The 57,671-nt window shown below is 36.6% G+C and carries 53 protein-coding genes (1 of these 53 running past the window's edge); all 53 read left to right on the forward strand.

What is annotated here, in order from left to right; translation table 11 throughout:
* Positions 1 to 219, forward strand: a 219-nt coding sequence (locus D1Z92_RS14210; RefSeq protein WP_164931632.1) for a zinc ribbon domain-containing protein, incomplete at its 5' end; no start/stop codon positions are given.
* 270 nt (positions 220 to 489) lie between these two features.
* Positions 490 to 2,976, forward strand: a complete 2,487-nt coding sequence (locus D1Z92_RS14215) for an O-antigen ligase family protein (RefSeq protein WP_164931633.1) — start codon at positions 490 to 492, stop codon at positions 2,974 to 2,976.
* Between the two features lie 275 nt (positions 2,977 to 3,251).
* Entirely contained in the window at positions 3,252 to 4,457 is a 1,206-nt protein-coding gene (metK, locus tag D1Z92_RS14220; RefSeq protein ID WP_128896342.1) for a methionine adenosyltransferase, read from the forward strand.
* A gap of 347 nt (positions 4,458 to 4,804) precedes the next feature.
* Positions 4,805 to 5,821: a Wzz/FepE/Etk N-terminal domain-containing protein gene (locus tag D1Z92_RS14225; RefSeq protein ID WP_128896343.1), complete on the forward strand. Its 1,017-nt coding sequence runs from the start codon at positions 4,805 to 4,807 to the stop codon at positions 5,819 to 5,821.
* Positions 5,822 to 5,933: 112 nt separating this feature from the next.
* On the forward strand, positions 5,934 to 7,838 hold the full coding sequence (locus tag D1Z92_RS14230) for a nucleoside-diphosphate sugar epimerase/dehydratase (protein WP_240666753.1): 1,905 nt from the start codon (positions 5,934 to 5,936) through the stop codon (positions 7,836 to 7,838).
* Between the two features lie 85 nt (positions 7,839 to 7,923).
* The gene (locus tag D1Z92_RS14235) at positions 7,924 to 8,547 is read left to right on the forward strand and encodes a sugar transferase (protein WP_128896344.1); all 624 of its coding nucleotides are present in this window, start codon (positions 7,924 to 7,926) and stop codon (positions 8,545 to 8,547) included.
* Positions 8,544 to 9,416, forward strand: a complete 873-nt coding sequence (locus tag D1Z92_RS14240) for an NAD-dependent epimerase/dehydratase family protein (RefSeq protein ID WP_128896345.1) — start codon at positions 8,544 to 8,546, stop codon at positions 9,414 to 9,416. The genes D1Z92_RS14235 and D1Z92_RS14240 overlap by 4 nt, the downstream gene beginning before the upstream one ends.
* Positions 9,413 to 10,540 carry a glycosyltransferase family protein gene (locus D1Z92_RS14245; RefSeq protein ID WP_128896346.1) on the forward strand — a complete coding sequence of 376 codons (1,128 nt, stop codon included), beginning with the start codon at positions 9,413 to 9,415 and terminating at the stop codon, positions 10,538 to 10,540. Before D1Z92_RS14240 ends, D1Z92_RS14245 begins: the two co-directional genes overlap by 4 nt.
* 45 nt (positions 10,541 to 10,585) lie before the next feature.
* The gene (locus D1Z92_RS14250) at positions 10,586 to 11,413 is read left to right on the forward strand and encodes a glycosyltransferase family 2 protein (RefSeq protein WP_128896347.1); all 828 of its coding nucleotides are present in this window, start codon (positions 10,586 to 10,588) and stop codon (positions 11,411 to 11,413) included.
* A complete protein-coding gene (locus tag D1Z92_RS14255) occupies positions 11,410 to 12,699 on the forward strand; it encodes an O-antigen ligase family protein (protein ID WP_128896348.1) in 1,290 nt (429 codons plus the stop codon). Before D1Z92_RS14250 ends, D1Z92_RS14255 begins: the two co-directional genes overlap by 4 nt.
* Positions 12,689 to 13,549: a 6-hydroxymethylpterin diphosphokinase MptE-like protein gene (locus tag D1Z92_RS14260; protein WP_128896349.1), complete on the forward strand. Its 861-nt coding sequence runs from the start codon at positions 12,689 to 12,691 to the stop codon at positions 13,547 to 13,549. Before D1Z92_RS14255 ends, D1Z92_RS14260 begins: the two co-directional genes overlap by 11 nt.
* Before the next feature lies 1 nt (position 13,550).
* Positions 13,551 to 14,669, forward strand: a complete 1,119-nt coding sequence (locus tag D1Z92_RS14265) for a TDP-N-acetylfucosamine:lipid II N-acetylfucosaminyltransferase family protein (protein ID WP_128896350.1) — start codon at positions 13,551 to 13,553, stop codon at positions 14,667 to 14,669.
* Positions 14,670 to 14,697: 28 nt separating this feature from the next.
* Positions 14,698 to 15,405: a WbqC family protein gene (locus tag D1Z92_RS14270; protein WP_240666755.1), complete on the forward strand. Its 708-nt coding sequence runs from the start codon at positions 14,698 to 14,700 to the stop codon at positions 15,403 to 15,405.
* A gap of 12 nt (positions 15,406 to 15,417) precedes the next feature.
* Positions 15,418 to 15,870 carry a GNAT family N-acetyltransferase gene (locus tag D1Z92_RS14275; protein ID WP_128896351.1) on the forward strand — a complete coding sequence of 151 codons (453 nt, stop codon included), beginning with the start codon at positions 15,418 to 15,420 and terminating at the stop codon, positions 15,868 to 15,870.
* 13 nt (positions 15,871 to 15,883) lie between these two features.
* Entirely contained in the window at positions 15,884 to 16,981 is a 1,098-nt protein-coding gene (locus tag D1Z92_RS14280; protein WP_128896352.1) for a DegT/DnrJ/EryC1/StrS family aminotransferase, read from the forward strand.
* Positions 16,975 to 18,357, forward strand: a complete 1,383-nt coding sequence (locus D1Z92_RS14285; RefSeq protein ID WP_128896353.1) for an oligosaccharide flippase family protein — start codon at positions 16,975 to 16,977, stop codon at positions 18,355 to 18,357. Before D1Z92_RS14280 ends, D1Z92_RS14285 begins: the two co-directional genes overlap by 7 nt.
* 36 nt (positions 18,358 to 18,393) lie before the next feature.
* Positions 18,394 to 19,059 carry an acylneuraminate cytidylyltransferase family protein gene (locus D1Z92_RS14290; protein ID WP_128896354.1) on the forward strand — a complete coding sequence of 222 codons (666 nt, stop codon included), beginning with the start codon at positions 18,394 to 18,396 and terminating at the stop codon, positions 19,057 to 19,059.
* Between the two features lie 3 nt (positions 19,060 to 19,062).
* Positions 19,063 to 19,836, forward strand: a complete 774-nt coding sequence (kdsA, locus tag D1Z92_RS14295) for a 3-deoxy-8-phosphooctulonate synthase (RefSeq protein WP_128896355.1) — start codon at positions 19,063 to 19,065, stop codon at positions 19,834 to 19,836.
* A gap of 11 nt (positions 19,837 to 19,847) precedes the next feature.
* A complete protein-coding gene (locus D1Z92_RS14300) occupies positions 19,848 to 20,813 on the forward strand; it encodes a KpsF/GutQ family sugar-phosphate isomerase (RefSeq protein ID WP_128896356.1) in 966 nt (321 codons plus the stop codon).
* Positions 20,810 to 21,274, forward strand: a complete 465-nt coding sequence (locus D1Z92_RS14305; RefSeq protein WP_128896357.1) for a KdsC family phosphatase — start codon at positions 20,810 to 20,812, stop codon at positions 21,272 to 21,274. The genes D1Z92_RS14300 and D1Z92_RS14305 overlap by 4 nt, the downstream gene beginning before the upstream one ends.
* A gap of 55 nt (positions 21,275 to 21,329) precedes the next feature.
* Positions 21,330 to 22,214, forward strand: coding sequence for a glucose-1-phosphate thymidylyltransferase RfbA (gene rfbA / locus D1Z92_RS14310; protein WP_128896358.1), 885 nt, complete (start codon positions 21,330 to 21,332; stop codon positions 22,212 to 22,214).
* A 13-nt stretch (positions 22,215 to 22,227) separates the two neighbouring features.
* Positions 22,228 to 23,628, forward strand: coding sequence for a dTDP-4-dehydrorhamnose reductase (gene rfbD, locus D1Z92_RS17760; protein ID WP_164931634.1), 1,401 nt, complete (start codon positions 22,228 to 22,230; stop codon positions 23,626 to 23,628).
* Positions 23,629 to 23,632: 4 nt separating this feature from the next.
* Positions 23,633 to 24,685 carry a dTDP-glucose 4,6-dehydratase gene (gene rfbB / locus D1Z92_RS14320; RefSeq protein ID WP_128896360.1) on the forward strand — a complete coding sequence of 351 codons (1,053 nt, stop codon included), beginning with the start codon at positions 23,633 to 23,635 and terminating at the stop codon, positions 24,683 to 24,685.
* Between the two features lie 126 nt (positions 24,686 to 24,811).
* On the forward strand, positions 24,812 to 25,465 hold the full coding sequence (locus D1Z92_RS17730) for a CatB-related O-acetyltransferase (protein ID WP_276318881.1): 654 nt from the start codon (positions 24,812 to 24,814) through the stop codon (positions 25,463 to 25,465).
* Positions 25,466 to 25,535: 70 nt separating this feature from the next.
* Positions 25,536 to 26,705, forward strand: coding sequence for a nucleotide sugar dehydrogenase (locus D1Z92_RS14330; RefSeq protein WP_128896362.1), 1,170 nt, complete (start codon positions 25,536 to 25,538; stop codon positions 26,703 to 26,705).
* Positions 26,706 to 27,037: 332 nt separating this feature from the next.
* Positions 27,038 to 27,778 carry a YveK family protein gene (locus tag D1Z92_RS14335; RefSeq protein ID WP_128896363.1) on the forward strand — a complete coding sequence of 247 codons (741 nt, stop codon included), beginning with the start codon at positions 27,038 to 27,040 and terminating at the stop codon, positions 27,776 to 27,778.
* A gap of 103 nt (positions 27,779 to 27,881) precedes the next feature.
* Positions 27,882 to 28,511: a CpsD/CapB family tyrosine-protein kinase gene (locus D1Z92_RS14340; RefSeq protein WP_128896392.1), complete on the forward strand. Its 630-nt coding sequence runs from the start codon at positions 27,882 to 27,884 to the stop codon at positions 28,509 to 28,511.
* Entirely contained in the window at positions 28,511 to 29,284 is a 774-nt protein-coding gene (locus tag D1Z92_RS14345) for a tyrosine-protein phosphatase (protein ID WP_128896364.1), read from the forward strand. The genes D1Z92_RS14340 and D1Z92_RS14345 overlap by 1 nt, the downstream gene beginning before the upstream one ends.
* A gap of 369 nt (positions 29,285 to 29,653) precedes the next feature.
* Positions 29,654 to 32,299, forward strand: coding sequence for a stalk domain-containing protein (locus D1Z92_RS14350; RefSeq protein ID WP_128896365.1), 2,646 nt, complete (start codon positions 29,654 to 29,656; stop codon positions 32,297 to 32,299).
* Positions 32,300 to 32,952: 653 nt separating this feature from the next.
* Positions 32,953 to 34,122: a sensor histidine kinase gene (locus D1Z92_RS14355; protein ID WP_240666757.1), complete on the forward strand. Its 1,170-nt coding sequence runs from the start codon at positions 32,953 to 32,955 to the stop codon at positions 34,120 to 34,122.
* Positions 34,122 to 34,838 carry a response regulator gene (locus tag D1Z92_RS14360; RefSeq protein WP_128896367.1) on the forward strand — a complete coding sequence of 239 codons (717 nt, stop codon included), beginning with the start codon at positions 34,122 to 34,124 and terminating at the stop codon, positions 34,836 to 34,838. Before D1Z92_RS14355 ends, D1Z92_RS14360 begins: the two co-directional genes overlap by 1 nt.
* 130 nt (positions 34,839 to 34,968) lie before the next feature.
* On the forward strand, positions 34,969 to 35,373 hold the full coding sequence (locus D1Z92_RS14365) for a hypothetical protein (protein WP_128896368.1): 405 nt from the start codon (positions 34,969 to 34,971) through the stop codon (positions 35,371 to 35,373).
* A 102-nt stretch (positions 35,374 to 35,475) separates the two neighbouring features.
* Positions 35,476 to 37,611 (forward strand): ATP-dependent helicase ComFA, encoded by a 2,136-nt coding sequence (locus tag D1Z92_RS14370; RefSeq protein WP_164931635.1) that lies wholly within the window; start codon positions 35,476 to 35,478, stop codon positions 37,609 to 37,611.
* Positions 37,608 to 38,387: a ComFC family protein gene (locus D1Z92_RS14375; RefSeq protein ID WP_128896370.1), complete on the forward strand. Its 780-nt coding sequence runs from the start codon at positions 37,608 to 37,610 to the stop codon at positions 38,385 to 38,387. The genes D1Z92_RS14370 and D1Z92_RS14375 overlap by 4 nt, the downstream gene beginning before the upstream one ends.
* A gap of 203 nt (positions 38,388 to 38,590) precedes the next feature.
* Entirely contained in the window at positions 38,591 to 39,016 is a 426-nt protein-coding gene (locus tag D1Z92_RS14380; RefSeq protein ID WP_128896371.1) for a TIGR03826 family flagellar region protein, read from the forward strand.
* Between the two features lie 192 nt (positions 39,017 to 39,208).
* Positions 39,209 to 39,499, forward strand: a complete 291-nt coding sequence (locus D1Z92_RS14385; RefSeq protein ID WP_128896372.1) for a flagellar biosynthesis anti-sigma factor FlgM — start codon at positions 39,209 to 39,211, stop codon at positions 39,497 to 39,499.
* A gap of 10 nt (positions 39,500 to 39,509) precedes the next feature.
* The gene (locus D1Z92_RS14390) at positions 39,510 to 40,004 is read left to right on the forward strand and encodes a flagellar protein FlgN (protein WP_164931636.1); all 495 of its coding nucleotides are present in this window, start codon (positions 39,510 to 39,512) and stop codon (positions 40,002 to 40,004) included.
* A 12-nt stretch (positions 40,005 to 40,016) separates the two neighbouring features.
* Positions 40,017 to 41,576, forward strand: coding sequence for a flagellar hook-associated protein FlgK (gene flgK / locus D1Z92_RS14395; RefSeq protein ID WP_128896374.1), 1,560 nt, complete (start codon positions 40,017 to 40,019; stop codon positions 41,574 to 41,576).
* 34 nt (positions 41,577 to 41,610) lie between these two features.
* Positions 41,611 to 42,507, forward strand: a complete 897-nt coding sequence (flgL, locus tag D1Z92_RS14400) for a flagellar hook-associated protein FlgL (RefSeq protein WP_164931637.1) — start codon at positions 41,611 to 41,613, stop codon at positions 42,505 to 42,507.
* A gap of 15 nt (positions 42,508 to 42,522) precedes the next feature.
* Positions 42,523 to 43,107: a DUF6470 family protein gene (locus tag D1Z92_RS14405; protein WP_128896376.1), complete on the forward strand. Its 585-nt coding sequence runs from the start codon at positions 42,523 to 42,525 to the stop codon at positions 43,105 to 43,107.
* A 186-nt stretch (positions 43,108 to 43,293) separates the two neighbouring features.
* Entirely contained in the window at positions 43,294 to 43,680 is a 387-nt protein-coding gene (locus D1Z92_RS14410) for a flagellar protein FlaG (RefSeq protein WP_128896377.1), read from the forward strand.
* A gap of 15 nt (positions 43,681 to 43,695) precedes the next feature.
* Positions 43,696 to 45,567: a flagellar filament capping protein FliD gene (gene fliD / locus D1Z92_RS14415; RefSeq protein ID WP_128896378.1), complete on the forward strand. Its 1,872-nt coding sequence runs from the start codon at positions 43,696 to 43,698 to the stop codon at positions 45,565 to 45,567.
* Between the two features lie 50 nt (positions 45,568 to 45,617).
* Positions 45,618 to 46,010, forward strand: a complete 393-nt coding sequence (gene fliS / locus D1Z92_RS14420) for a flagellar export chaperone FliS (protein WP_128896379.1) — start codon at positions 45,618 to 45,620, stop codon at positions 46,008 to 46,010.
* 2 nt (positions 46,011 to 46,012) lie between these two features.
* On the forward strand, positions 46,013 to 46,357 hold the full coding sequence (locus tag D1Z92_RS14425) for a hypothetical protein (RefSeq protein WP_128896380.1): 345 nt from the start codon (positions 46,013 to 46,015) through the stop codon (positions 46,355 to 46,357).
* Between the two features lie 552 nt (positions 46,358 to 46,909).
* Entirely contained in the window at positions 46,910 to 47,107 is a 198-nt protein-coding gene (locus D1Z92_RS14430; protein WP_128896381.1) for a cold shock domain-containing protein, read from the forward strand.
* Between the two features lie 263 nt (positions 47,108 to 47,370).
* Positions 47,371 to 49,881, forward strand: coding sequence for a preprotein translocase subunit SecA (gene secA, locus D1Z92_RS14435; RefSeq protein WP_128896382.1), 2,511 nt, complete (start codon positions 47,371 to 47,373; stop codon positions 49,879 to 49,881).
* Positions 49,882 to 49,965: 84 nt separating this feature from the next.
* A protein-coding gene (gene prfB / locus D1Z92_RS14440) for a peptide chain release factor 2 (RefSeq protein WP_128896393.1) occupies positions 49,966 to 51,028 on the forward strand; the annotation gives its coding sequence in 2 pieces (ribosomal slippage) (positions 49,966 to 50,001 and positions 50,003 to 51,028; 1,062 coding nt in all).
* A 144-nt stretch (positions 51,029 to 51,172) separates the two neighbouring features.
* A complete protein-coding gene (locus D1Z92_RS14445; RefSeq protein WP_128896383.1) occupies positions 51,173 to 52,054 on the forward strand; it encodes a YitT family protein in 882 nt (293 codons plus the stop codon).
* 524 nt (positions 52,055 to 52,578) lie between these two features.
* The gene (argC, locus tag D1Z92_RS14450) at positions 52,579 to 53,637 is read left to right on the forward strand and encodes an N-acetyl-gamma-glutamyl-phosphate reductase (RefSeq protein ID WP_240666759.1); all 1,059 of its coding nucleotides are present in this window, start codon (positions 52,579 to 52,581) and stop codon (positions 53,635 to 53,637) included.
* A gap of 64 nt (positions 53,638 to 53,701) precedes the next feature.
* Positions 53,702 to 54,922 carry a bifunctional glutamate N-acetyltransferase/amino-acid acetyltransferase ArgJ gene (argJ, locus tag D1Z92_RS14455; RefSeq protein WP_128896384.1) on the forward strand — a complete coding sequence of 407 codons (1,221 nt, stop codon included), beginning with the start codon at positions 53,702 to 53,704 and terminating at the stop codon, positions 54,920 to 54,922.
* A 22-nt stretch (positions 54,923 to 54,944) separates the two neighbouring features.
* Positions 54,945 to 55,727: an acetylglutamate kinase gene (argB, locus tag D1Z92_RS14460; protein ID WP_128896385.1), complete on the forward strand. Its 783-nt coding sequence runs from the start codon at positions 54,945 to 54,947 to the stop codon at positions 55,725 to 55,727.
* 79 nt (positions 55,728 to 55,806) lie between these two features.
* Entirely contained in the window at positions 55,807 to 56,973 is a 1,167-nt protein-coding gene (gene argD / locus D1Z92_RS14465; RefSeq protein WP_128896386.1) for an acetylornithine transaminase, read from the forward strand.
* Positions 56,974 to 57,078: 105 nt separating this feature from the next.
* On the forward strand, positions 57,079 to 57,671 hold the 5' portion of the coding sequence (gene argF / locus D1Z92_RS14470) for an ornithine carbamoyltransferase (protein ID WP_370741300.1). The gene runs 394 nt beyond the window's last position; only the first 593 of its 987 coding nucleotides appear in the window; the start codon lies at positions 57,079 to 57,081; its stop codon lies off the right edge, out of view.

The raw sequence follows: 57,671 nt of genomic DNA on the forward strand, positions 1-57,671 counted from the left end.
AAATTCAGACAATATATTGACTACAAAGCAGTGTGGAAAGGTCGTGATCTGATCATCGCACCTAAGCATTATGCTAGCAGTCAATTATGCTCGTGTTGTGGCTACAAAAACAAAGAAGTAAAAAATCTCAAACTTCGTGAATGGCATTGTCCTTCATGCGATACCCATCATGATAGAGACATGAACGCAAGTATCAACTTGCTGAAGCTAGCCAAGTAATTGGTATTTTCTTTAGGGGTAGGAACTACCCTCATAGCTTGGTAAATATAGATAGCTAACAAAAGTATCTACTTCCCAAGAAGCATCCACTTCAAACGACCCGTAAGGATGTTAAGTGGCGTGTAGTTCACTTCTCGATATATTAATAGTTCATCATTTTCCGTAAAGCAAAAGCGCCCTTGTAATCATGATATAATAGACAAAGTGTTTTAGTATTTTACAATGACAGCAGAAACAAAATGGATAGATAGTTCGAGAGGAGATTCATACATGGCAAAAAATAAAGCGAAACATAAAAAAACATCTTATTTGCTTCAAAATAAAGATACAATGATACATAACTTACTATTGGGCTTAATTAGTTTATTTTTACTTATTACGCCTTTTTATGCTGGTCTTTTTAATGGTGGAGGGTTTAATTTTGATAAACATATATTTTCTTCCTTCATCTATTTATCTATCATTTTAGGTGTTGCTACTATTGCATTGTTTCAACATCATACGTTACAAATTTCAAGTTTATTTATTTGGCTTATTCCATTGTCTTTTTATATTTCAACGTTTCAAGCGGCATCTTACTATTCTGCCTTAAAGTCGGTGTATATTCATTTAGCTTATGCAGGTATATTTATTATTGGAGTCATATTAGCAAGAAAAGAATCGATGCAAATGAAGCTAGCAGGAAGCATTTTATGTGCTGGTTATGTGATCGTCATTTTCGGCTTCATGAATTGGTTTGGTGATGCTTCCTTATGGGGCTTGATACAGTATAAAAGTAGTACGTTGGTAACATATCAGGAAGCGGTGTTGAATAATCGTCTCTCATCTGTGTTTCAATACCCAAATACGTATGCTGCTCTCTTGATAGGGTTGCTACTAGGTACGTTATATCTAATAACGCTTAGTAAAAAATGGTGGTGGCAAGTGTTACTCTGCTTCATGCTGGTACCGATGGCACTTTCTTTCTTACTTACGCTTTCAAGAGGGGCGTTACTTTTCTTACCACTAGTATTTGTGTTGGTGTTATTTTTCGTCCAATTGCATAAACAGATCATGATGAGCATATACGTTTTACTTACATTTGTTGCATCTCTCGTTATATATAACCGCATCGATACGATTGGCAAAGACATGCGAGCGGAATATATATCCTCCACTGCTTTCAAAGGCTGGCTCATACTGATTGGTGCATCAATAATAGTGGCTGCAATTATCTTTGTGTTACATCGATATGTACAGCCTCTTATCGCTAACAAATGGAGTCGTCTCGAAACACGCAAATTTACTAATGTGGTATTACCAGCACTACTTGTTATTGTTGGTGTAGCAGGTGCATATGCTGTGCTGAATCAAACTGCAGTAATCAACATGCTTCCTGAAACGTTACAACAACGTGTAAAAAGTATAAACTTAAATAGTTATAGCTTTATAACGCGTGATCAATTTAATAAAGATGCCATGGAAATTGTGAAAGACTACCCTGTTTTTGGTGTAGGAGGCGGTGGTTGGTCCGCTATGTATGAAAAATATCAAGCGTACCCTTATTCCAGTAGACAAGCGCATAACTTCTACATGCAATATTTAGTGGAGTCAGGTTGGGTTGGTTTTGCTATTCTGACGATTTTAGTAGGTGGCATATTAATTTTATTTATGAGAAAGTATATTCATCCTGCTAAAGAAAAACATCAGGCTCCTGTATTCTTCTTTATCATGATTGTTTCACTGCTAGCACATAGCGCTATGGATTTTAATCTAAGCTACGTATATATCGGTGCATTGTTATTTTTATGCTTAGGTGCATTAGCAGCACAGGTGGATAGAATTAAATGGCATGCAGTGCTTACTGAGAGATCAAGTTGGGTGAAATATGGAACGACGTCGTTGATGGCAATCGTAACGTTGATTCTTTTGATCCAATCTACAAAAGCATATAACTCATTTGACGTATATGCTGATGCGGTAGATAAGTACAACGCTCAAGAACCATTTCATGAGATAGTACAGTCGCTAGAAGATGCCATTTCTATGTCTCCTAATCCGGAATACATGAATTTCTTCATTGATTTGTATCGGGGGGCTTATGTCCAGACGAAAGATGAACAGTTTGCGGATGAAGCTTTTGCTTGGATTGATAATGTAGAAAAAGATGAACCTTATCAAGGGTGGCCAAATGAAAATAGAAAAGAAGACTACGCTTTAAATGCATATAAACTATATATGTTTAAAGGAGAGTTAGAACAAGCGTTACAAGTATTGAATGAACAGCTAGAGGATTTCCCATGGAAAAGTGAAATATACGAAACTGCGATCAATGTCAATTATCAACTAGGCTATCAGCTTTACGATGAAGGCAATGTGACAGAAGCTGAGAAGTATTGGAGTGAAGGATATGCATTGTATGAACAAGTAGTAAAGAAAGCACAGGAATTCAAAGATATAGGTATTTATACAGGACGACAATTTAACGTTACACCGAATATGAATGTTGTTATTGGAGAATATTATTACAAAATAGGAGAGTATGTACAAGCAGAACAGCAATTAGCATCGGTTGCTTTATTCGACAAATTAGAAACAGAACAAGATGCAGCGAGTAAACAAATGTATAGACTAGCTTGTAGATATTGGATTGCTTCCAAGGCAAAGCAAGGACAAGATGTGACAGAACAGTATAATACACTCACTTCTCTGTATCCAGAAGAGGTGGATATACTCGTTCAATTGGAGCAATTGCCAAGCATAACAGTCGACAGGTAATTCCATTGACAGTGCAAGTCAATTGCAGTAAGATAATGCTAAGGAATGACTAGGAATAATAACCTTTTCCTCAGTGGAAAAGGTTCATTTTTTGTTCATTATACATGTAATAGTACATAAATAAGATGAAGAACGAATGACATCGATATACTTAAGCTAAGCTTGTTAAGTGCAAAGGTGTTATGTAGAAGTTCTTCTTCATCTTATCAATAGCGCTAATAGGTTGTATGAACACATCCACTCAACCTATACAGTATTTTAAGGAGGTTGCAATGATGGCAGCAAATCGTCGTTTATTTACGTCTGAATCTGTAACAGAAGGACACCCAGACAAAATCTGTGATCAAATATCCGATGCAGTATTGGATGCATTTTTAAAGAATGACCCTAACGCTAGGGTAGCATGTGAAGTTTCTGTAACAACAGGACTTGTACTCGTTGCGGGGGAGATTACGAGTAAGTCCGCTTATGTGGATATTCCTGCTTTAGTACGCGAAACAATTAAAGAAATTGGATATACACGTGCAAAATACGGTTTTGATTACCAAACGTGTGCCGTGTTAACTTCTATAGATGAGCAGTCTCCAGAAATCGGAAATGCGGTTTCCGTTGCACTCGAAGCAAGAGAAGGAAAGATGAGTGATGAGCAGATCGAAGCGATTGGAGCTGGTGACCAAGGCTTAATGTTTGGTTTTGCGGTCAATGAGACAGAGGAACTAATGCCACTGCCTGTTTCCTTATCCCATCGTATCGCACGTCGCTTAACAGAAGTTCGTAAAGATGGTACATTAAGTTACTTGAGACCGGACGGTAAAACACAAGTAACAGTGGAGTATGACGAAAACAACAAACCAGTTCGTGTGGATACCATTGTTATCTCTACACAACATCATGATGATGTGAGTCAAGATCAGATTGAAAAAGATCTACTAGAACATGTCATTAAACCGATTGTTCCGACACAACTATTGCAAGCAGATACAAAATACTTTATTAATCCATCAGGTTCTTTCATTGTGGGTGGACCACAAGGGGACGCAGGATTAACCGGACGTAAAATTATTGTAGACACGTATGGTGGATATGCACGTCATGGTGGCGGAGCTTTCTCAGGTAAAGATCCAACGAAAGTAGACCGTTCTGGTGCTTATGCTGCACGCTACGTAGCAAAAAATATCGTTGCAGCTGGATTAGCAGAAAAGTGTGAAGTGCAAGTTGCATATGCCATTGGTGTTGCACAGCCAGTGAGTATTAGTGTAGACACGTTTGGTACTGGTAAAGTTAGTGAAACAGCATTGGTGGAACTTATCGGTAAGCATTTTGATTTGCGTCCAGCTGGCATTATTAACATGTTAGATCTGCGCAGACCAATTTATCAGCAAACGGCTGCATATGGACATTTTGGCCGTACAGATATAGATTTACCTTGGGAAAGAACAGATAAAGCAGAAGCATTGAAAGCAGAAGCGAAAAAGCTGTAGTATATTTTATATGATTGGGGCATTATGTTTTATGTGCCTGGAATAGAGTCACTACTTTTGTTGGTGGCTCTTTTTTAATGGATGTTATAAATTGTTGTATGAACATGCTATATTTTAATGTTACAATTAATTCAAAAATACTAACTGTAAAAACCGATTACAATGTAGGCCAGGTCGTTGTGAGTGTGTTTACTTACAACAAAAAAAGGCGGTGCTACTGTTACCACAATTGTATAATGGTAAGGATATGGATAATGTATTCAATTTACATGATTTCATCTTATGATGAAGTAAGCTATAATAGAAAAAGTGAAAAAAATAACTAATTATGGGAGTGAGAGAAAGAGATGGAGCAAAGAACGAACACAGAGGGAGAAATTAGTCTAATTGAAATCATAGACATACTTTGGAGAGGCAAGACCATTATTATTATCGGTACGATTATCTGTATGCTGTTGGCAGCGTTGGTGAGTTGGTTTGTGTTGTCCCCTGAGTATGAAGCAGAAGCTTACATACGTGTATCTGGAGAAACGGATGTACCAGCTTTAGTAAAAACATTACATAGTGACATTACATTAAATGAAGCTATTACAGACTTAAATTTAGAAGGTTATACGATAAACAACCTAAGAGGTATGGTTAATATTAACAATGAACAAGATTCCAATGTTATTGAAATAAAAGTAAGTGGAGGAGACCCATTACATATTACACAAATAGCAAATTATTTAACGTATCATTTTGCTGAGAAAATTCAAACTACAGACATATCTAGCAACATATTAGAAACAAATAAACTAATAGAAGCAATAGATCCACAAATCGTTACATTACAAACGGAAATGGATGAAGCAAAACAGCAACTTGATGAAATAAATAGCGTATTAACTAAAAAGAATACCTCCCTAACGATGAATCCTCAGTTGGATGAGATTATTGGAACAAATTTATCTGATTCAGATGAAATTATTTTATCGGAGGAAGTAATGAATCCGGTATACGAGCAGTTAATGTCTAGAGTTTCACAGTCACAAATTCAATTAAATAAACTTGCGGAAGAAAAGACATTTTATGAGCAAAAAATTACAAATTACGAAGCAGAAATCGCAGAACTGCAAAGTCAGAATGTGAGAGAAAAGTTGCAGTCATTAGCAGTAGAAAAGATTTTAACGGATGATAATGCCATCTACATTTCTCAAGCCATTCAACCGATGGAACCTATAGGGCCTAGAAAAGTTTTAAATTTGACAATAGGGATGGTTGTCGGGGGAATGTTGAGTGTAATAGTTGTGTTTTTACGTGAGTATATTGGGAATGCGAGAAGTAATAAAGGTGTACAAGGTAAGAGCGGAGTAGGTATATAATAAAATGTGTTTGAAGTTTAGTTAGCATATAGATTAATAGACTATATGTAACTGTTAGCTATACAATGCAGGCACTACAGATTTAATTAACAGATGAGAAGAGGTGCAGTAATTGAAAGGTAAGGTAAGGTATGGACTTTTGATGATAATAGACGCATGCTTAGTTGCTTTTTCCATCTACTTTTCTTATTTGTTGCGCTTTGATTTTAATATACCAGCACAGTTTATAGAGACGTTAGGTTATGTCATCATTACAAGTATTGTTTTTTTTATCATTAGCTTTTACATTCATAAAATTTACAAACGCTTTTGGCAATATGCGAGTGTTGGCGATTTAATTGCCATCTTCAAAGGGACACTGCTAGGTATTGTTTCTTTTTTTATTTTTCATCAAGCACTTGTGTATGTTATAAATATGGACATTGTTGTACCACGTAGCATCTACTTGTTTTCTCTAATGACGAGTTTCATGACTGTAGGCGGTTCGAGATTCTTCTGGCGTTTGTTTAGAGACAGCTATATTAAGATTCAACCATATCATAAACGAGCATTAATTGTAGGAGCGGGTACAGCGGGTACAATGCTAGCGAAAGATTTAAAGCAAAAGGAATCCGAATATTATCCGATTGCATTCGTGGATGATGATGTGACTAAACGAAATATGGAAATCATAGGTGTCCCTGTGGTTGGATCACGCAAAGATATAGAAAAGCTAGCCAAGCAATACAATGTAGAGATGATTATTATTGCTATGCCATCTGCTTCAAGAGCAACCATTGCCGAGACGATCGAATACAGTAAAAAAGTAAAATGTAAAATTAAAATGATTCCAGCGATGCATCATTTGCTTAATGGTAAAGTGAAATTAAATACGATACGTGATATTAGTGTAGAGGACTTGCTTGGAAGAGAACCTGTGCGGGTGAATTTAGAAGAAATTAGCAGTTATGTGACGGGGAAGACCGTTTTAATTACGGGAGCAGGTGGATCCATAGGGTCGGAGTTAAGTCGTCAATGTGCTAACTATAATCCTAAAACATTGCTTTTACTGGGACATGGTGAAAATAGTATTTATCTCATTGATATGGAGTTAAGAAAGCAATATCCTGAATTGGATATTCGACCTATAATAGCAGACATTCAAGATCGACCTCGAATCGAACAAATTTTTAACGAGTATAAACCTGAAGTTGTTTTTCATGCAGCAGCACATAAACATGTACCTATGATGGAGAGTAATCCAGCAGAAGCGGTTAAAAACAATATTTTTGGAACAAAAAATGTAGCAGAATGTTCAGATCAATACGGTGTCGAAAGGTTTGTTCTCATATCGTCAGATAAGGCAGTTAATCCTACAAATGTTATGGGGGCTACGAAGAGGGTGGCAGAATTAATTTTGCTAGATTTAAATCAACGAAGTATTACCAGCTTTGCAGCGGTCCGTTTCGGTAATGTGCTGGGTAGCAGAGGTAGTGTTATCCCGTTGTTTAAAAAGCAAATTGCAGAAGGTGGTCCGGTAACCGTAACACATCCTGAAATGGTTCGTTATTTTATGACGATACCAGAAGCTGTGCAGTTAGTGATTCAAGCGGGGGCGTTTGCTGACGGCGGTGAAGTGTTTGTACTGGATATGGGCGAACCTGTAAAGATAAATGATTTAGCCTGTGATTTAATTCGTTTGTGTGGTTTTGAGCCTAATGTGGATATACATGTTGCATATTCTGGAATCCGACCTGGGGAGAAGTTGTTTGAGGAATTGCTTACTAGTGAAGAAGGAACAACAGCCACAAAGCATGATCGAATATTCGTGGGAAAAGATGACACCCACTCAAAGCAACTATACAATGTTATGGAACAATTACAGTATACAGCTTATAATGCGCATGAAACTGATAGCCGCTTAGTTACTTTATTGCTTAAGGAATTGGTACCTACTTTTAAGACAAATCTGATAGATGAAAATGATAAAGTTGCTGAATCTCAATTATTAAACCTTAAATTGAGTACTACGTCATAGTATGTTTGTTTACTAGCATTTAATTGAGTCAAAATCCATGTAAGTTTAGGTTACTATGTTACTGTTTATGGTTAGGGGGATGCTTATGTATTTGAGAGTAAAGCGTCTAATTGATATGGTGGTATCTTTACTAGCGATCATTGTTTTGTTTCCTGTTTTTTTTCTTTTAATTGTAGCCATTAAGTTAGATTCTAAAGGGCCAATCTTATTCAAGCAAAAAAGAGTTGGGATTCATAAAACACACTTCAATATATTGAAATTTAGAACGATGAAAATAGATACACCAAAAGACAAGCCTACTCATCTACTAGAAAATCCGGAGCAATGGATAACTAAAGTGGGAAAAATTTTAAGAAAGACTTCTTTGGATGAGTTACCCCAAGTTATAAACATTTTAAGGGGAGAGATGAGCATTATTGGACCAAGGCCTGCATTATGGAACCAATATGACCTGATAGCTGAACGGGATAAGTATGGTGCTAATGATGTGCCTGTAGGGCTAACGGGATTAGCTCAAATAAATGGAAGAGATGAGTTACCTATTGAAGAAAAAGCTAAGATGGATGGATTATATGCTAAAAATATCTGCTTAACAATAGATATAAAATGTTTCTTTTTAACTATTACTTCTATAATTAGGTCAAAAGGTGTAGTAGAAGGTGGAACGGGAAACATCAAGGTTAAATCTGAGGAGACTATAAGAAAATGAAGAGAGTTTTAATTACTGGTAAAAATGGTTATATAGGAAATCAGTTAGAGCGGTGGCTGATGAAATTCCCAGATGACTATGTAGTCCATAAAATCTCTGTTAGAGATGATTTGTGGAGAAATTCTAGTTTTTCTGACTACGATGTAATTATCCATTTGGCAGGTATTGCCCATGTTTCATTAAATCCAAAAATGAAAGAGGAATATTATAAAGTTAATAGAGACTTAACAATCGAGATAGCAAAAAAGTCAAAAGAAGATGGTGTAAAACAATTTATTTTTATGAGTAGTATTATTGTCTATGGTAAAAGTGTTGAGAGACATGGCATGATTGATGAAAGTACAATACCCAAACCCAATAATTTCTATGGTATGAGTAAACTTGATGCAGAAAAAGGTATTACATTACTGGAATCAAATGATTTTAAAATTTCCGTAATCAGACCACCAATGATTTACGGTAAGGGCTCTAAAGGTAATTATTCTAAGCTTTCAAAATTAGCGAAATTATCACCAATTTTTCCAGATATAGATAATAAGCGTAGTATGTTACATATTGATAATCTTAGAGAGTTCATCAAAGTGGTGATTGACCGAAAAGAGACGGGTCTATTTTTTCCACAGAACAAAGAGTATGTTAAAACAAGTGAATTGGTTAAAATTATTGCAGAGGTGAGTGAGAAAAAGATTTGGATTACAAAGTTACTCAATCCTATAATCAAACTAATGCGTAGAGTTGGTATTGTCAATAAGATTTTCGGCAATCTAGTTTATGACCATTCGATGAGTAACTATGATAATGCAAAGTACCAAATTAGAACATTTAGAAAATCGATTGAGTTAACGGAGTTGGAGAGTGGGCAGTTATGAATGCAGTGATTGTTAATTGCTTTGATACTTATGAGGATAGGGTTGACTTAATTTATCAGTTTTTAAAAAAACAAGGGCATGATGTAATCGTTATTCAGTCTGATTTCAGGCATTTTAAAAAGGTGAAGAGAGAAAATCCTAAAGAAGGGTTTACTTTTGTTGAATCAAAACCTTATTATAAGAATCTATCAGTGCAAAGACTTTCATCTCATTATAAGTTTGCAAGAGATGCATTCAAAGTTGTTGAAGAGATAAAACCGGATTTATTGTATACATTTGTACCTCCAAATTCATTGGCGAAATTTTCGGCTAAATATAAGCAAAAGAATCCAAAAATGAAATTAATATTTGATTTGATGGATTTGTGGCCTGAGACAATGCCAACAGGAAATCTTAAGAAATTGCCACCATTCATATTCTGGGGTGCTTTGAGAGACAGAAGTATAAGGTATTCAGATTTTGTTATTACGGAATGTGATTTATATCAATCTGTATTAAAAAAACCGTTAAAAGAATTGAAGATTGAGACTTTATATCTAACTAAAAAGGGTATAAATGTAGTTAGCAAACCAAAGTTTTGTGAGGATGAAATACACTTATCATATTTAGGATCTATTAATAACATTATTGATATTCAAAAGATACAAGAGATCATCCAGGCTATAAAAAAAGTTAAACCAGTGACACTTCATATTATTGGTGATGGTGAAAGCAAACAAGATTTAATTGATGTTTCTAAATCTGCTGGAGCGACAGTGATCTACTATGGTAAAGTATATGATTCGCAAGTGAAACAGAATATTTTCGATAAATGTCATTTTGGTTTAAATATTATGAAAGCTACAGTTTGTGTTGGACTTACAATGAAATCTATTGATTATTTTCAGCATCGTGTTCCGATTCTAAATAACATTAGTGCTGATACTGCTAAATTAGTTGATGGGTATGATATTGGATATAATATACACGAAGATCTCAAAGGTTCTGTAGATAAAATCTTATGTTTGAACTCCAAAGATCACATAAAAATGAGAATAAATACTCAAAATGTGTTTGACCAATTTTTTTCAATGGAAGCAGGCATAAAAAAGTTAGACTCTATATTTAGAGAGATAGGGATTTGATAGAACAGTGTGTTAAAGGGTCGGTAGTTTAAAAGAGGTGATAGTATGAGCGTGTTAGATTTAACTCCTTCCATATCGGTTGTTATTCCAATGTATAATAGTGAAAGTAGTATTTACGATACATTATTATCAGTGAAAAATCAAACTGCATTCTCGAATATATTGGAAGTTCTAGTTATTAATGATGGTTCCACAGATAATTCACTAAAAGTAGTAGAAAGTTTTCAAATAAAAAACATGAAGTTCCCATTGAAAATTCTAAATAAAAGAAATGGTGGAGTTTCTTCAGCGAGAAATTTGGGTATGCAATATTCAAGTGGAGAATGGATAGCACTATTAGATTCAGATGATAAGTGGGTTAGCAACAAATTAGAAATTCAGCTTAAAATTGTAGAAGAAAATGCTGATATAGATTTCCTAGGTGGTAATTATGATAATGAAGAGTTGAGTATATTAGGTAGAAAAACAGGAAAATTATATAAAGCAAACATCAAAGATATTTGTATAAAAATGTTTCCCCAATCTTCAACGGTTATTTTTAAAAAGAGAATATTTGATGAAATAGGTGGATATGATGAGAACCAAAAATATGCTGAGGATGGAAACTATTACATGAATATAATTGCCCAATACAATTATTATCATGTTAATGAATTTTTGGTCTTGTTTGGAGATGGAAAACCTGCATTTGGGTTTAGTGGGCTGTCTGCTAATTTGAAGGAAATGCACAAAGGGACGATAAAAAATATAAAAGAGCTAGTAGAGAAATCACTTATCACAAAAAAATTCTATCTATTTCTGAGAGTTTTCTACTTACTTAAGTATTACCGAAGAATTATAATAACGAAAAGAAATAAGTGGAGAAAAAAATGATGACAATTAAGAGTGAGAATAATATTTTCAAAAATACCGTTCATTTATTAACTATATTAATGGTTGTTTGGTTAATCACTCCTTATTTTTATAGAAACGTTCCCTTAATAGTAGGTCTAATCTTAATTGTTATATGGATATTCATTGCTGGATTATCAACAATGAATAAAGAAATTAGAATTCCTAAATACTTTATGTATTCTTTTATATATTTAGGAATAATACTTAGTTATAGAATTTTAGGTTTATCATCGGCTGCGTGGGGAAACTATGTCAAATTGATAATTTTTTTCTTTTTTTCATGGGTTTATTTTTATTATAAAAAAAATATGGATACTAGAAAGCAAACTCAATTAATAAATATTGGTATTTTCATATCAATAATAAATGTTTGGAGTAATATTTACCTTCTGTATTTATATCCTAATGCATCTGTTGAATTAAATTTCTCAAGGATGTTTTATAATACTAATGTGGGGGGAACAATGTTTAGCTTTTACTCGGTATTATTAGTAGTACTTTTTTTGGTAACTAACAGTGATTTGAAAAATAAAAAAATAAAGTTGTTATACATACTTAGTATGATTAGCTTATTTATATATATACTACAAGCTGCACGTTCAATATCAATATTTGTACTGTTAGTTGCTATATCACTATATTTTTATAATAAATTATCGGTGATTAAAAATAGAGTTGAAAGAGTACTATATAAAGTTTTCATTATTATGTTATCTTTCATATTTCTAATAAACCTAGTAAACATTTTAATTATACTCAATAATTATATTGGAATTGATAGAATTACAGTAAGGATTAACGCAATCATAGCGACGCTTTCAGGTGGTGGCTCTGAACAAGCGGTTTCACTTCTGAGTAGACTTCAATTATACGAATTAAGTATTACAACATTTTTTTCTTCCATTGAAAATTTCATTTTTGGTGTTGGTTATCATACTACAGAACAATTATCTACAGGGTGGCTTTTTAATATTGGTGTCGGAAATCACTCGGAGGTTTTAGATATTGCTGCTAGATATGGTTTAATTGGATTACTACCAATTTTTATGTTTTTACATCGTTTCTTTAGGTATGTTCAATATGATATTCAAATAAAAGATATTTATAATTTTAAATTAATTGGAATTATATTTTTAATTTACTCTATTTTAAATAATAGTTTTGATCCGTCATTAGGAGTACTTGTTTTTTTGATTATTCCTTTATATTTTACTAGAATGGAAAATATTAAAGAAAAAAAGATGGGGGAGACAGATGCAGTTTAATACAAAGGGTATTAAGAACGTAATCAAGTCAAATAGATTATTATATTGGTTTGTTAGGCAAGTAAGGAAAATTCAATATTATTATATACCTTCGATTAAATTTTTATTTTTTAATTTTTTGAGAAAAAATAATATATGGAAGAATAAAAGAGTAGAGAGCATTAAAAAGTTTAAGAATAAGCATCAAGATGATAGATGCTTTATTGTTGCTACTGGACCTAGTTTAAGAGTAGACGATATTGAAAAATTATCAGGAGAAATTACAATTGGTATGAATTCAATTTGCAAAATTGGTAATAAAACCAATTGGAGACCAACATATTATGGTATACAGGACATACATGTGTATAGGAATTTAAAAGAAGACATAATAAAATTAAACAAAACTGAGGCTATTTTTATATCTAGTGATTTTCCGAAAAAAGAAAAAATAAAAAATTCAAACGTGATTGAAATGCCTATATATGGAAAAAATCATCTGATAAACCCTAACGCAGATAATATTGAATTCTCAAATGATTGCTATGATGTAATTCACGATGGATATACAATAACATATTCCCTTCTTCAGCTAGCAGTTTACATGGGATTTAAAGAAATTTATTTGATAGGTGCAGATACAAGTTATGCAAAAAAAGGACCACACCATTTTATAGAAACAGGAATTATAGACCCTTACTTTAACATAGCTGGTGAGAGGATGAATAGAGCTTACGGCGTCGCAAAACATTTTGCAGATCAAAATGGAATTAAAATCTATAATGCAACAAGAGGAGGCTTTTTAGAAGTATTTGAAAGAGTAGATTTTGATAAACTTGAATTAAAATCACTTGAAAGAGGTATACACTGAGATGAAAAGTTTTAAATACTTACATATAATGACTCATCCTGCGATGTTTTTTAATGAAAATATAATTGATATGATCCATTTGAATAATGATACTTTCGATTCAGCTGAGCATCTATTCATTGTAGGTTATGAAGATATTTATAATAAATATAAAATGTATGATAATGTGATACTTATACCTAAAATTATGACTAAGAATTATGGCAAGTTTCTTAGATACTGCAATAATGCTCAATTTGTATTCTTACATCAAAATTGGTTTTACGATTTTATAAGACTATTGATTACGCCAATTAAAATTAGAAAGAAATATATTTGGTGTGTATGGGGACATGATTTATATACTAATTATGGAATGACCACAGGATTAAAAGAGAGAACTAAAATGTTTCTAAGAAAAATAGGTGGGTTATTGATAAACTTTGAAAGTAAATATTATAAAGGAATTGGAATAGGGTTTAAATATGATGCATTAGAAATTAAAAAGCGATTCAAAAAAAATATCAACATATATTTATGTCCGTATCGAATTGGGCTTGATAAAGAAGTAGTTGAAAGAATTAAATCCAGCAATGATACAGTATATGAGAATAAGTCAAATATTAAAATTATGATTGGTCATTCTGCTCATTCATATTTAAATCATAAAAAAATATTGAAAAAATTAGAAAAATTTAAAGATGAAAACATATTAATATCACTACCTTTGGTTTATGGTAATCAAAAATACGCTCAGGAAGTAATACAATACTCGAAAAGCATTTTTGGAGAAGATAAGGTTGAGGTTTTGGAAAGAAGGTTGAGCAGTGTTGATTATATTAAGTATTTAAATTCTGTAGATGTTGCAATCATGGATCAAGTTCAACAAAGTGGATTAGGCAATTTGTACTCTTTATTATTTTTGAATAAGAAAGTTTACTTAAATGGAGATGGTGTCTTATCTCAAGCTTTTTTTCTAGAGGGATTGTACTTGAATGAGACCAGTCAAATTGATAGACAATCTTTCGAAGAATTTGCACAATGCAGCAATAAAAGTGAATATTGGTATCCTGGCTATATGTTAGATGATACTAATATGATTAGAATGTGGAAAGAAACTTTAAAAAAGTTATCTTCATAAACAACTAACTATTTCTGGGAGTGAAAGGGTGATCAACTTGAGAGTAGGTATAATGCAACCTTATTTTTTTCCTTATATTGGTTATTGGCAATTAATGAATGGCGTCGATAAATATGTTATTTATGATGATGTTAATTTTATTAGGCGTGGTTGGATTAATAGGAATCGAATACTTATGAATGGCGAACCTATGCTGATAAATTTAATCATGAGTGGAGCAAGTTCTAGCAAGCTGATTAACGAAGTGAAAGTAGAAAAGGACGAAAAACATAAACATAAACTTTTAAAGACAATAGAACGTTGTTATAAAAAAGCACCAAATTATGAGGATACATATCATTTAATCGAAGATATCATTTCTAACGATGAAGAGGATTTGTCTCTTTACCTTGAATATTTAATGAAAAAAATTGCTCAATACTTAGAAATAAAAACTGAATTTATTTTATCATCTCATATTGCGAAAGATAATAGTTTGAAAGGGGAAGATAAGATTATTGAGATATGTAAAATTCTTAATGCATCAGAATATTTTAATGCAATAGGCGGTGTAGATCTTTATTCTCGAGAAGTATTTAATTTAAATGAGATTAAGTTGAATTTTTTGCAAACAGAATTAGTTGAATACAATCAGTTTGGAAATAAGTTTGTACCGAATTTATCTATTATAGATGTTATGATGTTCAATTCAAAAGATAGTGTAAAACAGATGCTGAATTGCTATTCATTGTCATAATGAGGTGGTATTATGGAGAAGGAGAAGTTTAAAATTATTAGAACACAGTCTGTTCTTAAAGTTAATGAAATACTTACCGATTTTGATTTTTTTTTCAACCCACCACTCCAAGTGAAAATAAGTGATTTAAAAACTTATGCAAGAAAAGTAGTCACTAATGGTCATGTATATGTTGCAATAATACAAGGAAAATCGATTGGATTCATATCATTTTACACAAATGATAATATCTCAAATATAGGATATCTATCTCTGATTGCTGTTAATCCAAACTTTAGAGTAAGGGGGATTGGATTTGAGTTAATTAAACAGTTTGAAAAAATAAGTTATGAAAATAAAATGAAAATACTAAAGCTTGAAGTATTAGATAATAATCATCATGCTCATAATTTTTACAAAAAGAATGGATATGAGCATATTGGAAGAGCATCTGTAAATTCAAGTTATATGGCTAAAAAAATTTAGTAGGAGTCTAGATATGGCGATTCAAGTGACAAAATCTTCAATGCCAGACTTTGAAGAATATATTAATGAAATAAAAGATCTATGGGATACTCATTGGCTTACTAATATGGGGGCTAAACATAAAATTTTTGAATCTCAGCTTTTAAATTATTTAAAAACAAATAATATTACTTTATTTGCGAACGGACATTTAGCATTAGAATGCAGTATAGCTGCATTAGAACTAACGGGAGAAGTAATTACTACTCCTTTTACTTTTGCATCGACAACCCATGCAATTGTACGTAATGGTCTTAAACCAGTTTTTTGCGATATTAATCCTATTGATTATACAATAGATGTTGACAAAATAGAGGGTTTAATTAATGAAAAAACTTCTGCAATTTTACCTGTACATGTTTACGGAAACGTATGTGATGTTGAAGCAATAGAAACCATAGCTAAAAAGCATAATCTTAAGGTGATTTATGATGCGGCGCACTCCTTTGGTGTTAAAGTCAACGGCAAAGGTATAGGTACATTTGGTGATGCATCGATGTTTAGCTTTCATGCTACAAAAGTTTTTAATACAATAGAAGGGGGAGCTATCACATATAATAATCCTTCTCTTAGAGAAATACTTAATGACTTAAAAAATTTTGGTATAACTGGACCTGAGAATGTGGAGTATGTTGGTGGTAATGCCAAGATGAATGAATTTCAAGCTGCAATGGGAATATGCAATCTTAGGCATATAGATGTTGAAATTGAAAAAAGGAAAAAAGTGGTTGAACGTTACATCTCTAATTTAGAAGAAGTTAAAGGGATAAAGTTACCTAAAGAGCAAAAGGGTGTAAAAAGTAATTATGCATATTTACCTGCTGTATTCGATGGTTATGAGAAAAACAGAGATGAAGTTTTTAAAAAACTAAAGGAAAATGATATTCTAGCAAGAAAGTATTTTTATCCGATTGTCTCCAACTATGCATGCTATAAAGATGTATATGATGAAGAAAATACGCCAGTAGCAAAAGATATCGCAAATCGAGTACTAACACTACCTCTTTATGCTGACTTAAGTCTGGATGAAGTCGATAAAATCTGCCATATAATCTTGAGGTCAAAATGTTGATAAAAAACTCAAAATTAAAAGCAGGGAGCTTTTATTTGTTTGGCAATGTCTTCAATAAGGCTATTGCATTTCTTACTATCCCTATATTTACAAGATTATTAACAACTAGTGAATATGGTATGGTTAGCACATATATATCATGGGTTACAATAGTAGGTGCATTTATTGGACTCTCACTAGGAAGTTCAATAAGAAGTGTATATAATGAATCGAAGCCAGAAGTTGATGCTTACATATCATCTATACTGTTCTTATCAATGGTTAACTTTTTACTAACAACTTTCCTAGTGTTATTAATAATAAAACTAGCGGCATTTGAAGTGGACAAGATTCTAGTTTTACTATGTTTCACTCAAGCGTATATGACCACAGTAATAAATGCGATTTCTATTAAGTATATGATGGGTTTTCAATATGTAAAAAAAACATTATTATTAGCTGTTCCTAACATTATTGTAGCTGTTCTATCTATTATTCTTATTCTGAAAATGGATGATATGAAACATATGGGTAGTATTTGGTCCTACTTTATAGTGTATTCTATAATTGGAACTTTGTTATTTTTTATTAGCATGCTCAAAGGGAAAACAATAATAAATATAAGTTTCTGGAGATACGGATTGAAATTTTCTTTACCTTTAATCTTCCATGGGCTTTCATTAGTAATGCTGGCTCAATCTGATAGAATAATGATAACAGCGTTTAAAAGTGCTTCTGAGACAGGTGTTTATAGTTTGGTTTATAATTTTAGTATGGTTGCTATAGTGGTAACAACTTCTTTGGAAAGTATCTGGATTCCATGGTTTAACGAAAGATTAAAAAAATTCGATAAAAAAATCATAAATAGTAAAGTTAAATACTACATTGCTTCTGTGTTATATATAAATTTTATGATTATGCTGGTAGCTCCTGACATATTGTTTATTATAGCACCTATTGAATATGAGTGGGGAGTTGTATTAATTCCTCCTATAGTAGCTAGTTCATACTTCATTTTTCTGAACTCCTTTTCTATTAATTTAGAGTATTATTACAAAAAAACAAGGATAATCGCTACTAATACAGTTTTGATTGCTTTAATTAATATTGGACTAAACTATATTCTCATTCCACAATTTGGTGCAATTGCTGCCGCATATACAACACTCTTCTCTTATGGTGTTTCTTTTTTGCTACACTGTGCATCATCAAGGAAGATTGACAGCGATTTATTTCCTTTTAAAACCTACGCACTCCCATTAATTGGACTTTTATCATCAGTTATTATAACTTATACAATTATGGACTATACCTATATTCGGTGGGGTCTGTTCTTATTGGTATCATCTATCTTCACTATATATGTAATTAAAAACCGAAGTGCAATTTATGCCTAATCGTAGATAGTTGAAATAAAAATAAGGCGGTGGAAAATGAAAAAAAAGCAGAGAGTAGTTGCATTTATACCTATAAAACTTAATAGTGTACGATTACCAAACAAAAATATATTACCCATATCAGATCATCCTTTATGTTGGCACATACTTAATACGCTCTCTAAAACATACGGAATTGATGAAACATATGTATATTGTAGCGATGAAAAGATAACAGAGTATATTCCTGAAAAAGTTAAATTTCTTAAAAGAAGTCAACATTTAGATGGAGATTTAGTTAAAGGATTTGATATATATGATGCTTTTATCAATGAGATAGATTCAGATATCTATATTCTAGCACATACAACCTCACCTTTTATTAAATCTGAAACAGTTGAATCAGCGTTAGAAAAAATGATTAAAGAGGGTTATGACTCAGCATTTTCAGCTCAACGAATTCAGACATTTGCGTGGTATAAAGATGTGCCACTAAATTATAATTTAAATGATGTCCCAAGAACACAAGATATGGATCCAATATATATTGAAACAAGTGGATTTTTTATGTTTGAAAAGAAAATATTCACTGAACACCGTAGAAGAATTGGATTCAACCCTTATATTCAAGAAGTTGATAGTATTGAAGCAATGGACATAGATACAAAAGAAGATTACGAATTTGCTATGTTAATCAGTGAAGGCATGAAAAAAGGAGATTGAAAAATGTTTAGATTAATTGCTGGTCCATGTGTTATAGAAAACGAAGCGATGGCTATGGAAGTTGCAGAGGAGATCAAAAAGGTTACTGATGAGCTAGGGGTAGAGTATATTTTCAAAGCTTCTTTTGATAAAGCAAATAGAACCTCAATATCCTCTTACAGAGGACCTGGTTTGGAAGAAGGCTTAAGAATATTAAAAAAAATAAAAGATACATTAGAACTTAAGGTACTGACAGATATTCATGAGCCTTATCAAGCTGCTCCGGTATCGAAGGTTGTTGATATAATTCAAATTCCAGCTTTTTTATGTAGACAAACAGATTTATTGATTGCTGCAGCTAAGACAGGTAAAGAAATTAATGTTAAAAAAGCCCAGTTTTTAGCTCCGTGGGATATGAAAAATGTCATTAATAAATTAGAGGATAGTGGAAATGTTAAAATCAACCTTACTGAGAGAGGAACTACTTTTGGATATAATAATTTAGTTGTAGATATGACAGCTATTATTGAAATGAAAAAATTTGGATACCCAGTTATATTCGATGCAACACATAGTGTGCAAAAACCTGGTGGAAAAGGTGATACAACAGGAGGAAACCGAGAATATGTGGAGTATTTGGCAAAAGCAGCATTAGCTGTTGGCGCAGATGGCGTATTTATGGAAGTTCATCCAGACCCGGATAATGCCAAATCAGATGGACCTAATATGGTACCTTTAAAAGAGCTAAAACCTATTTTAGAAAAACTACTTAATATATATAATGCTATTAATAGATAAGGGGGGGTTGGATGGATTTTATACAAGAAGGAAAAAGAGTTTTTGATATAGAGATTAAAGCGCTAGAGTTAGTAAGGGATTCACTAAACGATGATTTTTTAAGAATAATCCATGCAATAACCAATTGTAAAGGAAAAGTAATTATTACAGGTATGGGTAAGCCAGGACATATTGGAAGAAAAATTGCTGCGACGATGGCGAGCTTAGGCACATCTTCTTTCTTCCTCCATCCTGCAGAAGCATTACACGGAGATCTCGGCACAATCGGAAAAGAAGATGTAGTAATTGCTTTTAGCTATAGTGGTGAAAGTGATGAAGTGACAAGAATTCTTTCGAATATTAAAGCAATAGGTGCAACACTTATTGGAATATCAGGAAATGCAGATTCTACTTTAATAAAGCACAGTGATATTGCTCAAGTTTTTACAAAGTTCGAAGAGGCTTGTTATATGGGATTGGCACCAACATCTAGTACAACAGCTTCATTAGTGTACGGAGATGCATTAGCAATTGTGGCATCAAAATTCTATGGATTTAATGAAAATAATTATGGCTTATATCATCCAGCAGGTTCATTAGGTAAAAAGTTATTTATTAAAGTTAAGAACATTATGGCTCATGGAGATAATAATGCTTTCGTATTTCAAGGTGAAACGTTAAAAAAAGCAATAATTGAGATGGGGAAAAAAGGTCTTGGAATTATCACAGTTGTAGATAGTAATTACTTTATAAAAGGTGTTATTACAGATGGTGATTTAAGGCGTCAATTAGAAAAGGGAGTTGATGTCTACAATTTAATTGTTGATGATGTTATGTCACAAAATCCTATCGTACTAACAGAAGAAATGATGGCCATTGAGGCACTTCAAATTTTAAAAAAAACAAATATTTCCAGCTCTCCAGTAATGGATTGCAACAAATTATTAATTGGCACACTGAGGTTACAAGATATACTAAATGCAGGTATTGTGATATGAAAATTAAAATACTAGTTATGGATGTTGATGGTACAATGACAGATGGAAAGATTTATATAGGATCGGAGGGAGAATTATTAAAAGCATTTAATGTAAAAGATGGAATGGGGATTTCAAAATTGCATGCTCAAAACATTATTCCCGCAATTATTACTGGTAGAAAGTCAGAAATAGTAAAGAGGAGAGCTGATGAGCTAAAAATAGTAGATTTATTTCAAGGTGAAGATAATAAATTAGAGAAACTAAAAGAATTGACTGAACGGTATGATTGTGATTTCACAGAGGTTGCATATATTGGAGATGATGAAAATGATCTTGCATGTATGCGTGTTTGTGGATTTACAGGTTGCCCCGCAGATGCTGTGGAATCTGTAAAAAGAGAAGTAAACTTTATATGTAGTAAAAATGGTGGGGAAGGATCAGTAAGGGAGTTTATTGATATTATACTGAAGACAAGTTAATTTATATAAATATAAAAAATAATTTATAATTTAATTATGACAAGAGGAGAACAAAATGAAAGGAATTATTTTAGCTGGAGGATCAGGTACAAGATTATATCCGCTCACAATGGTTACTAGCAAACAGCTATTACCTATTTATGATAAACCAATGATATTTTACCCCCTTTCAATTTTGATGTTAGCTGAAATCAAGGATATTTTAATTATTTCTACTCCAAATGATTTACCTAACTTTAAAAAGCTATTAGGAGATGGCGATGAGTTTGGAATCAATCTGTCTTATGCAGAACAGCCATCTCCAGATGGACTAGCACAGGCTTTTATTATCGGTAAAGACTTTATAGGGGATGATAATGTAGCACTCATATTAGGAGATAACATTTATTATGGTAATGGATTTACTTCAATATTGAAAGAGGCAAAAGAAAATGTTGAAAACAGAAAATCAACAATATTTGGTTATTATGTGCATGATCCTGAAAGGTTTGGAATCGTAGAATTTGATGAAGAGGGTACAGTAATTTCAGTTGAAGAAAAACCTAAAAATCCAAAATCAAATTACTGTATAACAGGATTATATTTTTATGATAATAGAGTTGTAGATTTTGCTGAAAAAGTTAAGCCCTCAGCTAGAGGAGAGCTTGAAATTACAGATATAAATCGAATGTACCTGGAAGATGGTACGTTAAATGTTAAACTTCTTGGTAGGGGATATGCATGGCTTGATACAGGTACTATGGACAGTTTAGTTGAAGCTGCTGAGTTTGTCCAAATGGTCGAAAAGAGACAGAGCATAAAAATATCTGCTCTTGAAGAAATAGCTTATCGAAATGAATGGATAGATAAAAAGATGCTTCTAGCATCAGCCCAAAAATATGGTAAATCTCCTTATGGGGAACATCTTAAAAAAGTTGCTGAAGGCAAAATAAGATATTAAGTGAGGCTGTATAATGAAAATACACAGGACTGAAATAGAAGGTGTTGTGATTATTGAATCAAGAGTTTTTGAAGATCATAGAGGCTGGTTTACGGAAGTATACTCTAAGCAAAAATTTAGTGAGCAGGGAATTGATTTGAATTTTGTTCAGGATAACCATTCTATGTCATATCAAAAAGGAACATTGAGGGGATTGCACTTTCAAACCAATCCTAAAGCACAAACAAAATTAGTTAGGTGTACAAAAGGAAAAATATATGATGTTGTAGTGGATCTAAGAAAAGGCTCACCAACCTATAAAAAGTGGATTGGAATAGAACTTTCAGATAAAAATAAAAAACAACTACTTGTTCCAAAAGGTTTTGCCCATGGATTCGTTACATTAACTGAAGAAGTAGAAGTCCAATATAAAGTAGATGAATACTATTCCCTAGAACACGATGGAAGTATAAGGTTTGATGATCCAGAAATAGGGGTTGATTGGGTAATGCAAAACCCAATTTTATCAGAAAAAGATTTACAAGCACCGTATCTAAAAGATAGCGGAGTTGATTTTAGTTTGAAGTTTATGATTACTGGAGCTAATAGTCAACTTGGTAATGATATAATCTCTAAGTTAAAAGAAATTAAATTAGATGTCATCGCCCCAGGAAGAGATGAGTTGGAACTTACTGAAAAAAAATCTGTAACAGAATATATTTTAAAAGAAAAACCTGATGTAATTATTCATTGCGCTGCGTATACTGCTGTTGATAAAGCGGAAGATGAAAATAAATTATGTTATGCTGTAAATGTTGAGGGGACAAGACATGTTGCAAATGCAGCTGTGGAAATAGGTGCAAAACTGGTCTATATAAGTACTGACTACGTTTTTGATGGATTAGGAAAGGATCCTCAATCTGAAACTAAAGAAACAAATCCAATTAACTATTATGGTTTTACTAAAGAACAGGGAGAAAAAATTGTAAAAAAATTAGTTGAGAATTATTTTATTGTTAGAACATCATGGGTTTACGGTTTTAACGGTAATAATTTTGTGAAGACAATGCTAAAGTTGGCAGAAACTAATAATGAAATAAGTGTTGTAAAGGACCAATTTGGATCACCTACTTACACTAAAGATCTTGCTAACTTTATTGTTAAGCTAGTTAAAACCAACAAATATGGGACTTATCATGCAGTTAATGAAGGCTATTGTAGCTGGCATGAGTTCGCAAAAGCAATATTTTATAAATCAGGTATTGAGATGAAAGTAGATGCAATTACTACCGAAGAGCACGGGGCTAGAGCAAGGAGGCCACTAAACTCAAGATTGTCGAATGAAAATACTAAAAAAGCAGGGATTGAAAGATTACCTCATTGGAATGATGCATTATCTAGATTCTTAGTTGAACTAAATATTATGGAGGATTGAAGATATGAAGACAATATTAGTAACAGGTGGTGCAGGTTTTATTGGGAGCAATTTTGTTAAGATAATGTTAGAAAAGCATCCCAATTATAAAATAATTAATATTGATTCTCTTACATACGCAGGAAATCTTGAAAGTCTAAAACATATTGATAGAAATTATTCAAATTATGAATTTATTAAGACTGATATAAGGGATAGATCTAAAATAGAAGAAATTTTTATAAATTATGACATCACATCCGTTATCAATTTTGCTGCTGAATCACATGTCGATAGAAGTATTGAGGATCCAGAAATTTTTTTAACAACGAATGTAATAGGCACACAAGTATTATTAGATGTAGCTAAAAGACACTGGAAACTAAATCCTAAAGATAAGTATTGCAGGGAGTATAAAAATGGAGTTAAGTTTCTTCAGGTTTCAACAGATGAAGTATATGGTGCTTTGGGTAAAACAGGTATGTTTGTGGAAACTATGCCACTTATGCCAAACAGCCCTTATTCAGCATCAAAAGCAAGTGCAGATATGATCGTCAGAGCGTTTAATGAAACTTTTGGAATACCGGTTAACATCACGCGATGCAGCAATAATTATGGCCCATACCAATTTCCAGAGAAATTAATTCCCTTAATGATCAATAACTGTCTACAGGATAAACCCCTTCCTGTTTACGGAGATGGTTTGCAAGTAAGAGATTGGTTACATGTATTTGATCATTGTCATGCTATTGATACGGTTCTTCATAAAGGTGTGGATGGAGAAGTATATAACATTGGGGGAAATAACGAGAAGGCAAATATTGATATAGTTAAGCTTATTATCAAGACTCTTAATAAGTCTAGTACTATTATTAAATATGTTAAAGACCGTCCCGGTCATGATAGAAGATATGCTATAAATAATTCTAAGATTACTACTCAATTAGGATGGGAACCATCCTATACGTTTGAACATGGCATAAAAGAAACAATTCAATGGTATCTTGATAACACTGAATGGATTGAAAATATCATATCTGGTGATTATGCTAGTTATTATGATAAAATGTATTCGTAAGTTGATGAAGTTATAAAATTTAATTAGTAGCATTTAGTAGTAAAATTGGAAGTATGTCAATTAATCTTGTCTTGTTTCAATTAAAAGTATATAAAGAAGCTGAGATATAGGGTGTGGGTAAGAGTGATGCGATTTAAAAAATATATTCCAAATGCAATTAAAGAACATTTTAGGCTTTTAAAATTACAAAAGAAATTCCATAATTGTTCTATTAATTCTTATTTATTACAAGATAATGTGAAGTTAGGACAAGGTGTTGGGATTATGCGTAATGTAGATATTAGGGATGGTGTTGAAATTGATGATTACTCATATGTCAGCCCGAATACAGTCATTGCTTCTGGAGTAGTCGGAAAATTCACTTCAATAGGTTATAATTGTCAAGTAGGAATGTTTGAGCATCCAACAAACTATGTTTCTACTTCACCGATGACTTATAGTACTAGAAATTTATTCGGCTACGAAGAAATATGGAATGAAGTCTATAGCCCACCTTTCATAGGTAATGATGTGTGGATTGGAAGTAACGCTGTAATTCTGCAAGGTGTAAAAATTGGAAATGGTGCAATTATTGCGGCTGGGGCTGTTGTTACAAAAGATGTTGAACCGTTTACAATTGTTGGTGGTGTGCCAGCTAATTTTATAAAAAAAAGATTTAGTGATGAAAAGATTCTTCAGTTAACAAATTTGTCTTGGTGGGATTTATCAATTGAAGAGATTAAGAAAATGGAAAAAATTTTTAAATATAAGGAAAATTGGAATTTTAATAATAATTTGTAAATTTCATCTTGAAGGAAACTTTCAACTTCTGTGGAAATACCCAACTTGTTTATATAAGGGGAGTATTGTTATGAAAATCACAGTGGTAGGCATTGGATATGTTGGTTTATCCAATGCTGTGCTATTAGCACAGCATCAGCAAGTAACCGTTATTGATATCATGCAAGAAAGAGTAGACGCCATTAACGCGCGGAAATCTCCTATCGTAGATAGTGAAATAGAAAACTATTTCGCAAACAAAACACTACACCTAACAGCTACAACAGATGCAAAACATGCATACGAGGACGCAGACTACGTCATCATCTCCACCCCAACAAACTACGACCCAGAACAAAACTTCTTCGACACCAGCTCTGTAGAAGCAGTTATAGCCGACGTCCTATCCATCAACTCTGACACCACGATCGTCATCAAATCGACGATACCCGTTGGCTATACTGCACAAATCAATGAGCAATTCCAAACAGACAACATCATCTTCTCTCCAGAATTTTTACGAGAAGGGAAAGCCTTATACGATAACCTCTACCCTTCCCGCATCATTATCGGGGAGCAATCGGAACGGGCACAAACATTTGCTAACCTACTCATGCAAGGCGCGATAAAACAAGAAATCCCAGTCCTATTCACCAGCGCTACAGAAGCAGAAGCAATCAAGCTATTCTCTAATACATACTTAGCGATGCGTGTAGCGTACTTCAACGAACTCGATACGTATGCGGAAATAAGAGGTTTAAATACGAAAAACATCATCGAAGGCGTAGGCCTAGATCCTCGTATCGGCTCCCATTACAACAATCCATCGTTTGGCTACGGAGGTTACTGCCTACCGAAAGATACAAAGCAATTAAGGGCAAACTATGCCGATGTACCAAACAACATTATTGGAGCGATCGTCGATGCCAATATGACACGTAAAGACCATATTGCCAATCAAATATTAGCAGCAAAGCCTAACGTCGTCGGCATTTACCGTCTAACGATGAAAATGGACTCAGATAACTTCAGGCAGTCTTCCATTCAGGGCGTCATGAAACGCATTAAGGCAAAAGGAGTAGAAGTCGTTGTCTATGAACCTGCCTTGCAAGAAAGAGAATTTTTCCATTCTGAAGTGATAGCAGACATAGATGCATTCAAGCAAAAGTGTGATGTCATTATCACCAATCGCTGGTCTAAGGAACTAGAAGATGTAAAACATAAAGTGTACTCCCGTGATTTATACCAGCGGGATGAGTAAACTACTGAGGCGTATGCTTGTATCTTATTATTTCTTATCTTATATAACGCATGATGAATACAAAAATATCGATCTAAAATATACAGTACAAGCATGACTAAAATAGTAGTTAGCAAAACCTATTATAGGTACAAAGAATGACCAATATCCGTCTATAAAACTACACATTACACCATAAAAGTGTATATCGTGTAGTTTTTTGTTGGATTTTATAGAATTTTATAGATATTATATTTTAATTACTAAAGTCATATGGTAAAATTGAACTAGTTGTGTGATATTTTCATATTAGAAACTTTTAAAAAAAACGAAATGAATGATGAGGAGGAGTAATGGAAGAAACGATAGAATTGAAGCAGATCATAGGAATGATAAAAAAGAGGCTTGTACTCATACTTAGCGTCACCGCTATCGTCACGTTAATAGCCGCATTGTACAGCTTTTTTATCACTACACCAGTCTATGAAAGTAGTACACAAATATTAGTAAGCAAAACAGAAGAAGAGAACGTGTATAACATCAATGAACTGCAAACCGATTTAAAGTTAATTAATACATATAACGTCATTATTACAAGTCCACGAATATTAGACATCGTAAAAGAAGAACTTTCTCTATCGATGTCATCAGCAGAATTGAAAAATAAAATACAGGTCCGTAGTGAGGCCGATTCTAAAGTCATTTCATTAATCGTGCAAGATGCGCAACACAATGTAGCCGTAGCCATAGCCAACACGACAGCCAATGTATTTCAGCGTGAAATAGGAAATTTAATGAACGTCGATAACGTATCGATATTATCCGTAGCCACTACTTTGGAAAACCCGCAACCAGTAAAACCCAATGCACTCTTAAATACAATGATAGGATTGGTATTAGGAGTCATGATGGGAACAGGTCTAGCATTATTACTTGAATATTTTGATAATACAATAAAAACAACGAACGATATCGAGCAGCATTTACAGCTTCCCGTGCTTGGTTCTGTCGTTAATATGGATGACGATAAAACGAAACATATAAATATGAAACGAAATTTCATGCAGCGTTCAGGAGGCACATCACTTGGCTAACATAGTGAAACAAAATAAATTAGGACGACTACTATTGTATCGAAAAAAGAAACCTTCAAACAACGTGCGACCTATTATTACGCAAAGTAGTCCGAAATCTCCTATGGCAGAGCAGTATCGAAGTATTAGAACGAACATACAGTTTTCCTCCGTCGATGCAGAAGTAGAAACTATCGCAGTCACTTCTTCTAAGCCTAGCGAAGGTAAAACGACGACGGCAGCAAACATGGCGGTTGTGTTTGCACAACAGGGCAAAAAAGTACTGCTTGTTGATGCAGATTTAAGAAAACCAACCGTACACTATACGTTCAAATTGCAAAATCGATTTGGGCTAACGAACGTTTTAACTAATCAAATATCATTACAACAAGGGCTGCAGGATGCAGAAACAGAACATTTAAGCATTTTAACCAGTGGGCCGATTCCACCTAATCCTGCTGAATTAATCGGATCAAATAGGATGACAGCGTTAATGGACAGCGTAAAACAACAATATGATCTCATCGTTTTTGATACGCCTCCTATTTTAGCCGTAACGGATGCACAAGTGCTTTCTAATCAATGCGATGGTACCATCCTTGTCGTGAATAGTGGCAGTACAGAAGTAGACCAGGCCAAAAAAGCGAAGGAGTTATTGCAAGGGGTCAACGCAAAAATATTAGGTGTAGTGTTGAACCAGGCAACAGCGCAACAAAACGAATATTATGCCTACTACGGTGAAGGTGAAGCATAATGATCGATATTCATAGTCATATTTTGCCTCAAATCGACGACGGCGCGCGCTTCCTAGAAGAGAGCATGCAAATGGCGAAGCAAGCTGTTTCACAAGGTATTACCCACATCGTAGCCACACCGCATCATCGAACAAGCAAATTTTTCAACCATAAAACTACAGTATTACATGAAGTAGAACAGTTGAATCTTGCTTTGAATAATGCGAATATTCCGCTCACTGTATTGCCGGGGCAAGAAATACGTCTGTTCGGTGAGATGGAGGAAAAGTTAGCAGAGGAAGAACTACTGACGGTAAACGATACGGGAACATTTATTTTAGTAGAGTTACCGTCCACGCATGTTCCTGCTTATAGCAAGCAACTATTTTATAACCTTATGTTGCAAGATATATATCCGATTGTTGTTCATCCAGAGCGAAATCAGGAAATTCTCACACGTCCAGATATACTGTATGATTTGGTTAACATGGGCGTTTACACACAACTAACCGCTGGCAGTGTAACCGGTCAGTTCGGTAGAAAAATAAAAAAGTTTTGCATGCAGTTATTAGAAAATAACCAAGCACATTTCATCGCTTCTGATGCTCACAATATAAGAGAAAGAGCTTGTCATATGCAAGCCGCTTATAGCGTTGTAAAGCAGGCTTGGGGAGAGCAGTTGACTCACACACTGCAACAACATGCCCTTCATGCTATTCAAGGTACATTCATACACAAAGATCAACCGCAAAAAATAAAACAAAATTTCTTTCAATTGTTATGGAGAGCGTAAGCTCTCTTCTTTCATCTATCCATCTACTAATTATTCCAATAACTTCTATCGTATTTCCTCTTCATTTCCCGCAACTTTTTATATCTTTTTTAAGTCTAATCATTATAAGTATGTGAAATTTAGCAGTAGATGATAACAGTGATTGCTAGAATGTATATTGGTGTCATATTTTGAAACCTTTTGTATTGGACGCTGTACAGGTTAATGCAAGAGAAGTACAAAACGATTCAGCTACTTCCATGCAAGGGAGTCTCATTTTTTACGCATTAATCAATAGATTATTTAACGAACTATATGTAATGCATTATATTTTATGGTAAAACACAACGATGCATAGCAATCATAGAGATAAGGGAGAGGAACACAGTAATGAACGTGAAACATTTTACAATAAAAGCGATCGCGGGCGGTGCACTCATCATCACGACGATCATGTCCCCGATCATGCCTTCGATGCCGGTACAAGCAGAATCCGTAACGGTGTATTGGGATGAGCAAACGACGGTTAATTTACTAGAGACAGAATTAATTACCGACGGTGCAGAGCAGCATGTGTATGAATGGAAATCTACTAGAAATGGTTCTGCCGTAAGATCTAAGGTAGATGTGATAAAAATAGATTTGCAAAACCCTAACGTGAAGCTCGACGTCATGACGGGTCAAAACGGCATCTATACGACAAAGAAAAACACAGTACAAAATATGGTCAACGAAACAAGCGCCGTAGCGGGAGTGAACGCAGATTATTTCGATATGGGATCAAACTTTGAAGGAGGCCCAATCGGAGCAGAAATATCGGACGGGGAACTCATTTCTTCTCCTACGCCGCTATCTGGATTGTACACGTTTGCGGTGACGAATGAAGGTAAACCGGTGATTGATATGTATACGTTTAACGGTCAGCTCACGCATGAAGGTGATACAAGTTATAGAATCGGTGGAGTAAATAAATCCTACTCCTACACGCAAAACATGCTTTACATGTATACCGATAAATGGGGCGGTACTGCCCGCAAGAAAGATGCAGACAATTTACCAACAGAAATGATTGTTATCGACGGTATCGTACAGCAAATTTTTGTGGAGGAACCTGTGGAAATGTCAGTTCCCAATGGAGCTGTGTTCTTTCAAGCTTACGACAATGCAGCGACGTTTATCCAAGAACATATTCAAGTTGGCGATGCAGTAGAAATGGACTATGAATTTATTTCTAGCACATCGCAAGAAAAGCTGGATCCAGAGAACATACAAATGATGATTGGCGGACATACGATTCTTGTCGATCAAGGGAAGAAAGCGACGTACTCCTTTTCTATCTCCTCCATCAGTCCGAACAGCGCTCGTTCTCGCACTGGCATTGGTTACTCGGAAGATGAGCGTTACGTATATCTCATTACCGTGAATAACACACAAGGGAATACAGGATTGACCGTCTCAGAATTTCAATACTTTATGACACAGATTGGCGTATGGAAAGGCATTAACTTAGATGGCGGTGGATCGACACAGATGGTGTCCCGTGAACTTGGTGAATTTGATCCGGCATTAGTTGCAAAGCCAGAAGGAAGCAGCGTACGTCGTGTCGTCAACGGAGTAGGCGTGTATTCAGAAGCTCCTGAGGGAGCATTGGCTGGTTTCAAACTTTCAGGTAAAGAAACGTTGTTTATTAACGAACAAACGACATACGAACTCAAAGCGTATGATGAATACTACAATCCGTTAGATGTAGATGCGGTGTATCCAGTGTATACAGATAGTGAAGAACTTGGAACATGGAACAATAATACGTTTACAGCAGCAACCGGTGGAAACACGATCGTACAAGTGCAATCTGGCGATGTAACAGAGCAATTAGAAATTGAAATTATAAGTAGTGCGCAAATTAGTGAAATGGCAATCCATGATTCTATCCTTGTGTTAGAAGAAGGACAGTCGTATCCACTAACGCTGAAAGCAGTGACCACGTCAGAAACAAGTGTGACTGTACCAAGTGACATGATAGAGTGGAGCGTCGAAGGATTTGAAGGTGTAGTAGAAGATGGAAAACTAAAAGTCACATCACTAGAAGGTGTGAGCGAAGCAAAAGTGATGGCTAACTTCGATGGATTGACAGCTGAGCAAATCCTACCTATAGAACAAGAGAAAACAATATTAGACTTTGATCAAAAGCAAAGTACCGCAGACATCACGACAAAAGTATATCCAGATGATGTGACAGGCACCGCAGCATTAAACAAAATGGATGCAGCGCAAGGCCAAGTATTATCTATCGCATATACGTTCAGTGATACAGCGGAAACACAAGCAGTGTATGCATCTTTTAATGAAGATGAAGGATTGTTAACACCAGAAACACCACTTGAACTAGACCTCAATGTTTATGGTAATAACAGCAATCATATGCTGCGTGCCATATTCATGGATAACGAAGGCAACGAACAGCGCGTGACACTTGCAGAGACTATCGACTGGGAAGGTTGGGAAAACATTTCCGCTGATCTGTCATCCTACGCAGATTTAGGACCATTAACGTTACAGCGCATTTATGTTGTAAAAGGAAAAGAGACGACAGAAGAAGTGTGGGAAGGCAAAGTGTTTGTGGATGATGTACGGATGACTTTCGCAAGTAAAGTATCCAGTCGTCCTGTGGTGAAGTTGGTTATTGATCAAACGGTCATGACGATTGGCGGTCAGGAAAAAGTGTTGGATCAAGCGCCGATAATTGATTCAGGCTGGAATACACTCGTACCGATTAGTTTTATTATTGAAGCCTTCGGTGGCGAAGTAGATTGGAATAACGATGACCGAAAAGTAACGATTGATATTGATGGGCATACGCTCGAGATGTGGATTGATAATCCAGAGATGGTGTTTGACGGACAAGGGATAACTTCTCCTCTCGCTCCACAAATCATAAACGAACGTACGATGATTCCCCTCCGTTTTATCTTTTCCGACACACTCGGTTGGGATGTTGGTTGGGACGATGCGACAAGAACCATTACATTACGATAAAAAATTACATTCTAGCTATTGTTAAACTTCATAATTATGTTAATATATAGGTAATACAAAGTGGAAGTTGTTCATAATGAGAAGCATGTAAGCCATCACCTCATTTGGACAACTTCTTTCAGGTAGTACACTATTTACACTTCTTATCTATACCGTAACAAGCATTTGTTTTACTGTAGCAAAGTGTATATGGGTTGTATATGGACACGATTTGTTGAGGGAATTCATGGAAATGAAGCGCCTTTCAACGCTTGTCTGGTTATATGTTAGACTATTTTTACTATTTACAATTCGTTAAAATCTTTTCAACACCATCATATAGCCTAAGGGGAAACATATCAGGATAATTAGCTCTATGCAAGTTCTATGAAGCTAGTTTTATCGTGAGTTTTTATCTTCACTTCATTTTGGTAAGCAAATGAAGTATACGACATGTATACTGATAAAGTTACAAAAACATACATAATATATCGGTTATGCTGTATACCATCTATCAAGTTTGGTGAGATGAACCGTATACACTAACTTAAAAATATATGAAAACTCATTCTATGTGGAGTGAAAAAGAAGAATGAGATCTAAACATAGCTACGAACCTTTTCACAAATTCATTTATTGAACATGAAAGTATAACAATAGAAAGGGTAATGGCATTGACGTTACAAACAGAAGCAATTGATCGCGTCATACAAGATGCGATTCAGATGATGGATGATTCTAAATATGCAATATTTGAAATATGCGAAAGTGCAAGAGAAGAATTGCAAGCGGTCAAAAATGAACTGGAAGAAATTAAACTCGAAACGATAGAAACGATAGAAAATGTCGATAAACTAGAGAGACAGTTCAGACTAGCTAGAGCCGTATTATCTGAAGTGAGTAGAGATTTCAATAAATATACAGAACAAGACATTAAAGATGCATATGAAAAAGCAACCGTCATCCAAATGGACATTATGATCTTTAGAGAAAAAGAGAGTAACTTGAAAGTCAGACGCAATGAACTGCAAAAGCGGACGAAAAACTTGCAAAGTACGGTGTCTAAAGCTGAAAATGTGACTTCGCAAATTAACGTTGCCGTAGATTATTTATCTGGTGATCTCAGTCAAATTACTAAAATATTAGAATCTGTTAAAAATCGTCAATTAGTTGGACTTCGCATCATTCTAGCTCAAGAAGAAGAGCGAAAAAGGATCGCTCGTGAAATTCACGATGGTATGGCGCAGTCGATGGCGAATTTGATTTTGCGAACCGAAATAGCAGAACGCATGATGGAACAAGACAAGCCTGAGTTAGCGAAGGCGGAAATCGTCGATTTGAAACAGCAAGTCAGGTCTAATTTAGAAGAAGTACGTAAAATTATTTTCAACTTACGACCGATGGCATTAGACGATTTAGGATTACTTCCTACCCTTAGAAAATTTGTGCATGATTTTGAAGAGAAATATAACATCAAAGCGAGAATCACGGTAAATGGAAAAGAAGAAAGATTACCTTCTGCAATGGAAGTTGCTATATTCAGACTAGTACAAGAAACGTTTTCCAATGTGAAAAAACACGCTAAAGCGACACAAGTTAATTTAGAAATGAGATTTCAAAAAAACTTTATATATTTAGTTATTGAAGACAATGGCATTGGATTTGAGGTGGAAAAGGTGGAAGACAAAATATCTGAAGGTGATAACTACGGCATTATTGGAATGCGAGAAAGAGTGGAGTTGTTAGAAGGAAAATTCAACATACAGACAGCTCCTGATCAAGGCACCAAGATGTTTATCCAAGTACCCGTTAAACCAGATTCCAAAGAAAGAGGGGATTTATAATGTCATTAATCACTTCAGCTACGATGAAAATCGTGATAGCTGATGATCATGCACTGTTTCGAGAAGGATTAAAACGCATCATTAACATGGAAGAAGATATGCAAGTTATTGGTGAATGTGGAGATGGGATTGCGGTACTCGAAGTTTGCAATGCCACACCACCAGATATCGTATTAATGGATATTAACATGCCTGTGGAAAATGGCGTGGTAGCTACGCAAAAATTGCGTGAAATTTTCCCAGATATCAAAGTTATTATACTATCTATTCATGACGATGAAAGCTACGTGATGGAGACGCTTCGCAAAGGTGCACAAGGTTATTTGCTAAAAGACATGGAAGCGAAGGAACTTGTCAATGCCATTCGTACCGTCGTAGAAGGTAATGCATATATTCATCCGAAAGTAACAGGTAAATTGGTTTCGCAACTTCGCCGAATGACCTACGTGAATGAAAATGGAGCCATATCTGAAATGTCCGAAGACCATCCTGCTGCCCAGTATATTAAAAAAGACGATAGTAGTTTAACGAAGCGAGAAGCCGAAGTATTGCGACTGATGGCTTCTGGTAAAAGTAACAAAGCGATAGGCGAGCATTTATATATTAGTGAAAAAACAGTCAAAAACCACGTCAGCAGTATTCTGCAAAAAATGGAAGTGGATGATCGTACACAAGCTGTTATCTACGCTATAAAAAATGGTTGGGTAAACATCTAGTACTTTGCTATATAAATAAATAAGCAAGACCGACATCTTTTGGAACCAATTACATAATGTAAATAAAACAACGTATAGACACCTCTCTATCATGATAAGCATATGATGTCGTATAGGGAGGTATGTCACGATGATCGAAGGATTGCTTTGGTTGATCGGACTATACGGCTCGGGTATGATTGCAATTCATTTGATATACAATTTACGAACAAAAATACAATGCACAACACGTCTAAAGCAGCATTTCATCCTTGTTACGATTAATAATCAGCGACAAGTAGAGTGGTATATCCGTTATATTTTTTTCATGACTTGGTGGAGAGGGAAAAATGTACATCTCACCATTGTCGATAAAGGATCTCATGATGATACGATGGCGATTATTCGTAAATTAAAGAGTCGTTATGGCGATCCACTTCATTGTATTCAGGCTTCTATGCTACCTAAATACATGCAGCAAAGAGAAGGAAAGCATGTTTTTATTATCCACATAAATCAACATCACGATTTACGTCGTCTATTGACTCACTTTTAATATTGTATACTATTTCAATCTATATCATTTCGAGTGTGAAGCACACCTCGATCCTGTATGACAGGACGAGGTGTGCTTTTTTTGAGGAGGAGGGAGCATGATATGAAAGTACACTTGTATGCCGTCATTCACAATCATCCACAGCATGAAACGTTACACTTATTGCATTGGCGCACTACATTAGATTTAAAAAGTGACTTGTCCTATTGGATAGCGATGAAAAAAGAGAAAGCGATGGTGTTATTGCAACAGCCGCTTGCCTTTGACATCGCCTATCTTATGCAGCAGCAATTAAACAAAAGCAGCAAAGCTTTTTCGTTAACGGACAACAAGAACAACAGAGACAGCGCTCAGAAGATCATCCATACACACGTCGTAACAAACTTGCAACGTGCTGTACAATCTCTTCCAAAAGACCGTGGATGCAACATCGCATTTTCTGCTGACTTGCTGCAATACTTCACACAACGAGATTGGATTGCCTTCATGCAAAAACAACAACATAGTAAAACTCCACTGATGCCAACGCCATCGCAACAAGAGGCATGGAAAACAGTATGGTTTACACAGGTGTACACTTTCATGACGACACAGAACATATCCTCACAGTTTCTTACCGTTTTAGCGGAGTTTATGGAAGGTAGAAGGCTACTACTAACAGAGCTGCAGCAATATGCACAGCAGTACACCGAAGCCGCACAACGACAGTTGCAGACCCATTTGCAGTGGTTATTGCTAGAACAGAAACTAGCTTGGCAACCAGCGATCATGAGAAGTACAAAGCCACGGGCGTTATGGTCACCCCATTCATGGTTTAACAAAAGTGACGTTCATTGTCTGCGCTGTGGATGTCATGCTGCATCGTTGCAAATGACACCATGTAGTGCATGCGACCTTGTATGTTATTACTGCCCAAACTGCATGACGATGGGTAAATGCAGAACGTGCACTCCTTTATTTACAAGGGTTACAAGGGAGATAAGCAACCGTCTAACTCCACAAGTTGCAAAGAATGATTGGGACGACATGACAATCAGTCATGCCAACACTAATCCCAACATCCATGCCAACATGACTGAGAAAATACATACAATCTCCCACAGTAACACCCATGCCAATAGTGGTGCCAACAGCACAGAACAAGACCAACCATCGCTAGCAAAATGGCATTTAAGTCCTGCGCAGAACGAAGCCGCTTTAACGGGCTTGCGTTTTTTAAAACAAGATCGCAGCATATTTCATTCACTACCTAGAGAAGAAGACCGTCGTTGCTTCGCAATATGGGCAGTAACGGGAGCAGGAAAAACAGAAATCATTTTCCCACTCATTGAACATGAACTAGCGAGGCATCATCATGTGCTGTTAACGACACCAAGAAGAGATGTCGTTTTAGAGCTGGAGCCAAGACTAAAAAAAGCATTCCCCCATACCCCTATAACAGTACTGTATGGCGGCAGCCCTGATCGCTGGGAAAAAGCGCCGTTTACCATCGCAACGACACATCAAATGTTGCGCTTTGCCAATGCATTTGACCTCGTCATTATTGATGAGATCGACGCGTTTCCTTTCCACAACAATCCAATGCTGCAGTATGCCGCCAGTCAAGTCATCAAAGAAGATGGGAGATACGTGTTCTTAACCGCAACCCCTCCTGTGCAAATACAGAAAAGCATTAAAAAAAAGCAAATGGACCATGTGAAAGTTCCGGTTCGTTACCATCGTCATCCTCTACCTGTTCCCATAATGAAACATGTGCAGGCAATCAAGAAGTGGAATGGTCTTCCTGTTTTATTGAAAAAAGCACTGCAATCATCATTGGAGCGAAAAGCACAAATTTTTATCTTTGTACCTGCTATCTCCTATGTCCCCCTCGTCGTGAAAAAACTAAGCAAAGCATTTCCACAGACCGCAATGGCAGGGACATCTTCCGTGGATGAGGACCGAGGTGATAAAGTGATGCAATTTCGACAGCAACACATCCAAATCATCGTCACAACCACGATACTAGAACGAGGAGTAACCATTCCTAATAGTGATGTATACGTGATCGATAGTGACAGTACTATGTTTGATGCTGCTGCCTTAGTACAGATGGCAGGACGCGCCGGGCGTTCCGCTGACTTTCCGAATGGGAAAGTGTACTTTTTTAGCAAAGAGAGGACGAAAGGACAAGTGGAAGCGATGAAACAAATTAAAGTCATGAATCATACAGCGAGGAAAAAGGGGTACTTACGATGATGCACGCTTTTCAGCACAGTGACGGTTATATCAAATGGTTGATGCAATCCATCAAAAATGTAGTACAAGGTAAACGAGAAGTTTGTCTCCTGTGCGGAGCTGCAAAAAGTAATCAGACGACGTTAAAGCTATGTGCCAAATGTGTACATGACATTCCGTGGATCAAACACCTGCAATGTATGCATTGCGGAAGAGCAGCGCATTGTCCTGATTGTAAACGTAATGAGATCAAATATATTCATGCTAATCGAAGCGCAGTTTCTTACACTCCTGTCATGAAGCAGTGGCTCGCATTGTACAAATTTCGCGGGCAAGAAATGCTGCTTCCCTTATTTGTCGACATGATGATCATCGGCATGGAAACCCATTACCACCCATTGTTAGCGCAGCGAAAGGCTAACATCATCGTCAGTTTTGTACCGACCAGTCGCGAAAGAAACATAGAGCGGGGATTTAATCAAGCACAACAGTTAGCAGAAGGCGTAGCCCTTTATTATGATTTAGATTGCATGCAGCTTGTAGACCGAATTCAACATACGGAAAAACAAAGCCGACAAAATAGAGAGCAGCGAAAAATAGCATTGCGAGATGCTTTTCACTTTAACCCAGCATCTACCCACGTTGTATCCCAGTGGCGACAACGTCGAGTGCCTATGATAGTCTTACTGATAGATGATGTGTATACGACAGGAAGTACATTGAACGCCTGTGCAAAATGTATAGTACAAGCATTGCCAGATGCAGTAGTATACAGCCTGTGTTGGAGTAGAGCGTAAGGCGAAAGCAAAAATCAGCAAGCATACAGCATAAAGTAAATAAACGTCATAAGCCGATAACAAAAGTATGTGAGATGCAGACAGGCTTTTCGTTACAAGGAACGACAAACAAATACAAAATATGCCAAAGAATATATACATCTCTTCAAGAATGAGGTACACTATATTTGTTAAAATGGATCGGGTTAAAGGAGGGAATTCACATGCAGCTAGCGAATTGCCCGAGGTGTGGCAAGTTATTTGGCAAGGGAGTTCGAAGTATATGCAGTCAATGTGTGAGTAAAATAGAAAAACAATACGACCTTTGTTGGGAATATTTAAACGAACATCCTAATGCAACAATCGTAGAGTTAAGTAGTGAAACGAAAGTAACTATCTCGCAGATTGAACAGTTTATTACAGAAGGGCGACTGTCTATTCGAGATAATCCCAACATGGGTTATCCTTGTGATATGTGCGGTGGTATTATACGTGGGGGAAAAGTGTGTAAAGATTGCTCAGATCGGTTGAAAACGGAAGTGAAGAACTTATTTCGAGGTGTTCCAGGATCAGAAAACCAGCATACCGATAAAAATGGGAAGTATAATATTGGAGATCGACTCGTACGCCGAGGGTATCGAAAAGATTAATGCCACAATATAAACTTTATAATAAACGTTGCCGATAATAACACAGACGATATATTATCGGTTTTTTGTTATTCCAGAAGTGATACAACCAAATATATATACAACTTTTTCAATTTTTCGTATTCTAAAGCATATCATGTCGCTAGAATAGGAGACAACGAGGTAAGATGAGGGTTAAAGAGGTGAAAAACCATGAAAATAAATGATACAAATCGAGTAAGTGCATTAAATCATTATCGAAAACAATCACATGACTATCAGGCACAAACAGATAAACTTGGTAAAAAGAAAGATCAACTGCAAATATCATCCCAAGCAAAAGAAATGCTAGAAATTCAGGCAAGCGAAAAAATAAACAGCATAGAGAAACAAGAGAGATTGGAGCAGTTGAAAGAAGAAGTAAATAGCGGCACATATCGTGTTGCCGATGAAAAATTAGTGGACAAACTGCTTCCATACTTCCGACAAATTGACGAAGAATAGGGGTATACCATTGAAGGACATTATTGTATGTATACAACAACTGCTCAAGGCACATGAACAGCTACTACAATTGGCAAAGCAAAAGAAAGATATTATTGTAGCCAATGACATCACATCACTGTCAGAGATCACCAGCAAAGAGGCGAAATATATAGCTGTCATTGAAACATTGGAAGTTCGTCGCCAAAACCTCGTTAATGCATACTTTCAATCTTTGTCATTGTCAGGTGATAAGCAAATAGATCCGACATTAACGAATCTTATCGCTCTAACGAAAGAAGAACCCGATCAACAACAACTTACAGATTTACAGCAGCAACTACTACCAGTCATGGAACAATTAGTAGCATGTCAAACATTAAACGATAAATTGATTGCTGATGCATTGCAATTTCTCGACTATTCCGTAGACTTATTATTCGGTGAACCAGAAGATGATATGCTCTACCAACATCCAGAAAAAACGAGAGATCATCGCAAAGGCATGTTCGAAACGAAAGCTTAAGGAGGGATTTACATGAGATCCACATTTCATACACTTACAACCGCAAGAAGAGCATTATTTACACAAAATACAGCCATCGCTACCTTATCTCACAATATAGCGAATGCAGACACAGAAGGATTTACAAGACAACGCGTGAATATGAAAGCAACAACGCCAATTGAAGCATTTGGGTTGATGCGTAGTACAAGCCCAGGTCAGCTGGGAACAGGGGTAGAAGTAAGTTCCATCTCACGTTTAAGAGAAGGGTTTTTAGACTCTCAATTTCGCAATGAAAGTAAGGAACTCGGTAGCTGGAGTGTACAGATGGATACGCTTGGTAAGCTGGAGACGGTTGTCAATGAGCCTTCTGATAGCGGTATACGTGAAGTCATGGATGAATTTTGGAAAGCATGGTCTGTCTTAAGCTCCGATATTAGTACTAAATCAGAAGAATTAGCAGCGCGTACCGTGTTAAAAGAAAAAACGATAGCATTAACAAGTGCCTTTAATTTAATGAGCAGACAGCTTACGGAACTATCTACTGATTTGACCAGCAACATTGGAGTCAAAGCAACACAAGTAGATACACTCAGTTCCTCTATTGCGACGCTAAATGATGAAATACAGCGACTAGAATTGTTGGGCGATAACGCCAACGATCTTAGAGACCAGCGCGATCTATTAACGGATGAATTATCTGAAATCGTGAATATTACGGTGACGGAAAATGATCAAGGTTATACGATACAAATGGGCGGAATAACGTTGACTGATGGAGAAAATAGTATACCAGTCGATGCAGCCTTCTTGGAAAGTGCAGTCACCTCTGGAGACTTGATCTCTGGTGAAGTCAAAGGCATGATCGAATCCAGAGATCGCTATGTAAGTGATATGCAAGTGCAATTGGATAAAATGGTAGATACACTCGTTAACGGGGAAGTGGAAGTGACGATACCAAAAGGTTCCGTACTACCACCTGGTTCTATATTTGATGGCATTGATTATAGTGGTACATTGAATAGTGACATTACCGTGACCGTAAAAGGAATTAACGGATTGCATAGATTAGGATATCATTTCAACTCTCCTTACGTTGGTGGCGATTTTTTCACGACAAAAGATGGTTCTGCTAACTTTACAGCCGCTAACATTGAACTCAATCCGGACATCGTGGAAAACGCAAACCTTATTGCAACGTCGATGCGAATTGAAACAGTAAACGGAAATGTAGAAGTCATCAAAGGAAATAATACATTGGCATTGCTCATGTCTGAACTAAAGGCAGGGAAGTTTGCCGTTAACGATCAGACCACAGGCGTAAACGAAGCAACAATAGATGATTATTTTGCTTCTATTGTAGGGGAACTCGCTGTGGAGTCAGAAGAAGCGCAAAGACAAACAAGCAATTATGTCATTATCGTGGAACAGGTGGAAATGCGTCGCCAAGCAATTAGTGGGGTTTCCATCAATGAAGAAATGACAAATATGATTCAATTTCAACAAGCTTACAATGCAGCTGCTCGTACGGTCACTGCGTTCGATGAAATGTTGGATAAAGTCATTAATGGCATGGGTGTTGTAGGTAGGTAATGATCTATGTTAACAAGAAATGGAGGGATTTAATATGGCAGGTAGAATAACAGGCGGTATGATGAGATCACAGCTGTTATACAACTTGAACAATAATTTAGGTAAATTAAGTAAATTCCAACTTCAAATGGAAACGGGTAAAGTAATCAATAAGCCCTCAGACGATCCCGTAGGCATCACATACAGCTTACGATATCGCAGCGATTTCTCCGCTAATATACAGTTTCGATCTACTGTAGACAGCGGATTGTCACAACTGGACTATGCGGATGACGTACTAGATCAAATAGGTAAAGAATGGAAGACAGTTCGTACGTTAGCGGTAAAAGCAGCGAACAGTACGAATGATGAAACAGCAATGGATGCCATCAAAACGGAATTAGAAGAGTTGTATGATGAATTAGTATCCCTTGCCAATAACCAATTTCAAGGTAGATATATTTTTAATGGACAGAAAACGGATATTAAACCTTATGATCCTGCCACAGCAGAAACGGCAGCTACGGATAACGGCGAAATTTTGTTTGAAATGAGCGAAGACTTAAAAATACAAATTAATATTACAGGTAATGAAGTATTTGGAAGTCCAGGAGATGCCGATAATTTATTTAAAGTGATGAAAGACTTAATCAATGATATAGACAACAACGATCATCAAGCAGTCAGCGATGCATTAGATATTATTGATTCTCGCAATTCGAAATTGTTAGATGCACGAGCAGCCATTGGTGGAAGAACGAACAGGGTAGAGCTAGTGCAAGACCGTTTGGAAGATTTGAGTGTGAACTTAGAAGATATGCAGTCCAATGTGGAAGATGCAGATATAACAGAACTGATCACGAGATATACGATGACGGAGAGCGTTTATCGTGCTTCTCTAGCGGTAGGCTCACGCTCTATGACTCCAACATTAGTAGATTTCTTAAATTAATAGGAGGTTGCGGTTATGACAGCCATTACCTCTTCTAGTATGCCGATGTTGCGAATTGAACAAACTTTTGCGCAAATTGGTGTGAAACAGCCAAAGGGAGATCAGAAATTAAGCCAACCGATGGCAACGTTTGAACTGTCTCAACCTAAAGCAGAACAAAGTATCCAGCAAGAACTTGGAACATTACAAATCGATCAGAGCCGCGCTTGGGATGCTTTAGCTCAAGGTGGTGTGCTGAAGTCCATGCATCGTATTTTCAATCAATCTTCACAGATCGCATTAGAAGGTATTGCACAAGCCGTTCATGAAGGCGATATATTAATGTCGATTGAAAACGCTAGTAATGGAGTGGTGGAAGTGGTTAAACAAGCCCAATTCCGCCATCATGCTTTACATATTGCAGGACCTGCTTCAATCGATAATGTAGATATCCAATATACCCCGCAAAAACCGATGATCGACGCTGTCGTTTCTGATGTTCAGCTTTACACCCGTCCTAATAAAGTCATCCATGACTATACACCACAAAAGGTGAACATTTATATGAAGCAACAAGCAAGTATCAACATTATTCCACCAGAAATAGACTTGCAAATCTAACCCTCCAGTGTGCATGGGGGGTTAGTTTTATCTATCTTGTTCTCATCATCTCAGTCACGGCTATCAGAAACTTAAAATGGTAAAATCTTAGCACCTTGCATCGTGAATAACGTAAGCTAATTATTTTTTTTAGGATTGCCGATATAGTGAGTAGGTTAACCAAAAGGATCGGAGGAGGCACACAGGATGAATGAAATCAACAACGTGAGGGCAGGTAGCAATGTGAAGCAACAAATAGAGCAAACGGCAAAAGTAAATTCAACGACATCTCCGGGCCCTCCATTACATCGGTTTTTACGAAGTGCAGCAACGCTTGAACATGCAGAATTACTTGGAGAAGAAATAACGATAAGTGAAAAACAGCTCGTACAAGCTATTGAAAAAGCAATCAAAGAATTATCAAAATCTACATCATTGGAATTTAGCGTGCATGAAGGAACCCAGAGAATCATGGTAAAGGTGTTAGATCAGCAGAACGGGGAAATGATTCGAGAAATTCCACCGGAGAAAAATTTAGACTTCTTACAAAAGTTGTGGGAAATGGCCGGGATTTTTGTTGACGAAAAAGGATAGAAGGGATGATAGAACATGCAAGTATCACCAAATCGAATTAATGGATTTTCAGGAATGGACATTGACCAAATGGTCTCTGACATGATGAAAGCAGAGCAATTTAAATTAGATAAGTTTGGTAAGAAAAAGACACTTTTGGAATGGAAAGTAAACAAATATCGCGATATTAATACAAAAATTTTAGAGTTTGATCGTAACGTGTTAGATGGTTTGAAACTATCAGGAACTTTTTCCTCTAAAATCTCTACCTCTTCTAATCAAAATGCGGTTTGGGCAGAGGCAACGACTAAAGCGGTAGATGGTACGTATACCCTAAAAGTGAATACACTGGCGGAAGCGGCGAATTTAGTATCCAATAAACTCAACGCATCCAATGCTTCTGGAACACCTTACAACGGACAAACCGATCTTAAAACGATGCAGCTCAATACCAGTGATACGACACTTAATATTAGCGGAGAGAAAGGCAGTGTGACGATCAACGTCAGTGAAACAGATACACTGCAATCGATTGTGAATAAAGTAAATGGCTACTCCAGTACGACAGGTGTCAGAATGAGCTATGATGAAGGTTTAGATACTATATTTGTAAACAGTACGACCACAGGTGATGATGCCAAAGTTTCACTATCTTCTGAATCGAACTTATTAGATGTACTAGGGTTTAATTCAAACGTGAAAACAGGAGAAACATTTACATCTGCTCCCTCAGGATCTAGTACTGCCACTTTTGCATTAGATGAATTGGTTGATTCGACATTAACAAGCGAGGAAACGTTGACCATTACTTATGGTACAGAGCAAGTAGACATTAAAGTAGATGCAAAAACGACAATCGAAGATGTACTCAATGAAATCAATAGCTCTGCTATTGGAGAGTCTGGTGTTGCAGCTTCATTAGATGCCAACGGAGACATTGCCTTTTTTAATCCTGACAACAGTGTTTCAGTACAATTTAGTGGAGACAGCAACGTATTAAATAAGTTGAATTTAACAACCACTTCAACCCCGCAAACGGTAACGTATAACGAGGTTACTGATATGGGAGTGAATGCAGAAGTTGAATTTAACGGAGTTGTCGGAAGCTATGATTCCAACACATTTTCTATTAGCGGGATCAACTTAAATATTAAAGAAGTGACCACATCTCCTGTCACCATTAGTGTAAATAACGATGTGGATACGGTGTATAACAACATCAAAGATTTCGTAGATCAATACAATACCTTATTAGAAGAGTTAAACAAAGTCGTCAGTGAGCCACGGAATCGATCGTATGAGCCATTAACAAAAGAAGAAAAGGCAGAATTAAGCGAAGAAGAAATTGAAAAATGGGAAGAACAGGCACAAAGTGGATTGTTGCGCAATGACAATATGTTATCTAGTGGACTGGATAAGATGAGACTAGCTTTAGCGAATATGTTTACGGACGCAGACCCAGATGCAATTAGCCAGCTAGCCGAAATTGGTATTGCTACAGGGGATTATTTCGAAGAAGGCAATGAATACGGAAAGCTACACATTGATGAAGCTACATTAAAACAAGCGATAGCAGATAATCCCGATCAAGTGATGCAATTATTTACTAGCAACAACTCCGATGGTGAAATAGATAGTGCAGACGGTATAGCGCATCGCTTGGATGATATCGTAGATGAAATGATGAGTGATATAAGACAAGTTGCAGGTACAAAAGAAACAAATGTATTGGAAAACTTTATTATTGGAGAAGACATTCAAGATTGGGAAAACAAAATAAAAGATTTTGAAGATCGTATGCAAAGAATTGAAGAAAGATACTATAGTCAATTTACAGCAATGGAAACGTATATTGCACAAATGGACTCGCAAATATCTTATTTATTAGGTCAGATGAACGGGCAATAGTCCGTTGTATCCTTTACTTTTTTTAAGTTTAATATATTAGGAGTGGTCACGTGATACATTCTAACAAATACAAGCAAACTTCTATTCAAACAGCTTCTCCTGCACAGTTACTCATTATGCTATATGACGGTGCTATTCGATTTTGCAGACAGGCAATCCACGCTATTGAGCAAAATCAGATCGAAGAAGCAAACATGAACATTCAAAAAGTACAAAACATCATTCATGAATTTAGTTCTACATTAGACAAAAATGCTCCCATAGCGGAACAATTGTTACCACTTTATGAATACTTTCAAAGTAAATTAGTGGAAGCTAACATGCACAAGAAAACAGAACCGTTGGAAGAAATACTTGAATATTTAAAGCAATTAAAAGAAACGTGGATGCAAGCTGCAATCGAAGCTAAGAAACAACCACAAACTGCAGGAACAGGAAGCTAACGATGATGACAGCAACAGAAGATCTATTGACACAATTACTTCAAACTAGTGAGAACACCTTAGCTAAATTGGATGCTATGAGTGAGGAACAGCTGGGTTCCTATGTAGATCAGAGACAGCATATCTTTGGGCAATTACAACAACAGTCATGGGAAGCGCATCGTATGGAAGAGTATGGTGCCATCATCAAGAAAATTATGGATAATGATACACAAATTCAGCAGAAAATGAAACAAGTTCGTGATCAAGCGATGAATCAATTGAAGAAATTGAACAAATTGAAAACACAACAGAAATACGGACAAAGTGGTGTCGTACAAAGTATGTTTTACGATGAAAAAAAGTAATGACATGCATTGCAACAACAATGTCATAACGTGACAAGATAACATATTTTCCGATGTATTGGAGGAAAATGATACAAAAAAGATCTTCTATAATAGAAGATCTTTTTGTTTACAAGCAAAACACTTCATACCCACAGAAATGTGGACAATACCATATATCCGTGGAAAAGTTGTTAACAAACTATCGTTCACTATTGTGGATAGTGTGGATAAAAGTGTGAATAACAATGAAAATAAGCTTTCATAATAGGGAATAATGTCGATAATACAATTTTCAGTTAACTACATGTATAGCAGGATTAGACGTTTTTTACCACAGTCATCAACATGAGTTGTGGATAACTTTTTGGAATGTGATAAAAAAGAAAATTAAATTGATGACGGTAATGCATAAATGACATTCATTTACATATAATATATAAAACTGTGGCAACAAAAACTGGTAACATAAGGTGATGTGCATAAGAAAATCAATTGACATTACCTAGAACCGATGCTATAGTCAAAGAGTGAGTTTTAACTCGCAAGATGAAAATGAAGGGAATGTTTTATATGCAAGGAACAGTAAAATGGTTTAACGCTGAAAAAGGTTATGGATTTATTGCAACTGAAGATGGTGGAGACGTATTCGTTCACTTTTCAGCTATCAACTCTGATGGTTACAAAACATTAGAAGAAGGTCAAAACGTAGAATTCGAAATCGTCGAAGGTGCTCGTGGACCTCAAGCTGCTAACGTTTCAAAATTATAATCGCTGAGTGGCGAATAAAGCCCTATTCATATAGATGGTTTTTTTGTCATTAAAAGATTGGTTGTTATATCGTAGCTAAATTGACCCTGGTATTATACCAGGGTTTTTTGCGTACATTTCCTTGGTTGCTTGAACACCATGAAACTGATAAAATTTATATATAAGTGGAATGAACTTGTTCAGCCAACTTATTATATAACTTCAACATAAAAGCTATGGATAACTTGCTATGGTGGATTCGATGGAAAGGGGTATACCCAAATATGTTAGGACTTATAAAAAAAGTAATTGGGGATGCGAATGAGCGTGAACTCAAACGCATTATGAAAACTGTCACAAAAATTAATGAGATGGAACCACAATTTGAAGCCTTATCTGATGAGGAATTGAAAGCTAAAACACCACAGTTCAAAGAACGTGTACAAAACGGAGAAACTTTAGATGATATCCTTCCTGAGGCGTTTGCAACCGTGAGGGAAGCTTCTAAACGTACGTTAGGCATGCGTCATTTTGATGTGCAATTAATTGGTGGAATGGTGCTGCATGAAGGCCAAATTGCGGAGATGAGAACAGGGGAAGGGAAGACGCTCGTAGGAACATTACCTGCATATTTAAATGCATTGAGTGGCAAAGGCGTTCATGTCATTACGGTCAATGATTATCTTTCCTCCACGCAGAGCGAGCAAATGGCTAACATATATAACTTTTTAGGATTAACCGTTGGATTAAACTTAAACAGTTTATCCCACGAACAAAAACAAGAAGCTTATGCAGCAGATATTACGTATGGAACAAACAATGAATTCGGCTTTGACTACTTAAGAGATAATATGGTGCTGTATAAAGAGAAGATGGTACAACGTCCACTTAACTTTGCCATTATCGATGAGGTAGATTCCATTCTCATTGATGAGGCGAGAACACCGCTTATTATTTCAGGACAAGCCGAAAAATCGACACAATTGTATATTGCCGCCGACCGCTTTGTTAAAGGCTTACAAGCAGACGAACATTATACAACGGATGAAAAAATGAAAAATGTCAACTTAACGGAGGATGGAGTCGAAAAAGCAGAATCCGCATTCGGTATAGACAATTTATTTGATCATCAGCATGTTGCGCTCAATCATCATATTTCACAAGCATTAAAAGCACATGTGATCATGCAACATGACGTAGATTATGTCGTACAAGATGGGCAAGTCGTGATCGTAGATGAATTTACTGGACGTATGATGACGGGTCGCCGTTATAGCGATGGTTTACATCAAGCAATTGAAGCGAAAGAGCAAATTCAAATTCAAAACGAAAGCATGACACTGGCAACGATTACGTTCCAAAACTATTTCCGTATGTATCAAAAATTATCAGGCATGACAGGTACAGCGAAAACAGAAGAGGAAGAGTTTTCAAAAATTTATGGATTGCATGTCATCGTTATTCCAACGAACCGCCCGATGGTTCGTAAAGATATGCCAGATCTGATCTATAAAAATGAAATGAGTAAATATAGATTAGCAGTAGAAGAAATTGCAAACAGACATCAAACAAAACAGCCTGTGCTAATCGGAACGACATCAATCGAACGTTCAGAGCTTATTTCTTCCATGTTAACTAAAAAAGGCGTGCGTCACAGCGTTCTTAACGCGAAAAAGCATGCAGAAGAAGCAGAAATTGTCGCCAAAGCAGGTCAAGCTGGTGCCGTAACGATTGCAACGAACATGGCTGGAAGGGGTACGGATATCGTACTTGGAGAAGGCGTAGCAGAGTTAGGTGGTTTGCATATCATTGGTACAGAGCGTCATGAAAGTAGACGTATCGATAATCAGCTTAGAGGACGTGCAGGACGTCAAGGTGACCCAGGATCTACCCAATTTTATCTTTCATTAGAAGACGACGTGATGCGTCGATTTGGTTCCGACAACATGCGAGGCATGTTTGACAAATTAGGATTCCAAGAAGATGAGCCGATCCAAAGTAAATTAGTAACAAAAGCGATCGAATCCGCACAAAAACGAGTAGAAGGCAGTAACTTTGATGTGCGTAAAGTTGTACTCCAGTATGATGACGTCATGAATCAACAACGTAAAATTATTTACAAACAGCGTAGTGAAGTCATTGAATCGGATAACGTAAAAGAAATCGTTTGGACGATGGTTACAGCTGTTGTTGAACAAGTCGTGAATGCGCATTGCTCAAATGATGTTATTCCTGAGGAATGGGATCTTGGTGCTGTGGTTGAATACGCCAATGCCACGCTACTGAATGAGGAGTATGCCATAACGGAGAAAGATCTTAAAGGCAAAGAAATACAAGAAATGATTGAAATGCTGACGGAGCGAACAGAGGAACTCTATGCGAAAAGAGAACAAGAAATAGGAGAACAAGTAATGCGGGAGTTTGAAAAAGTTATTACACTCCGCGCAGTAGACAGTAAGTGGATGGATCATATCGATGCCATGGACCAACTTCGTCAAGGTATTCATTTAAGAGCATACGGAGGCACAGATCCACTGAGAGAATACCAATTTGAAGGCTTCCAAATGTTTGAGGACATGATCGCTAGCATTCAAGAAGAAGTAACAAAGTATGCGATGAAAGCACATGTAGAAAGAAATGTTGAACGTAAAGAAGTTGCCAAAGGTCAGGCTGTTGATCCGAAACAAGATAGTAAAAAAGCAAAAAAACCGATGCGTCGTGAACAAAAAGTAGGAAGAAATGAACCTTGTCCATGTGGCAGCGGCAAAAAATACAAACAATGCCATGGTAAATAAGTGGATGATTCACATGCATTTTGACTCATAATAGAGGTGAACACATTGATAGATATCATTGAATTAAAGCAAGAACTGAAGGAAATGGCCAAGCGAATTACCCAACTTAGGGGGTCTCTTTGACTTAGATCAAAAAATAGCTGACATAGCACAGTTAGAAGAGAAGATGAGCGCGGCTAACTTCTGGGACGATAATGAGCAAGCGCAGCAAACGATAGCAGAAGTCAACGGCTTGAAATCGATCGTAGATGAAACAAACAAACTAAACGATGAATACGAAGAGTTGCAAATGATGTTGGAACTGGCAGAAGAAGAAAATGACGAATCGTTGTTGAAAGAACTACAAGCTGGTTTATCTCCATTTGTAAAACATGTAGAAAAATTTGAGCTCGAATTGTTGTTAAGTGAGCCATATGACAAAAATAACGCCTTCTTAGAATTACATCCAGGAGCAGGTGGAACAGAATCACAAGACTGGGCGGAAATGCTGCTTCGCATGTACCGCCGATGGGCGGAAAAGCGCTCGTTTAAAGTGGAAGTGATCGATTACTTACCTGGAGATGAAGCAGGGGTTAAAAGTGTAACCCTACTTATTAAAGGGTATAATGCTTACGGTTACTTAAAAACGGAAAAAGGTGTGCATCGTCTCGTGCGCATATCCCCGTTTGACTCCTCTGGTCGTCGTCATACGTCTTTCGTATCTTGTGACGTCGTACCGGAGATTGAAGATGATGTGGACATCGAAATTCGCACAGAGGATATTAAAGTGGATACGTACCGTGCTAGTGGAGCAGGTGGTCAGCATATTAATACGACGGACTCCGCAGTGCGCATTACCCATATTCCAACTAAAATTGTGGTCACCTGTCAAACAGAACGATCTCAAATTAAAAACCGTGAAAGAGCGATGAAAGTACTTCGTGCCAAACTTTATGAGAAGAAAATAGAAGAACAGCAAAAAGAATTGGCAGACATCCGTGGAGAGCAGCAAGAAATTGGATGGGGCAGTCAAATTAGATCTTACGTTTTTCATCCGTATAGTATGGTGAAAGATCATCGTACGAACGTGGAGATAGGTAACGTCGATGCGGTCATGGATGGTGGAATAGATGCTTTCATCGATGCTTATTTACGTAAAATGATATAGTGTGGCAATACCTAAATGACAATAGAGAGGACAGGGTGTAGCGTGTGCTTCCTTCCTCTCCTTCTTTTCTTTTAGCATTGAAAAATGTGTAACGTAAAAGGATGGGAAAGAGAGTTAGTTTGTGCAGGCAATACATAATATGGCATGATAGCGAAAACATTAGCGCGAAAAAAAGCATTAATTCCCTATAATAGCCGAGGGTATATTTTATTTGAATACATATTATTAATCTTAGGTTCCCTTCTTATTGCACTAAGTTTTAATTGGTTTCTAGCTCCGAATGGCATTGCTTCTGGTGGTGTTACAGGTTTATCCATCGTGTTAGAAGGAATAACAGGAATTAGGCCAGCTATTACACAGTGGGTTTTAAACATCATTCTTTTCCTCGGTGGATTAAGTGTACTTGGGGGACAATTTGGGCTTAAAACATTAGTTGGCTCCATCGTATTACCTTTTTTCATCTTAATGACCAGCGGACTGGAACCGATAACGAATGAAGACTTGTTAGCTGCGATATACGGTGGTATTGGTATTGGGCTAGGTCTTGGTATCGTCTTCCGTGGGCGTGGCTCTACTGGGGGACTAGATTTAGCCGCTCAAATTATACACAGATATACGGGCCTCAGTCTTGGAATGGCCATTGCGATGATGGATGGCATGGTCATACTGAGTGCTGGACTCGTATTTTCTTGGGAACAAGCGTTGTATGCATTAGTAGGTTTATTCGTCACGAGTAAAACGATTGACATTGTGCAAGCGGGTCTTGCTTTCTCGAAAGTGGCGTTTATTATTTCGGAGCAGACAGACGCTATTAAAGACAACGTACTAAGAGATCTCGATCGTGGTTTAACACGACTCGTTGGATATGGTGGCTATACAGGCAAGTCGAGGGATGTACTCATGGTCGTCGTCTCTCCAACCGAAGTGAGTAAACTAAAGGCCATCGTGAAGATGGTAGATCAGAACGCCTTTATCATTTTGAGCAATACAACCGAGGTATTAGGTGAAGGGTTTAAAAAAGATTAGCACCATGCAAATGATAAATCATATCACGTTGCTGAAAGATCACTAACCATTTTTTTATCTATGTGATATAATGGCATTAACAAGGATACACTATTAAAAAAACCACAAGTGCTGCTAACACTTGTGGCTAAGCAACAATAGATGCCTTAAAGGGCAACGACTCATACGTTCTAAGAAGTAGACTGCCTAGTTGGCCAAAACCGAGGACAGTCTACTTTTTTGTAGAAAATTCGATGATTAATAAAAAAAAGAAAAGTGAGCCGCTGCCCTCGTGAGCCGTTCTATTGTATGCTTATCCATATGATAGCATTATATTTCTTCTACATATAGCATTTCTCTTTTTCATATGACACTGAAATCCACGCACCTATCACTTCTCTACACACCACCTGTAACCATATACATAGCCTATATAGTTAAGGCAAAAGTGCATTTTCAATAAACATAAAAAATAGTATTGAATTAATATTCATATATATGTATAATGATACGTATTCATTATTATTTATTATGGAGGGATGAGGATGCAGCCTAAAATCAAAGCCGCTGTTATCGGTTCCACGGGCTATGGCGGAGTGGAGCTTATTCGTCTCTTACTTCAACATCCAAATATACAATTACATGCTGTCATTTCTACTTCTAGTATGGGGGAGAGTATAGCGGAAAGCTACCCTCATTTGTTACAAATAGCAGAAATGGAGCTTGATGATCTTCAAATAGAAACATTAGTAGAGCAAGTAGATATCATCTTTACTGCTACGCCTTCAGGCGTGAGCGGCAAGCTGGCTAAGCAGCTACTTGAAGCGGATGGCAAAGCGAAAATCATTGATCTTTCTGGTGATTTGCGCCTACAAACTCCATCTTTATATGAGCAATGGTACGGTCATGAATCGGTGGATATAACCACGTTAAAACGAGCAGTATACGGTCTGTCTGAACTATTTGAAAAACAAATTCAAGGGGCAACGTGTATCGCTAATCCTGGTTGTTATCCGACAGCGTCCAGTCTAGCACTGGCACCATTATTAAGTGAAAAATTAATTGAACCACAATCTATTATTATAGATGCTAAATCTGGTATTTCGGGTGCAGGACGAAAACCAAATACGACCATACATTACGCAGAAATAAACGAAAACATTAAACCTTACAAATTAAATCAACATCAGCACATACCAGAAATAGAACAAACACTTAGTCAAATTGCCGGGGAAGATATCACGATTACCTTTACGACTCATCTTGTTCCGATGACTAGAGGTATTTGCAGCACGATATACGCGCAATTATGTGAAAATATAGAAGAAGCACAATTAATAGAAATGTATAAAGCATATTATGCAGGGAGAAAGTTCATCCGAATAAAACCGCTAGGTAGTATACCTTCATCCAAAGAAGTATGGGGTTCAAATTATTGCGATATCGGATTTTCCGTCGATAAGCGAACAGGTAGGATCACCATCGTAGCTGTCATTGACAATCTTGTTAAAGGTGCTGCCGGGCAAGCAATACAAAATGCAAATATTATGATGGGATGGAAAGAAACATTAGGACTAGACGTCTTTACTCCCATCTATCCGTAAATCCATAGTAAAAAGATAAAAAAGCAAGCAACAACATGGAGAGAAAGGTAATTAGGTGATAAAGATGAGTGAAGCTTTTCAAACGATAGATCACGGTAGTGTGACATCTCCAGAAGGATTCTCAGCGGGAGGCATGCATAGTGGTTTAAGAAGATCCAAACGGCATGATCTCGGGGTTCTGTATTGTGATGTGCCAGCAACGACTGCAGCAGTATATACAACCAATTTATTTCAAGCTGCTCCACTTCAAGTGACACAGAAAAGCATTGCAGTGAGTAACCAATTACAAGCTGTTGTTGTCAATAGTGTGAACGCCAATGCATGTACAGGAAAACAAGGGGAATTAGATGCGCTAGCTATGCGTTCCAAAACGGCAGACATGTTTAAAGTGGAAGAACATCATGTCGCTGTTGCCTCCACAGGTGTAATCGGGGAACCTATGCCTATCAAAAAAATTCTAGCAGGTATTGAGCAAATGCCACAGCATGTGAACAAAGAAAATGGGGATGGTTTTAACCGCGCTATTTTGACTACAGACTTAACGACAAAATCCATAGCTGTAAAGCTCAACATCGATGGTAAAGAAGTACGTATTGGTGGGGCAGCCAAAGGTTCGGGCATGATTCATCCAAACATGGCCACGATGCTCGCTTTCATTACGACAGATGCAAAAGTGGAACAAAGTGCATGGAAGTCCCTATTGTCACAAACAACCAATAAAACGTTTAATATGATCACCGTAGATGGAGACACGAGTACGAATGATATGGTCATCACGATGGCCAGTGGAAAAATAGAGCACGAGATATTATCGCCATCCCATCCAGAATGGAATAACTTTGAAGTGGCCTTTTCTTACGTTCTAGAACAGCTTGCCAAAGCGATTGCACGTGATGGAGAAGGGGCGAGCAAATTAGTAGAAGTGATCGTAGAGCATGCACCAAGTGAGAGAACAGCGCAAGTCATAGCCAAACAAATCATTGGATCTAGTTTAGTCAAAACAGCGGTATTTGGTGCAGATGCCAACTGGGGACGAATTATATCGAGTATGGGGAGTGCAGGTGAGACATTTGATCCTCAACGAATTGATATTCATATTGGAGATATTAAGGTACTCCACCAATCACAACCTGTCCCCTTTGATGAAAATAAAGCCGCAGCTTATATGAAAGAAAGTCAAGTAACCATAACGGTAAATTTACATCAAGGAGACGAACGTGCGGTAGCTTGGGGATGCGATTTGTCGTATGAATACGTTAGAATCAACTCCGCTTATCGAACATGATAGCTCGGGAGGATAAGAGTCTATGAAATTAGTCATTAAATGTGGAGGAAGTACACTCCAAGACTTACCGTCAACCTTTTTTGAACAATTGCATGATTTAACAAAACAACAAATATATCCTGTCATCGTGCATGGTGGTGGGCCAGCCATTTCACAGCAACTAGAAGCGTTAAATATACAATCTGAATTCGTCAACGGACTACGAAAAACAACGGCTGAAGTGCTAGACGTAGTAGAGATGGTGCTCTGTGGTAAGGTCAACAAATGGCTTACCAGACAGATGCTCCACCATCACATACGAGCAGTTGGGCTAAGTGGTATGGATGATCGAATGATACAAGCTACAGCAGTGGAGGAACATGAGCAGCTAGGATATGTAGGGAGTATTACAAACGTGAATCCAGCTGTCATCCACACATTAATAGATGCGGGCATCGTTCCTATCATTGCACCGTTAGGTATAGATGAAACCGGAATGAAATACAACATTAATGCAGATACAGCGGCAGGGGCTATTGCGGCAGCAATAGGCAGCGATCATTTCGTCGTTACCACAGACGTCGATGGAATTATACAAAAGCAGCAAGATCAGGAAAAACTTCTATCCACTATCACCAAAAAACAAATTCAAGCGATGATCGCCAGTGGAGAAATATATGGTGGAATGATACCGAAAGTAAGTGCAGCTATAGATAGCCTCAATGGGGGAGTAAAAAGCGTAACCATTGTGAACGGCAAAGATCCCCATGCACTACTAAACATGATGCAAGGAAAAAAAGGTGGAACGACCATCATAAATCAATAGAAAATGGACGTCACATCGTTAAACGTTAATCTAATATAAGCTAACCTATCAGATCACTTACGAACAGGAGGGATAAGCAATGGAAACCATATTTGACACGTATCAAAGGTATCCTTTTCATTTTGAAAAAGGAGAAGGCAGTTGGTTGTATGACGATAAAGGAGAAAAATATTTAGACTTTACCAGTGGCTTAGCAGTGACCAACTTAGGTCATCGTCATCCTGTTATCGTAGAAAAAGTAAAAAACCAACTGGATCAACTGTGGCACACTTCAAATCTATTCTCTACATCACCACAACAGGAACTTGCACAAAAACTAACAGAACAATCAAGCATGGATCGCGTTTTTTTCTGTAACAGTGGAGCGGAAGCGAACGAAGCTGCTATCAAAATAGCAAGGAAATACGGGCAACACACGACGCGTAGCCACCGCTACGAAATCATTACGTTCGAGCAATCTTTTCACGGCAGAACGATCGCCACATTAGCAGCAACAGGTCAAGATAAAGTGAAGACAGGATTTCGTCCATTACCACAAGGATTTCGATACTGTCCGTACAACGATATTGTAGCTTTGGATGAAGCGATTAACGAACACACCTGTGCTATCATGCTTGAAATGATACAAGGAGAAGGCGGAGTAAACGTCGCGGAGTCTTCTTTTATCCAACACATTAAAAAACGCTGCGAAGAACATCAGATTTTACTTATTATCGACGAAATACAAACTGGCATAGGCAGAACGGGAACATTATTTGCATATGAACATTGGAACTTGCAACCAGATATCATTACCACAGCAAAAGGATTAGCCAACGGATTACCGATCGGGGCCATGTTGGCAACAGAAAAATTAGCTGAAAGTTTCAGTCCTGGTTCGCACGGTTCCACTTTTGGAGGTAACCCCATAGCATGTACCGCTGCAAATGCGGTACTTGATGTCATAGAGCAACAACAACTTATCACACAAGCTGCCATACAAGGAGATAAATTACTAGCTAAATTAACAAGTGCACTGCAACATCATGATTTTGTCAAAACAATACGTGGAAAAGGACTACTGATCGGTATCGAATGCAAAGGGAAAGTGCATGACGTTATACAAAGCATGCACGATCAAAAACTGTTGGTTATTCCAGCGGGACCCAACGTCATCCGATTGTTGCCTAACTTACTTGTGACAGATAAACAAATCGACACCGCGGTACAAACGATACAAGAAGCTTTAAATATACAAAATGTATAAGCCGAAGAAATAATAGAATATAAGTTTACGCCTCAGTAGCCAGGCGTAAAACAACGAAGTGGAATCACCTAAGAGATCAATCGCCCATGGCGAGGAGGGATAGAAATGATACATGTGAAAGTGCAACAACAAAATACAGGAAATGAGCAGTTAAATCCTATGCAAGCACAATTAAAAGGAAGAGATTTTCTAGCTCTAAATGACTTTTCTAGCTCACAACTGCAACATATATTACACGAAGCAGAGATTCTAAAAAAACAGCATAAAAACGGGCAGCAAGATCGTTCCTTAGAAGGGAAAATTATCGGACTCATATTCGAAAAAGCATCTACTCGTACAAGAGTGTCGTTCGAAGTTGGAATACTACAACTAGGAGGGAAACCGTTATTCCTTAGCAAAAACGATTTACAACTAGGTCGCGGTGAACCTTTATCGGATACAGGGAAAGTGCTCTCACGTTATTTAGATGGCATCATGATTCGCACCTATGCTCATGATACCGTCATTGAACTAGCGAGAAACGCCACCATTCCTGTTATTAACGGATTGACAGACTTGGCGCATCCATGCCAAGCACTTGCTGACTTTCATACCATCAAAGAGAAAAAGGGAAAATTAAAAGGACTAAAACTAACCTACATCGGAGACGGAAATAACATGGCACATTCATTAATGATGGCTGGTGCCAAACTAGGCGT

It is taken from the genome of Longirhabdus pacifica, from assembly GCF_004115085.1.
GTDB classification, from domain to species: domain Bacteria; phylum Bacillota; class Bacilli; order Paenibacillales; family DSM-105158; genus Longirhabdus; species Longirhabdus pacifica.

Coding starts and splice junctions, on each gene's coding strand:
- D1Z92_RS14445 (WP_128896383.1), top strand. CDS start 51,173: ATGATAGCGAAAACATTAGCGCGAAAAAAAGCATTAATTCCCTATAAT.
- secA (WP_128896382.1), top strand. CDS start 47,371: ATGTTAGGACTTATAAAAAAAGTAATTGGGGATGCGAATGAGCGTGAA.
- D1Z92_RS14340 (WP_128896392.1), top strand. CDS start 27,882: ATGGCAGAGCAGTATCGAAGTATTAGAACGAACATACAGTTTTCCTCC.
- D1Z92_RS14245 (WP_128896346.1), top strand. CDS start 9,413: ATGAATGCAGTGATTGTTAATTGCTTTGATACTTATGAGGATAGGGTT.
- argB (WP_128896385.1), top strand. CDS start 54,945: ATGAAATTAGTCATTAAATGTGGAGGAAGTACACTCCAAGACTTACCG.
- flgK (WP_128896374.1), top strand. CDS start 40,017: ATGAGATCCACATTTCATACACTTACAACCGCAAGAAGAGCATTATTT.
- D1Z92_RS14370 (WP_164931635.1), top strand. CDS start 35,476: ATGAAAGTACACTTGTATGCCGTCATTCACAATCATCCACAGCATGAA.
- rfbD (WP_164931634.1), top strand. CDS start 22,228: ATGAAAATACACAGGACTGAAATAGAAGGTGTTGTGATTATTGAATCA.
- D1Z92_RS14410 (WP_128896377.1), top strand. CDS start 43,294: ATGAATGAAATCAACAACGTGAGGGCAGGTAGCAATGTGAAGCAACAA.
- D1Z92_RS14290 (WP_128896354.1), top strand. CDS start 18,394: ATGAAAAAAAAGCAGAGAGTAGTTGCATTTATACCTATAAAACTTAAT.
- metK (WP_128896342.1), top strand. CDS start 3,252: ATGGCAGCAAATCGTCGTTTATTTACGTCTGAATCTGTAACAGAAGGA.
- D1Z92_RS14215 (WP_164931633.1), top strand. CDS start 490: ATGGCAAAAAATAAAGCGAAACATAAAAAAACATCTTATTTGCTTCAA.
- flgL (WP_164931637.1), top strand. CDS start 41,611: ATGGCAGGTAGAATAACAGGCGGTATGATGAGATCACAGCTGTTATAC.
- D1Z92_RS14275 (WP_128896351.1), top strand. CDS start 15,418: ATGGAGAAGGAGAAGTTTAAAATTATTAGAACACAGTCTGTTCTTAAA.
- D1Z92_RS14240 (WP_128896345.1), top strand. CDS start 8,544: ATGAAGAGAGTTTTAATTACTGGTAAAAATGGTTATATAGGAAATCAG.
- D1Z92_RS14375 (WP_128896370.1), top strand. CDS start 37,608: ATGATGCACGCTTTTCAGCACAGTGACGGTTATATCAAATGGTTGATG.
- D1Z92_RS14350 (WP_128896365.1), top strand. CDS start 29,654: ATGAACGTGAAACATTTTACAATAAAAGCGATCGCGGGCGGTGCACTC.
- rfbB (WP_128896360.1), top strand. CDS start 23,633: ATGAAGACAATATTAGTAACAGGTGGTGCAGGTTTTATTGGGAGCAAT.
- D1Z92_RS14405 (WP_128896376.1), top strand. CDS start 42,523: ATGACAGCCATTACCTCTTCTAGTATGCCGATGTTGCGAATTGAACAA.
- D1Z92_RS14430 (WP_128896381.1), top strand. CDS start 46,910: ATGCAAGGAACAGTAAAATGGTTTAACGCTGAAAAAGGTTATGGATTT.
- D1Z92_RS14280 (WP_128896352.1), top strand. CDS start 15,884: ATGGCGATTCAAGTGACAAAATCTTCAATGCCAGACTTTGAAGAATAT.
- D1Z92_RS14250 (WP_128896347.1), top strand. CDS start 10,586: ATGAGCGTGTTAGATTTAACTCCTTCCATATCGGTTGTTATTCCAATG.
- D1Z92_RS14360 (WP_128896367.1), top strand. CDS start 34,122: ATGTCATTAATCACTTCAGCTACGATGAAAATCGTGATAGCTGATGAT.
- rfbA (WP_128896358.1), top strand. CDS start 21,330: ATGAAAGGAATTATTTTAGCTGGAGGATCAGGTACAAGATTATATCCG.
- D1Z92_RS14330 (WP_128896362.1), top strand. CDS start 25,536: ATGAAAATCACAGTGGTAGGCATTGGATATGTTGGTTTATCCAATGCT.
- fliD (WP_128896378.1), top strand. CDS start 43,696: ATGCAAGTATCACCAAATCGAATTAATGGATTTTCAGGAATGGACATT.
- D1Z92_RS14265 (WP_128896350.1), top strand. CDS start 13,551: ATGAAAAGTTTTAAATACTTACATATAATGACTCATCCTGCGATGTTT.
- D1Z92_RS14345 (WP_128896364.1), top strand. CDS start 28,511: ATGATCGATATTCATAGTCATATTTTGCCTCAAATCGACGACGGCGCG.
- D1Z92_RS14385 (WP_128896372.1), top strand. CDS start 39,209: ATGAAAATAAATGATACAAATCGAGTAAGTGCATTAAATCATTATCGA.
- D1Z92_RS14300 (WP_128896356.1), top strand. CDS start 19,848: ATGGATTTTATACAAGAAGGAAAAAGAGTTTTTGATATAGAGATTAAA.
- D1Z92_RS14380 (WP_128896371.1), top strand. CDS start 38,591: ATGCAGCTAGCGAATTGCCCGAGGTGTGGCAAGTTATTTGGCAAGGGA.
- argD (WP_128896386.1), top strand. CDS start 55,807: ATGGAAACCATATTTGACACGTATCAAAGGTATCCTTTTCATTTTGAA.
- D1Z92_RS14260 (WP_128896349.1), top strand. CDS start 12,689: ATGCAGTTTAATACAAAGGGTATTAAGAACGTAATCAAGTCAAATAGA.
- D1Z92_RS14425 (WP_128896380.1), top strand. CDS start 46,013: ATGATGACAGCAACAGAAGATCTATTGACACAATTACTTCAAACTAGT.
- D1Z92_RS14235 (WP_128896344.1), top strand. CDS start 7,924: ATGTATTTGAGAGTAAAGCGTCTAATTGATATGGTGGTATCTTTACTA.
- D1Z92_RS14335 (WP_128896363.1), top strand. CDS start 27,038: ATGGAAGAAACGATAGAATTGAAGCAGATCATAGGAATGATAAAAAAG.
- D1Z92_RS14365 (WP_128896368.1), top strand. CDS start 34,969: ATGATCGAAGGATTGCTTTGGTTGATCGGACTATACGGCTCGGGTATG.
- D1Z92_RS14255 (WP_128896348.1), top strand. CDS start 11,410: ATGATGACAATTAAGAGTGAGAATAATATTTTCAAAAATACCGTTCAT.
- D1Z92_RS14225 (WP_128896343.1), top strand. CDS start 4,805: ATGGAGCAAAGAACGAACACAGAGGGAGAAATTAGTCTAATTGAAATC.
- argJ (WP_128896384.1), top strand. CDS start 53,702: ATGAGTGAAGCTTTTCAAACGATAGATCACGGTAGTGTGACATCTCCA.
- D1Z92_RS14285 (WP_128896353.1), top strand. CDS start 16,975: ATGTTGATAAAAAACTCAAAATTAAAAGCAGGGAGCTTTTATTTGTTT.
- D1Z92_RS14305 (WP_128896357.1), top strand. CDS start 20,810: ATGAAAATTAAAATACTAGTTATGGATGTTGATGGTACAATGACAGAT.
- argC (WP_240666759.1), top strand. CDS start 52,579: ATGCAGCCTAAAATCAAAGCCGCTGTTATCGGTTCCACGGGCTATGGC.
- D1Z92_RS17730 (WP_276318881.1), top strand. CDS start 24,812: ATGCGATTTAAAAAATATATTCCAAATGCAATTAAAGAACATTTTAGG.
- kdsA (WP_128896355.1), top strand. CDS start 19,063: ATGTTTAGATTAATTGCTGGTCCATGTGTTATAGAAAACGAAGCGATG.